The sequence below is a fragment of the Cupriavidus sp. FW305-3-2-15-C-LB2 genome (genome assembly GCF_058787575.1).
Map to the genome: position 1 here is coordinate 1 of NZ_JBYSZW010000053.1, position 54635 is coordinate 54635.

53 protein-coding genes and 1 riboswitch (1 of these 54 running past the window's edge) are annotated in these 54635 nt (G+C 67.6%); of the genes, 22 read left to right on the forward strand and 31 right to left on the reverse strand.

All coding sequences use genetic code 11. The features are described 5' to 3' along the window. The 6 genes from AC3WRR_RS28835 to thiC form a co-directional block, all read right to left on the reverse strand. A partial coding sequence (locus AC3WRR_RS28835; protein ID WP_492298762.1) for a GNAT family N-acetyltransferase occupies positions 1-322 on the reverse strand: 322 nt, incomplete at its 3' end. A gap of 14 nt (positions 323-336) precedes the next feature. Beyond that, a complete protein-coding gene (locus AC3WRR_RS28840; protein WP_011614419.1) occupies positions 337-1473 on the reverse strand; it encodes a thiamine phosphate synthase in 1137 nt (378 codons plus the stop codon). Continuing rightward, positions 1470-2306 (reverse strand): thiazole synthase, encoded by an 837-nt coding sequence (locus AC3WRR_RS28845; protein ID WP_010813326.1) that lies wholly within the window; start codon positions 2304-2306, stop codon positions 1470-1472. Before AC3WRR_RS28845 ends, AC3WRR_RS28840 begins: the two co-directional genes overlap by 4 nt. A 3-nt stretch (positions 2307-2309) precedes the next feature. After that, entirely contained in the window at positions 2310-2507 is a 198-nt protein-coding gene (gene thiS, locus AC3WRR_RS28850; protein ID WP_011614418.1) for a sulfur carrier protein ThiS, read from the reverse strand. A gap of 12 nt (positions 2508-2519) precedes the next feature. After that, a complete protein-coding gene (locus AC3WRR_RS28855) occupies positions 2520-3713 on the reverse strand; it encodes an FAD-dependent oxidoreductase (protein WP_011614417.1) in 1194 nt (397 codons plus the stop codon). A gap of 136 nt (positions 3714-3849) precedes the next feature. Continuing rightward, entirely contained in the window at positions 3850-5730 is a 1881-nt protein-coding gene (thiC, locus tag AC3WRR_RS28860) for a phosphomethylpyrimidine synthase ThiC (RefSeq protein ID WP_010813323.1), read from the reverse strand. A 100-nt stretch (positions 5731-5830) separates the two neighbouring features. Beyond that, positions 5831-5932: riboswitch (TPP riboswitch) on the reverse strand. A 198-nt stretch (positions 5933-6130) separates the two neighbouring features. Here thiC and AC3WRR_RS28865 point away from each other — a divergent pair. Continuing rightward, a complete protein-coding gene (locus tag AC3WRR_RS28865; protein WP_010813322.1) occupies positions 6131-7792 on the forward strand; it encodes an acyl-CoA dehydrogenase family protein in 1662 nt (553 codons plus the stop codon). A 4-nt stretch (positions 7793-7796) separates the two neighbouring features. On the opposite strand, the gene AC3WRR_RS28870 is transcribed toward AC3WRR_RS28865, so the two are convergent. Next, positions 7797-9476 (reverse strand): GMC family oxidoreductase, encoded by a 1680-nt coding sequence (locus tag AC3WRR_RS28870; RefSeq protein ID WP_492298764.1) that lies wholly within the window; start codon positions 9474-9476, stop codon positions 7797-7799. A gap of 315 nt (positions 9477-9791) precedes the next feature. Between AC3WRR_RS28870 and AC3WRR_RS28875 the strand changes: the two genes are divergently transcribed. Continuing rightward, a complete protein-coding gene (locus AC3WRR_RS28875) occupies positions 9792-11195 on the forward strand; it encodes a coniferyl aldehyde dehydrogenase (RefSeq protein ID WP_492298766.1) in 1404 nt (467 codons plus the stop codon). Here AC3WRR_RS28875 and kdoO read toward each other — a convergent pair whose 3' ends face one another. Continuing rightward, entirely contained in the window at positions 11196-12137 is a 942-nt protein-coding gene (gene kdoO / locus AC3WRR_RS28880) for a Kdo hydroxylase KdoO (RefSeq protein ID WP_011614413.1), read from the reverse strand. 202 nt (positions 12138-12339) lie between these two features. Continuing rightward, positions 12340-13503 (reverse strand): methionine adenosyltransferase, encoded by a 1164-nt coding sequence (gene metK, locus AC3WRR_RS28885; protein WP_010813318.1) that lies wholly within the window; start codon positions 13501-13503, stop codon positions 12340-12342. Positions 13504-13834: 331 nt separating this feature from the next. Between metK and AC3WRR_RS28890 the strand changes: the two genes are divergently transcribed. From AC3WRR_RS28890 to AC3WRR_RS28905, 4 genes are all read left to right on the forward strand, one after another. Further along, positions 13835-14731 carry a lysophospholipid acyltransferase family protein gene (locus AC3WRR_RS28890; RefSeq protein ID WP_010813317.1) on the forward strand — a complete coding sequence of 299 codons (897 nt, stop codon included), beginning with the start codon at positions 13835-13837 and terminating at the stop codon, positions 14729-14731. Beyond that, complete coding sequence (locus tag AC3WRR_RS28895; RefSeq protein ID WP_492298768.1) at positions 14728-15621, forward strand: lipid A biosynthesis lauroyl acyltransferase; 894 nt, start codon at positions 14728-14730, stop codon at positions 15619-15621. The genes AC3WRR_RS28890 and AC3WRR_RS28895 overlap by 4 nt, the downstream gene beginning before the upstream one ends. 42 nt (positions 15622-15663) lie before the next feature. Continuing rightward, entirely contained in the window at positions 15664-16530 is an 867-nt protein-coding gene (dapF, locus tag AC3WRR_RS28900; protein WP_010813315.1) for a diaminopimelate epimerase, read from the forward strand. A gap of 107 nt (positions 16531-16637) precedes the next feature. Then, entirely contained in the window at positions 16638-17447 is an 810-nt protein-coding gene (locus AC3WRR_RS28905; RefSeq protein WP_010813314.1) for a polyphosphate kinase 2 family protein, read from the forward strand. Positions 17448-17461: 14 nt separating this feature from the next. On the opposite strand, the gene AC3WRR_RS28910 is transcribed toward AC3WRR_RS28905, so the two are convergent. Both AC3WRR_RS28910 and pyrE read right to left on the reverse strand, forming a co-directional pair. After that, the gene (locus AC3WRR_RS28910) at positions 17462-18736 is read right to left on the reverse strand and encodes a patatin-like phospholipase family protein (protein WP_492298771.1); all 1275 of its coding nucleotides are present in this window, start codon (positions 18734-18736) and stop codon (positions 17462-17464) included. 161 nt (positions 18737-18897) lie between these two features. Continuing rightward, positions 18898-19584, reverse strand: a complete 687-nt coding sequence (pyrE, locus tag AC3WRR_RS28915) for an orotate phosphoribosyltransferase (RefSeq protein WP_492298773.1) — start codon at positions 19582-19584, stop codon at positions 18898-18900. A gap of 27 nt (positions 19585-19611) precedes the next feature. On the opposite strand from pyrE, the gene AC3WRR_RS28920 reads away from it, so the two are divergent. Further along, positions 19612-20388, forward strand: coding sequence for an exodeoxyribonuclease III (locus tag AC3WRR_RS28920; protein ID WP_011614408.1), 777 nt, complete (start codon positions 19612-19614; stop codon positions 20386-20388). A 9-nt stretch (positions 20389-20397) separates the two neighbouring features. Here AC3WRR_RS28920 and AC3WRR_RS28925 read toward each other — a convergent pair whose 3' ends face one another. Together AC3WRR_RS28925 and AC3WRR_RS28930 are read right to left on the reverse strand one after the other, a co-directional pair. After that, the gene (locus tag AC3WRR_RS28925; protein ID WP_010813310.1) at positions 20398-20799 is read right to left on the reverse strand and encodes a type II toxin-antitoxin system MqsA family antitoxin; all 402 of its coding nucleotides are present in this window, start codon (positions 20797-20799) and stop codon (positions 20398-20400) included. 31 nt (positions 20800-20830) lie between these two features. Continuing rightward, positions 20831-21127, reverse strand: a complete 297-nt coding sequence (locus AC3WRR_RS28930) for a type II toxin-antitoxin system MqsR family toxin (protein WP_010813309.1) — start codon at positions 21125-21127, stop codon at positions 20831-20833. Positions 21128-22392: 1265 nt separating this feature from the next. Here AC3WRR_RS28930 and ltrA point away from each other — a divergent pair. Beyond that, complete coding sequence (gene ltrA / locus AC3WRR_RS28935; RefSeq protein ID WP_227458465.1) at positions 22393-24099, forward strand: group II intron reverse transcriptase/maturase; 1707 nt, start codon at positions 22393-22395, stop codon at positions 24097-24099. Between the two features lie 161 nt (positions 24100-24260). Beyond that, positions 24261-25208 carry an N-acetyl-gamma-glutamyl-phosphate reductase gene (gene argC / locus AC3WRR_RS28940; protein ID WP_010813308.1) on the forward strand — a complete coding sequence of 316 codons (948 nt, stop codon included), beginning with the start codon at positions 24261-24263 and terminating at the stop codon, positions 25206-25208. A 70-nt stretch (positions 25209-25278) separates the two neighbouring features. Here the strand turns inward: argC and AC3WRR_RS28945 are convergent, their stop codons facing one another. Next, positions 25279-26241 (reverse strand): M48 family metallopeptidase, encoded by a 963-nt coding sequence (locus tag AC3WRR_RS28945; RefSeq protein ID WP_010813307.1) that lies wholly within the window; start codon positions 26239-26241, stop codon positions 25279-25281. Positions 26242-26391: 150 nt separating this feature from the next. Here AC3WRR_RS28945 and AC3WRR_RS28950 point away from each other — a divergent pair, with 150 nt between their 5' ends. Continuing rightward, complete coding sequence (locus AC3WRR_RS28950) at positions 26392-27651, forward strand: muropeptide transporter (RefSeq protein WP_010813306.1); 1260 nt, start codon at positions 26392-26394, stop codon at positions 27649-27651. A 13-nt stretch (positions 27652-27664) separates the two neighbouring features. On the opposite strand, the gene AC3WRR_RS28955 is transcribed toward AC3WRR_RS28950, so the two are convergent. Together AC3WRR_RS28955 and AC3WRR_RS28960 are read right to left on the reverse strand one after the other, a co-directional pair. Further along, positions 27665-28513: an acyl-CoA thioesterase gene (locus AC3WRR_RS28955; RefSeq protein WP_010813305.1), complete on the reverse strand. Its 849-nt coding sequence runs from the start codon at positions 28511-28513 to the stop codon at positions 27665-27667. A gap of 125 nt (positions 28514-28638) precedes the next feature. Then, entirely contained in the window at positions 28639-29526 is an 888-nt protein-coding gene (locus tag AC3WRR_RS28960) for a DMT family transporter (protein ID WP_492298776.1), read from the reverse strand. A gap of 110 nt (positions 29527-29636) precedes the next feature. Between AC3WRR_RS28960 and AC3WRR_RS28965 the strand changes: the two genes are divergently transcribed. Beyond that, entirely contained in the window at positions 29637-30551 is a 915-nt protein-coding gene (locus tag AC3WRR_RS28965; RefSeq protein WP_011614405.1) for a LysR family transcriptional regulator, read from the forward strand. On the opposite strand, the gene AC3WRR_RS28970 is transcribed toward AC3WRR_RS28965, so the two are convergent. Continuing rightward, the gene (locus AC3WRR_RS28970) at positions 30552-31124 is read right to left on the reverse strand and encodes a TetR/AcrR family transcriptional regulator (protein ID WP_492298778.1); all 573 of its coding nucleotides are present in this window, start codon (positions 31122-31124) and stop codon (positions 30552-30554) included. Positions 31125-31206: 82 nt separating this feature from the next. On the opposite strand from AC3WRR_RS28970, the gene AC3WRR_RS28975 reads away from it, so the two are divergent. Continuing rightward, positions 31207-31635, forward strand: coding sequence for a VOC family protein (locus tag AC3WRR_RS28975; protein WP_011614403.1), 429 nt, complete (start codon positions 31207-31209; stop codon positions 31633-31635). Positions 31636-31645: 10 nt separating this feature from the next. On the opposite strand, the gene metW is transcribed toward AC3WRR_RS28975, so the two are convergent. The 5 genes from metW to argB all read right to left on the reverse strand — a co-directional run bounded on the left by metW (position 31646) and on the right by argB (position 36486). Further along, positions 31646-32257, reverse strand: coding sequence for a methionine biosynthesis protein MetW (gene metW, locus AC3WRR_RS28980; RefSeq protein ID WP_010813300.1), 612 nt, complete (start codon positions 32255-32257; stop codon positions 31646-31648). Beyond that, entirely contained in the window at positions 32254-33435 is a 1182-nt protein-coding gene (gene metX, locus AC3WRR_RS28985) for a homoserine O-succinyltransferase MetX (protein ID WP_011614402.1), read from the reverse strand. The genes metW and metX overlap by 4 nt, the downstream gene beginning before the upstream one ends. Positions 33436-33889: 454 nt before the next feature. Continuing rightward, the gene (gene slmA / locus AC3WRR_RS28990) at positions 33890-34561 is read right to left on the reverse strand and encodes a nucleoid occlusion factor SlmA (RefSeq protein ID WP_011614401.1); all 672 of its coding nucleotides are present in this window, start codon (positions 34559-34561) and stop codon (positions 33890-33892) included. Continuing rightward, entirely contained in the window at positions 34558-35496 is a 939-nt protein-coding gene (locus tag AC3WRR_RS28995; RefSeq protein ID WP_010813297.1) for a pyrimidine 5'-nucleotidase, read from the reverse strand. Before AC3WRR_RS28995 ends, slmA begins: the two co-directional genes overlap by 4 nt. Positions 35497-35568: 72 nt before the next feature. Further along, positions 35569-36486: an acetylglutamate kinase gene (gene argB / locus AC3WRR_RS29000; protein ID WP_010813296.1), complete on the reverse strand. Its 918-nt coding sequence runs from the start codon at positions 36484-36486 to the stop codon at positions 35569-35571. 342 nt (positions 36487-36828) lie between these two features. Here argB and AC3WRR_RS29005 point away from each other — a divergent pair, with 342 nt between their 5' ends. After that, the gene (locus tag AC3WRR_RS29005) at positions 36829-37059 is read left to right on the forward strand and encodes a cysteine-rich CWC family protein (RefSeq protein WP_010813295.1); all 231 of its coding nucleotides are present in this window, start codon (positions 36829-36831) and stop codon (positions 37057-37059) included. On the opposite strand, the gene AC3WRR_RS29010 is transcribed toward AC3WRR_RS29005, so the two are convergent. Continuing rightward, positions 37032-37562, reverse strand: coding sequence for a DMT family transporter (locus AC3WRR_RS29010; protein ID WP_011614400.1), 531 nt, complete (start codon positions 37560-37562; stop codon positions 37032-37034). The genes AC3WRR_RS29005 and AC3WRR_RS29010 overlap by 28 nt on opposite strands. A 93-nt stretch (positions 37563-37655) precedes the next feature. Between AC3WRR_RS29010 and AC3WRR_RS29015 the strand changes: the two genes are divergently transcribed. Beyond that, positions 37656-38591: a LysR family transcriptional regulator gene (locus AC3WRR_RS29015; RefSeq protein ID WP_010813293.1), complete on the forward strand. Its 936-nt coding sequence runs from the start codon at positions 37656-37658 to the stop codon at positions 38589-38591. A 178-nt stretch (positions 38592-38769) separates the two neighbouring features. Here the strand turns inward: AC3WRR_RS29015 and AC3WRR_RS29020 are convergent, their stop codons facing one another. Beyond that, complete coding sequence (locus AC3WRR_RS29020; RefSeq protein WP_010813292.1) at positions 38770-39258, reverse strand: copper chaperone PCu(A)C; 489 nt, start codon at positions 39256-39258, stop codon at positions 38770-38772. 176 nt (positions 39259-39434) lie between these two features. Here AC3WRR_RS29020 and AC3WRR_RS29025 point away from each other — a divergent pair, with 176 nt between their 5' ends. Next, on the forward strand, positions 39435-40823 hold the full coding sequence (locus AC3WRR_RS29025) for an ATP-binding protein (RefSeq protein ID WP_058698553.1): 1389 nt from the start codon (positions 39435-39437) through the stop codon (positions 40821-40823). Beyond that, positions 40820-41431, forward strand: coding sequence for a response regulator transcription factor (locus tag AC3WRR_RS29030; RefSeq protein WP_011614398.1), 612 nt, complete (start codon positions 40820-40822; stop codon positions 41429-41431). Before AC3WRR_RS29025 ends, AC3WRR_RS29030 begins: the two co-directional genes overlap by 4 nt. A gap of 53 nt (positions 41432-41484) precedes the next feature. Here the strand turns inward: AC3WRR_RS29030 and AC3WRR_RS29035 are convergent, their stop codons facing one another. The 5 genes from AC3WRR_RS29035 to AC3WRR_RS29055 form a co-directional block, all read right to left on the reverse strand. Further along, a complete protein-coding gene (locus tag AC3WRR_RS29035; RefSeq protein ID WP_010813289.1) occupies positions 41485-41781 on the reverse strand; it encodes a hypothetical protein in 297 nt (98 codons plus the stop codon). Positions 41782-42038: 257 nt separating this feature from the next. Continuing rightward, a complete protein-coding gene (gene hslU / locus AC3WRR_RS29040) occupies positions 42039-43370 on the reverse strand; it encodes an ATP-dependent protease ATPase subunit HslU (RefSeq protein WP_010813288.1) in 1332 nt (443 codons plus the stop codon). Positions 43371-43420: 50 nt separating this feature from the next. Further along, positions 43421-43957, reverse strand: coding sequence for an ATP-dependent protease subunit HslV (hslV, locus tag AC3WRR_RS29045; RefSeq protein WP_011614397.1), 537 nt, complete (start codon positions 43955-43957; stop codon positions 43421-43423). 218 nt (positions 43958-44175) lie between these two features. Further along, on the reverse strand, positions 44176-45162 hold the full coding sequence (locus tag AC3WRR_RS29050) for a tripartite tricarboxylate transporter substrate-binding protein (protein WP_011614396.1): 987 nt from the start codon (positions 45160-45162) through the stop codon (positions 44176-44178). 295 nt (positions 45163-45457) lie between these two features. Beyond that, the gene (locus AC3WRR_RS29055; protein ID WP_010813285.1) at positions 45458-46357 is read right to left on the reverse strand and encodes an alpha/beta fold hydrolase; all 900 of its coding nucleotides are present in this window, start codon (positions 46355-46357) and stop codon (positions 45458-45460) included. A 141-nt stretch (positions 46358-46498) separates the two neighbouring features. On the opposite strand from AC3WRR_RS29055, the gene AC3WRR_RS29060 reads away from it, so the two are divergent. From AC3WRR_RS29060 to AC3WRR_RS29085, 6 genes are all read left to right on the forward strand, one after another. After that, the gene (locus AC3WRR_RS29060) at positions 46499-47035 is read left to right on the forward strand and encodes a Fur family transcriptional regulator (RefSeq protein ID WP_492298780.1); all 537 of its coding nucleotides are present in this window, start codon (positions 46499-46501) and stop codon (positions 47033-47035) included. A gap of 30 nt (positions 47036-47065) precedes the next feature. Continuing rightward, positions 47066-48154, forward strand: coding sequence for a CobW family GTP-binding protein (locus AC3WRR_RS29065; protein WP_492298782.1), 1089 nt, complete (start codon positions 47066-47068; stop codon positions 48152-48154). 610 nt (positions 48155-48764) lie between these two features. Further along, positions 48765-49184: an RNA polymerase-binding protein DksA gene (gene dksA / locus AC3WRR_RS29070; RefSeq protein ID WP_010813282.1), complete on the forward strand. Its 420-nt coding sequence runs from the start codon at positions 48765-48767 to the stop codon at positions 49182-49184. 231 nt (positions 49185-49415) lie between these two features. Continuing rightward, positions 49416-50684, forward strand: a complete 1269-nt coding sequence (locus AC3WRR_RS29075; RefSeq protein WP_492298784.1) for a GTP-binding protein — start codon at positions 49416-49418, stop codon at positions 50682-50684. Continuing rightward, a complete protein-coding gene (locus AC3WRR_RS29080) occupies positions 50617-51075 on the forward strand; it encodes a hypothetical protein (protein ID WP_081225787.1) in 459 nt (152 codons plus the stop codon). Before AC3WRR_RS29075 ends, AC3WRR_RS29080 begins: the two co-directional genes overlap by 68 nt. A 159-nt stretch (positions 51076-51234) precedes the next feature. Beyond that, positions 51235-53430 carry a TonB-dependent receptor gene (locus AC3WRR_RS29085; protein ID WP_041687115.1) on the forward strand — a complete coding sequence of 732 codons (2196 nt, stop codon included), beginning with the start codon at positions 51235-51237 and terminating at the stop codon, positions 53428-53430. 22 nt (positions 53431-53452) lie between these two features. Here the strand turns inward: AC3WRR_RS29085 and AC3WRR_RS29090 are convergent, their stop codons facing one another. Both AC3WRR_RS29090 and AC3WRR_RS29095 read right to left on the reverse strand, forming a co-directional pair. Beyond that, positions 53453-54409, reverse strand: coding sequence for an MBL fold metallo-hydrolase (locus tag AC3WRR_RS29090; protein WP_052181600.1), 957 nt, complete (start codon positions 54407-54409; stop codon positions 53453-53455). Further along, a protein-coding gene (locus AC3WRR_RS29095; RefSeq protein WP_010813277.1) for a DUF1289 domain-containing protein crosses the window boundary here: on the reverse strand, positions 54379-54635 show its 3' portion. It continues 4 nt past the right edge of the window; 257 of the gene's 261 nt are visible here — the last part of the coding sequence; its start codon lies off the right edge, out of view; its stop codon occupies positions 54379-54381. Before AC3WRR_RS29095 ends, AC3WRR_RS29090 begins: the two co-directional genes overlap by 31 nt.

Sequence of the window (54635 nt, forward strand, 5' to 3'; positions counted from 1 at the left end):
GCGCCCAGCCCTGCACCGCCCCTACCAGCGCCCGCCCAATGCCGCGGCGCCCGTGGTCGGGGTGCACATCCATTTCATCGAGGTAGGCGCACTCGCCGTTGCGGCTGGCCAGCGCAAAGCCGGCCAGTTCCCCATCGCGCTCGGCTACCCACAGGCGCGCTTCGCGCTGCGCGGCGGCCAGCACCGGCTCGGGCGTGCTGACCAGGCGCAGCAGTGCCGGCAGGTCCGTATCAGGGAAGAGCGCCGCGGCGGCCAGTTCGATATCGGCCAGGCGCGGCACCTCGTCCGCCGCTGCCAGGCGGATGTGCGCAGCAGCAGCCATGGCTGGCTCCGCGCTCAGGCAGCCGGGAACAGGCTGATCAGTTGGGCCACCGCGGCCGGCACGTCGTCAGCCTCGGTCACCGCGCGCACCACGGCGGCACTGCCGACGCCCACCGCCAGCACCTCGCGCATATTGGCCGCGTTGACGCCGCCGATGCCCACCAGCGACGGGATCACCGGCTGCATCAGCTTCACGTAGGCGCGGAAGCGGCCCATGCCCTGCGGCTGGGTCGGCATCACCTTGGTGGTGGTCGGGAAGATCGCGCCCAGCGCCAGGTAGCTGGGGCGGATCGCGGCCACGCGCAGCATCTCGGCATAGCCATGGGTGGAGACACCCAGGCGCAGGCCCGAAGCGCGGATCGCATCGAGGTCGGCATCGTCCAGGTCTTCCTGGCCAAGGTGGATGCCGTAGATGCCGCTCTGATCGCCGCCGTTGGCGGCGCGGTAGTCGATCGCGGCCTGCCAGTGGTCGTTGACGAACAGGCGCGAAGACGAGCCCTGCGTGGCCTTCGCCGCGCGTGCGATCTCGGCGCGCACCGCGGCCGGGTCTTCGGACTTGAAGCGCAGCTGCACCGTCGGTACGTTCAGTGGCGCCAGGCGCTCGATCCATTCGGCGCTTGGCACCACCACGTACAGGCCCAGCGCGGGGCACGGCGCGAACGGCGCCGCGGCCTGCTCGGGTGCCACCAGGGCGGCGTGCCGTACATGCGGGAAGCGGGCAAAGTCAGACGGCCAGTCGGCCGAGCCCGGCTCCCAGGCGCGCGCCAGGCACAGCGCGTCGTGCGCGGGGAAATGCAGCGCCAGGCTGGCCAGCAGCACCGCGACGAAGGCGGGCGAATGCGGCTGGTCGGTGTCGGCGGCGACGGAGAAGACCCACGTGCCCATCGGCGAGCGCACGGTGTCGATCCACTGGCCGCCCTCGCGATCGCTCTCGATCAGCGTGGCGCCCGCGGCGGCGACGCGCGCGATCGTGCCTGCGTCGGCTTCGCCGTCGAACAGCAGCACGTCGTGGGCGCCGGGTTGCGCGGGCGCGTCGGCCAGGCGCCAGGCCTGCCACGGCTTGTCATCGACGCCGAAGGTCTCGCCATAGTGTTCCAGCACCGCCTGGCGCAGCGGGCCGTCGCTGGCGGCATGCACGGCGCGGCGGGTCATGCGCGCTGCTCCGTGCTGTCGGCGTGCCAGAACGGCATGCCGACCACCGGGGTGCTGGCCTGCGCCACCTCGCGCTCGGGCATCGGCCCGGCCAGGTAGGCGGTGCGGCCGGCCTCAACGGCCTGCGCAAAGGCGCGCGCCATATTGACCGGGTAGGCGGCCTGCGCCACCGCGGTATTGAGCAGCACGCCGTCGTAGCCCCACTCCAGCACCTGCGCCGCATGCGACGGCAGGCCCAGGCCGGCATCGACGATCAGCGGCGTGTCGGGCAGGCGCTCGCGCAGCACGCGCATCGCGTGCGGGTTGACCGCGCCGCGGCCGGTGCCGATCGGCGCGGCCCATGGCATCAGCGCCTGGCAGCCCACGTCGAGCAGGCGGCGGCACAGCACCAGGTCCTCGGTGCAGTACGGCAGCACCTTGAAGCCTTCCTTGATCAGGGTCTCGGCCACGGCCGGCAGGTTCAGCGTATCGGGTTGCAGCGTGTAGTCGTCGCCGATCAGCTCCAGCTTGATCCACGGTGTTTCGAAGACCTCGCGCGCCATCATCGCAGTGGTGATCACTTCCTGCGCGGTGAAGCAGCCGGCGGTATTGGGCAGCACCGGCACGTCCAGCGCCTTGAGCATCTGCCAGAAGGCCTGGCCGCCCTCGCCGGCGCCGACCGCGCCCTGGCGGCGCAGCGCAACGGTGATCATGGCGGGCCTGGAGGCCTGCACGGCCGCCTCCAGCGTGGCCGGCGACGGGTAGCGAGCAGTGCCCAGCAGCAGGCGCGAGCCGAACGACTCGCCATACAGCACGAACGGGTCGCGCAAGGTTTCGGAAGGTTCGAATGTCATGGGTCAGCCTCCCGTCACGGGTTGCACGAGGTCGATGCGGTCGCCGGCCGCAAGAATGGTGTTGGCGTGGGCGCCGCGCGGCACGAACTGGCCGTTGACCGCCGCGGCAAAGGGGGGCGCGATCTGCGCCGCGCTCACCGCGTCCGCCAGCGTGGCGGAATCGGCAAGGGCGAGCGGTCGGCCGTTGAGCAGGATTTCCATGTCAGTCATGCGTTAGTGCAGCAGCCCGCCGGGTGCGGCCATGGTAGCGGCAGCGGGCGCTTCGGTCACGGCTTCGATCATGCCAGGCCAGCGCAGCGCGGCCGGCACGGCATGGGCCGCGGGATCGCCCTTGAGCAGCGCGCCAACCACCGCGCACGCGGCCTCGGTCACCGCCGGCGCAATCAGAAAGCCATGCCGGTACAAGCCGTTGACGCGCACCACGCGCGCGCGCTGGTCCACGCGGATCGCCGGCAGGTGGTCGGGCCGCGTCGGGCGCCGCTGCACGTTCAGTTCCAGCACGCGGGCCTCGCCGAAGGCGGGATGCAGTGAATGCGCCGCCGACAGCAGCTCCAGCGCGGAACGCACGCTCATGGGCGAATCATCCTCGCTTTCCAGCTCGGTGGCACCGATCACGTACAGGTCGTTGGGCTTGGGCGCGATATAGATCGGGTAGCGCGGATGCAGCAGCCGCACCGGCCGATGCAGCCTGACGTCGGGCGCATGCACGCGCACCACTTCGCCGCGCAGGCCGCGCAGGCCCGGCTTGTCGCCGCCCGGCTGTGCGGGCCAGGCCGAGCGCGCGCCCAGGCCGCGGCAATCCAGCACCACGTCGGCACGGATGCCGAGCTTGGGCAGCGATTCGGCATCGACCTCGCCAGCCTCCCAGACGCAATGCACGCCTTCGCTGACCGCGCACGACAACAGCGCGCGCAGCGCGCCACGGTTGTCGAGCTGGCCTTCGCCGGCCAGCAGCAGGCCCTGCGGGAAGCGGCCCGCCAGCGCGGGCTCGACTTCGCCCACGCCCTTGCCGTCCAGCGCGCGCAGCCGCTGCGACACCAGTTCGGGCGGCGCCACCGCGCGCACGCGGCTGGTGAACAGCGACATCTCGGCACGGTCGCGCGCATGCCAGACCACCAGCGTGCCGTCCTCCTGGAAGAAGACCGGCTCAGGCAATTCGGCCAGCCACGCGCGCCACAGGTCGACACTGGCGATGCCCAGGTCGACGATGCGGCGCTCGGCGATGGCCGATTCCGCCAGCGGCGCCAGCATGGCCGCGGCCACATAGGCGGCCGAGCCCGCGCCGTCCGGACCGGCCCGCTCCACCAGCGCCACGCGGGCGCCGCTGCGTACCAGTTGCCAGGCGGCCAGGCGCCCGGCAAGACCGGCCCCGAGAATGGCGACGTCAAACGACTGCACTGCTGTCATGAGGGGTGTTGTGCCGGACGGGGCGTGCGGCCGCGCCGGCCTCCTTGTTGTCGGTGCCGCCGCGCGAGGCGCTGCGCGGCGGCGAAACACGAGCGGGCATGGATGCGAAGCCATGCCCGTACTGCCAGTCACTGCATCACGAGTAGATCTTGCTGCCCTTCTTCAGGAACTCGATCGACTTCTCTTCCATGCCCTGCTGCGCTTCCTTGGGCAGCGACGCCGCGTAGTCGCGCACTTCCTGCGTGATCTTCATCGAGCAGAACTTCGGCCCGCACATCGAGCAGAAGTGGGCGATCTTGGCGCCCTCGGCCGGCAGCGTGGCGTCGTGGTACGAACGCGCGCGTTCCGGGTCGAGGCCCAGGTTGAACTGGTCTTCCCAGCGGAACTCGAAGCGTGCCTTGGACAGCGCGTTGTCGCGCAGCTGCGCGCCGGGCCAGCCCTTGGCAAGGTCGGCAGCGTGGGCCGCGATCTTGTAGGTGATGATGCCTTCGCGCACGTCTTCCTTGTCCGGCAGGCCAAGGTGCTCCTTGGGCGTGACGTAACACAGCATGGCGGTGCCCATCCAGCCGATATTGGCCGCGCCGATGCCGCTGGTGATGTGGTCGTAGCCGGGGGCGATGTCCGTCACCAGCGGTCCCAGGGTGTAGAACGGCGCCTCGTAGCAATGCTTGAGCTCTTCGTCCATGTTGGCCTGGATGCGCTGCAGCGGCACGTGGCCCGGGCCTTCGATCATCACCTGCACGTCGTGCTTCCATGCCTTGGCGGTCAGTTCGCCCAGTGTGCGCAGTTCGCCGAACTGGGCGTCGTCGTTCGAGTCGGCGATGCAGCCCGGACGCAGGCCGTCGCCGAGGCTGAACGACACGTCATAGGCCTTCATGATTTCGCAGATCTCGTCGAAGTGCGTGTACAGGAAGTTTTCCTTGTGGTGTGCCAGGCACCACTTGGCCATGATCGAACCACCGCGCGAAACGATGCCCGTGACGCGGTCGGCGGTCAGCGGCACGTAGCGCAGCAGCACGCCTGCGTGAATGGTGAAGTAGTCCACGCCCTGCTCGGCCTGCTCGATCAGCGTGTCGCGGAACATCTCCCAGGTCAGGTCCTCGGCGATGCCGCCGGTCTTGTCCAGCGCCTGGTAGATCGGCACCGTGCCGATCGGGACCGGCGAGTTGCGCAGGATCCATTCGCGGGTTTCGTGGATGTGCTTGCCGGTGGACAGGTCCATGATGGTGTCGGCGCCCCAGCGGATCGACCACACCATCTTTTCCACTTCCTCGGCCAGCGACGAGGTCACCGCCGAGTTGCCCAGGTTGCCGTTGATCTTGACGCGGAAATTGCGCCCGATCGCCATCGGCTCCAGTTCGGTGTGGTTGATGTTGGCGGGAATGATGGCGCGGCCCGAGGCGATTTCCTGGCGCACGAATTCCGGCGTGATGTCTTCCGGACGCAGCGGCAGGCCGGCGCCCAGCGCATTGCCGGGATGCTGGCGCAGCAGCGCCTTGTAGTCGGGCTTGTCGTACAGCGCCTGCAGGTTCAGCGATTCGCGCAGCGCCACATACTCCATTTCAGGCGTGATGATGCCCTTGCGCGCATAGTGCATCTGCGACACGTTGGCACCGGCCTTGGCACGGCGCGGATTGGTCAGCTGGGCAAAGCGCAGGTGTGCGGTGGCGGGGTCGTTGGCACGGTCGCGTCCGTATTCCGACGACAGGCCCGGCAGCACTTCGGTGTCGCCACGCTCTTCGATCCACTTGGCGCGCACGGCGGGCAGGCCGGCCTTCAGGTCGATATGCACGTCCGGATCGCTGTACGGGCCCGAGGTGTCGTACACCGGGATCGGCGGATTCTGCATCTCGCCCTTGTCGGTGCGCGTCGACGTTTGCAGGATGGTGCGCAGCGGTACGCGGATATCGGGGCGGCTGCCCGTCAGGTAGGTCTTGCTGGAAGCCGGGTAGGCGAATTTCTGGTCGAGGTCGCTTTCGAGCGATTCGAAGGATGCAGCGGGGGCAGTACGGGCCATGGGTGTCGTCCTCTCTCTTGCGGGGTGGACGAAACCAGGAGCCTTGTGAGCGCTGCCCGGGGCCTGAGGCCTGAGGCGGCGAGTCCCGGAGGGACTGGAGACTTGGTCTTGTGAAACTTCCCACGCCGGTACTAGCCGGATCGGGTTCGAAGGGACTCTCTCAGCCGCACGGCCCATCCGTACGGCACCCCTGTTTCATCCAACGGGGTGAATTTAAGCACAAGGTGCCGGTGGGCGCCAGTGCCAGTTCCCTGCCGTTTGTGGTGCCACACCTGTTCGAAAAGGTATCGAATCGCGCATGCTGCAGCGCAATAATCACTCACAAGGGGACAACCGCGCACTCAAACGCCGGCGACGTGCTCTACCATGCAGTAAGACGCGTCCATCTTCCGATCCCGCCATGACCGAAGCTGCCACCCACCGCGTGTTCAACCAGGTGCCCGATCTCGCGCACTACAACCTGTTCGCCACCGATCCGGCGCTGCGCGGCGCGCTGGAACGGCTGGGAGGCGGCTGGCACGCCGGCACGCTGGGCCAGTTCGGCGCGCGCCTGGGCGAGCCGGAAGTCCAGCAATGGGCAGCCGATGCCAACCGCCACACGCCCGAGCTGCACACACACAGCCGCACCGGCGAGCGCATCGACGCCGTGGATTTCCACCCGAGCTGGCACGCGCTGCTGGCCCTGTTGCGCAGCCAGCAGCTGCAGGCCCTGCCCTTCGCGCAGCCGCGCGCGGGCGCATGGGTGGCGCGCACCGCCGGCTACTTCCTGCAGGCGCAGGTGGAATCCGGCTCGCTGTGCCCGCCGACCATGACCTTCGCCAGCATCCCGGTGCTGCGCAAGGAAACCGCATTGTTTGCCGAGCTTGAGCCGCGGTTGTATGCGACCGAACACGATGCGCGCGACCTGCCGTGGCGCAGCAAGAGCGCGATCATGATCGGCATGGGCATGACCGAGAAACAGGGCGGCTCGGACGTGCGCGCCAACACCACCGTGGCGCGCGCGGTGCGCGGCGAGGGCCGCGGCGCGGAATACGCGCTGACCGGGCACAAGTGGTTCTTCTCCGCGCCGATGTGCGATGCGCACCTGGTGGTCGCGCGCATGGGCGCCGAAGACGGCCCGCTGTCGTGCTTCTTCGTGCCGCGCTTTCGCGACGACGGCAGCAAGAACGCGGTGCTGATCCAGCGGCTCAAGGACAAGCTAGGCAACCGCTCCAATTCCAGCAGCGAGGTGGAGTTCCGCGACGCCACCGGCATCCTGATCGGCGAGGAAGGCCGCGGCATCCCGACCATCATCGAGATGGCCACCAGCACGCGGCTGGACTGCGTGATCGGCAGTGCCGCGATCCTGCGCGCCGCCTTTGTGCAGGCGCTGCACCATGCGCGCCACCGCAGCGCCTTCGGGCGCCTGCTGGCCGACCAGCCGCTGATGCGCAATGTGCTGGCCGACCTGGCGCTGGAATCCGAAGCGGCCACGCTGCTGATGATGGAACTGGGCCACGCCTTCGAGCACGCTGACGATGATCCGCTCGCGGCGTCGTGGAAGCGCGTGGTCACCCCCGCGGCCAAATTCTGGGTCTGCAAGCGCACGCTGGAAGCCACCGGCGAAGCCATGGAAGTCTGGGGCGGCAACGGCTACGTGGAAGAAGGCCCGATGGCGCGGCTGTACCGCGAGGCGCCGGTCAACTCGATCTGGGAAGGCTCGGGCAACATCATGTGCCTGGACGTGCTGCGCGCGATCCAGCGCAATCCCGACGATGCCGCGCGCTTGCTGCAAGACCTGTCGCGCCGCGCCGGCGGCCATCCGGCGGTGCGCGCGGAACTGGCATCGCTGCAGGCGCTGCTGCGCCAGCCGCCGGAATTGCTGGAAGCCAGCGCCCGACGCTTTGCGCAGGGGTTGGTGCTGACCGCACAGGCCGCGCTGATGCTGGCGCATGCCGATACCGAGAATGCCGAGCTGTTCGTCGCCAGCCGGCTGGGACGGCAGCACGGGCGCGTGTTCGGCACCCTGGATGCGGATGCCGACGTGCTCAAGCGGGTGTTCTCGCGCGGCTTCGAAGGCTAGCGATTCAAGCCTCCATCGATTCCAGCACCCGCAGCATCACGCGCGGCGCATAGCGGATCAGGTCATGCGCGCGCTCGCCGATCATGATCGCGGGCGCATTGATGTTGCCGCCGACCAGGGTCGGCATCACCGATGCATCGACCACGCGCAAACCCTCGACGCCGCGCACGCGCAGTTGCGGGTCCACCACCGCCATCGCATCCATGCCCATGCGGCAGGTGCCCACCGGGTGGTAGATGGTGTCGGCATGCTCGCGGATCATCTCGCGCACGGCAGCGTCGTCGCTGCCATCGGCACGCAGGCCGGCGGAATAGAGTTCGCGCCCGCCGAAGCCGGCCAGTTGCGGCTGCGCAAAGATGCTGCGCACGATGCGAACGCCGGCGACCATGTCGTCCAGGTCGCGCGCATCGCTCAGGTATTGCGGGTCGATCAGCGGCGCGCGCCGGATATCGTGCGAGGCCAGCCGCACCTCGCCGCGGCTGCGCGGGCGCAGCACGCAGACATGGCAGGAATAGCCGTGGCCGAAGTTCAGCCGGCGCATGTGGTCATCGGCCATGCCGACCACGAAATGCAGCTGCAGGTCGGGCTCGGGCAGGTCCGGGCGGCTGCGCAGGAAGCCGCCTGCCTCGGCGAAGTTGCTTGACATCATGCCGGTGCGTTCGCGCCGGTAGCGCAGCATTTCAGGCACCAGCCGCGCCAGGCCGCCGAACGACACGCCGAACAATTCAGGCACGGCCACGCGCTTGTGCAGCACGATGTCCAGGTGGTCCTGCAGGTTGGCGCCCACGCCGGGCAGGTCATGCACGACGGCGATGCCATGTTCGCGCAAGTGCGCGGCGGGGCCGACGCCCGACACCATCAGCAGCTGCGGCGAGCCGAACGTGCCCGCGCACACGATCACGTCGCGGCGCGCGCGCAGCAGTTGCCGGCGGCCCTCGCGCACCACCTGCACCCCGGCCGCATGGCGGCCTTCGAAGACTATGCGCAGCGCCTGCGTATCGGTCAGCACCCGCAGGTGCGCGCGGCCGCCATTGCAGGCCCGGTCGCGCTTGTTGCCACCGTGCAGGTAGGCACGCGCCGCGTTCCAGCGCTCGCCCGCGTGCTGCGTGACCTGGTACCAGCCCACGCCCTCCTGTTCTTCGCCGTTGAAATCGTCGTTGCGCGGGAAGCCCGCCTGCTGCGCGGCCTCGATGAAGCGTTCGGCAAAGGGGTTGGGGGTGCGCAGGTCGCTCACGTGCAACGGCCCGTTGCCGCCGTGCAGCGGGTCGTCGTCGCTGCCGGCCAGGCGTTCATTGCACTCGGCGCGGCGGAAGTACGGCAGCACGTCGTCCCACGACCAGCCGTCGCAGCCGGCGGCGGCCCACGCGTCATAATCGGCGGCGCGGCCGCGCGTGTAGATCATGGCGTTGATCGAGGAACTGCCGCCCAGCCCGCGCCCGCACGGCTGGTAGCCGCGGCGGCCGTTCAGGCCTGGCTGCGGCACGGTTTCATAGCCATAGTTGCGTGCCCCCGCGCGCGGCAGCAGCGCGGCAAGCGCCGCGGGTGTGCGTACCAGCACATGGTGATCGTGGTGCCCGGCCTCGACCAGGGCAATGGTGTCGTCGCCGCTGTCGGCAAGCCGCCCCGCCAGCGCACAGCCCGCCGAGCCCGCGCCGACGATGACGTAGTCAAAGGTGGTTTCCATCTGTCTCCCCGCGAGTCCGCAGGCGGCGCGCGTGCGTGAGCCGGGCCGCGCCGGTGCATGCGCGCCCTGTCCGTCCAGCGGATGGCAAGCTGTGAGATTCAGTGTAGGCGCTAGCCCGGACGGTGGAGAAGCCCGGTGGCGCGGGCCGCCGGCGCTGCGCAGACGGGCGTTTGAATTGCCCTTCTGGTAGGAAACTTCCATTGCCATGGCTGGCACGCTACCTTATCGTGCGCGGGAACACGCGGACCGCTGCAGCGCCACTCGCCGCGATCCACATCCACTTTCCCCGCACGTCCCTTGCCCAGGAGCGCAGCAATGCGAGAAGTCCCCGACCTGTCGTCCGTCTTTGGCGCCATGCACGCCGCGTCGCGGCGCGACCAGCTGCCCGCCTGGGCCGTGCGCGCCGACCGCCTGCAGCGCCTGCGCCGGCTGGTGACAGAGAACGAGGCTGCCATTGCCGCCGCCATTCACGCGGACTTCACCAACCGGCCGCGGCAGGAAACTGCGCTGCTGGAGGTATTCCCGAGCCTCGGCGGCATCGACGACGCGCTGCGCCACGGCAAGCGCTGGATGCGCGTGCGCCGCGCCGCCACCGGCTTCTGGTTCCGCCCGGGCCGCTCGCGGCTGGTGCCGCAGCCGCTGGGAGTGGTGGGCATCGTGGTGCCCTGGAACTATCCGCTGTACCTGACGGTGGGGCCGCTGGCCGGCGCGCTGGCGGCGGGCAACCGCGCCATGGTGAAGCTGTCGGAATACACGCCGCGCTTTGCGGCCTTGTTCGCGCAACTGGTGCCGCAGCACTTTGCGCCGGACGAGATCATGGTGGTCAATGGCGATGCCGAGGTGGCGAGCGCCTTTACCGCGCTGCCCTTCGACCACCTGCTGTTCACCGGCTCGACCGCGGTCGGCCACCATGTGATGCGCGCGGCGGCCGCCAACCTGACCCCGGTGACGCTGGAACTCGGCGGCAAATCGCCGGCGATTATCGGCGCCGGCGCTGACCTGCCGCGTGCGGTGGAACGCATCCTGGTGGGCAAGCTGATGAACGCGGGCCAGACCTGCATCGCGCCAGACTACGTGCTGGTGCCGGAAGACCTGCGCGGGCAGCTGGTGGAGGCGGCACGCGGGTGCGTTGACCGGCTCTATCCGGACCTGGCGCGCAACCGGGACTACACCAGCATCATCAGCCCGCGCCACTTCGCGCGGCTGGCGGCGCTGGTGGACGAAGCCGCGGCGCAAGGCGCGACCGTGGTGCCGCTGTCCGATGCGCAGCCGGACGCGCACGCGCGGCGCCTGCCACCGGTGCTGCTGCTGGATGTGCCCGAAGGCGTCACGGCGATGCGCGAGGAGATCTTCGGGCCGGTACTGCCCGTGGTGACGTACCGCACCCTGGACGAGGCGGTGGACTACATCAATGCGCGCCCGCGGCCGCTGGCGCTATACCTGTTCGAGCGCGACCGCGGCGCCATCGGCCATGTGATGAAGCAGACCGTTGCCGGCGGCGTCACGGTCAACGACACCCTGTTCCATATCGCCCAGGACGGCCTGCCCTTCGGCGGGGTCGGCGCCAGCGGCATGGGCGCCTATCACGGCCAGGCGGGCTTCGACACCTTCTCCAAGGTGAAGCCGGTGTTCCACCAGGCCGGCCTGAACGGCGCAGGACTGCTCAAGCCGCCTTACGGCAAGACCTTCGAAACCATGTTGCGCCTGCTTCTGCGTTGATCAGGACACCAGCATCGGCCGCCCGAGCATGCGCGACAGCACCGCCTCGGGCGAGTGGGTGTGGTCGGAAATCGCCTGCGGCGCCAGGTAGATGGTCTGCTCCATCATCGCCCGTCCGCGCATGGCCGCGTGCAGCAGCTGGTCGCTGAAGACGATCCAGGTGGACCCCGGCGGGAAGTGGAATTCCTGCTGCGGCACCTTGGCCTGGTAATCCAGGTCGGCCTTGGCCAAGTCATGCAGCTGCAGCATGCGGTGGTCATATTCCGAGCGCTTGCGCTTGGTGATATGCAGCAGCTTCATCAGCGCCGCCTGCCCCGGCCACATGCCATGGGTCTTGGGCACGAACTTCTGCGCAAAATCGCCGAACGGCTCGCCCACGCGCCACACGCGCGCCGCGGCCGGGTCGATGTTGTGGAACACGCGCAACAGGCGCTTGCCCAGCATCGGGTTGGACGGGAACGAGTCCACGTGCAGGCGGGTGTCGTCCTTGCGCCAGCTGACCGGGCGCCCGGCGATCTCGCTGGGCCGCAGCGAGGTGCCGGCGCGCGTCATGTGCGGGATGTATTCAGGGAACAGCGTGCGCACCAGCAATTCGCTGTTGTCGGCGTAGCGGCGGATCAGCGTGTACAGGTCCGCCAGGTCCTGCGGACTGCCCTGGGCGCCGCGCACCGCGGTGTCGTCGGCGCGCAGGTTGATGTTCTTGGACTTGCCGTCGGAATAGCGGCTGTCAAGGAAGCGCTCTTCGCCCGGCTGGAAGCGGAAATTCAGGTTCGGGAAGTACAGCACGGCGCCCTGCTCCAGCTCGCGGCGCAGCGTGGCGCGTTCTTCGGCCGTGACCTGCGGCGCCCAGTCGGCATATGGCTGCGGGCGGATCAGGTTGAGCTGGCCGGCGGCGGGCGGCTGGGTTGAGGTCGAGGGGGCAAGGACAGGCGCTTCGGACATGGCATCCTCTGGAAACGGTCACCAGTGTTTGGGGTCGGCCGCCGGCGTGGCGGCTGGGGATGGCGGGATTTTACTCCCTGCCGTCAGCCGTGGCGCCGGCGTCACGCGGCGACTGGACCAGGATCAAGCCCGCGTAAAAAAACCCCGCGGGCCCTTGCGGGCCGGCGGGGCTTGCCGTCAGTGCTGCTGGCGCGGGTGGCGCTTACAGGCCGGCCGCGGCGCGCAGGGCAGCCGCCTTGTCGGTGGCTTCCCAAGAGAATTCCGGCTCTTCGCGGCCGAAGTGGCCGTAGGCGGCAGTCTTCTCGTAGATCGGGCGCAGCAGGTCCAGCATCTGCACGATGCCCTTCGGGCGCAGGTCGAAGTGCTCCTGCACCAGCTCGGCGATCTTGGCGTCGGGGATCTTGCCGGTGCCTTCGGTGTAGACCGTCACGTTGATCGGGCGGGCCACGCCGATGGCGTAGCTGACCTGCACCTGGCACTGGCGCGCCAGGCCCGAAGCCACCACGTTCTTGGCAACGTAGCGCGCGGCGTAGGCGGCCGAGCGGTCGACCTTGGACGGGTCCTTGCCCGAGAACGCGCCGCCACCGTGCGGCGAGGCGCCGCCGTAGGTATCGACGATGATCTTGCGCCCGGTCAGGCCGCAGTCGCCCTGCGGGCCGCCAATGACGAAGCGCCCGGTCGGGTTCACCAGGTACTTGGTTTCCTTCAGCATCTCGGCCGGCAGCACCGGCTTGATGATTTCCTCGATCACGGCTTCGCGGATCTGGGCCTGGGTGATGTCCGGCGAATGCTGGGTCGACAGCACCACGGTATCCACGCTGTGCGGCTTGCCGTCGACATAACGCACCGTCACCTGCGACTTGGCGTCCGGGCGCAGCCAGGGCAGGCGGCCGTCGCGGCGCAGCAGCGACTGGCGCTCGACCAGGCGGTGGGCGTAGTAGATCGGGAACGGCATCAGTTCCGGGGTCTCGTCGCAGGCGTAGCCGAACATCAGGCCCTGGTCGCCGGCACCCTGGTTCAGGTAGTCGTCGGAGGCGCGGTCCACGCCTTGGGCGATGTCGGGCGATTGCTTGTCATAGGCGACCAGCACCGCGCAGCCCTTGTAGTCGATGCCGTAATCGGTGTTGTCGTAGCCGATGCGCTTGATCGTGTCGCGCGCGATCTGGATATAGTCGACGTTGGCAGTCGTGGTGATTTCCCCAGCCAGCACCACCAGACCGGTGTTGCAAAGCGTCTCGGCCGCCACACGCGCGTACTTGTCCTGGGCCAGGATGGCGTCGAGGACGGCGTCGGAAATCTGGTCGGCGACCTTATCGGGATGGCCTTCGGAGACGGATTCCGAAGTAAAAAGGAAGTCGTTTGCCACGAACTTATTCTCCAAGTTGGCTATTGCGTGCCAGCCCGATCAGTTCATGGCGGCGACGCTTTAGCGGTATTTCAAGCAGCCCGGTTAGAGCCGCATCGCCCCGCAAGTTGTCAGTTAACTCGGCGATACACGCTATTATACGCGCCTGCCGGGCTCGTTGCAGCGCGCCAACGGTACGGTACGGCACCCTGCCAACCAGCCGGGGGCACCGTGCCCAGATGAATCCGATGACGGCACGCTGCGCGCGGAACTGAATACCGCCATAGAAAAAACGCTGCCTGCCCGTCTGTTCCCCGGCACAGACCCGTAGCAGACCCGCTTTTCGCGCCTGATGACCTTTTTATTCTGGCTGATCTCCCGTTTTCCCCTGCGGCTGCTGCAAGCCGCGGGCGGCGCGCTCGGACTGCTGAGCGCGCGCCTGCCCGGCCGCTACGGCCAGCGCCTGCGGGAGAACTTCCGCCAGGCGTTTCCCGACGCCACCGATGCGATGATCGACGAAGCGGCCCGTTCGGCCGGACGCATGATCGTCGAGATGCCCTACTTCTGGAGCCGCAGCAAGATCGGTGCGAAGCTGCATGGCTTTGACGACTACCTGTGGCCCGAGCTGGGCAAGCTGCAGGCGCGCGGCAAGGGCATCATCATCCTGACCCCGCACCTGGGCTGCTTTGAAGTGCTGCCGCAGTCCCACGCGCTGCAGCGCCCGGTCACCGCCCTGTTCAAGCCGCCGCACCAGCCCTGGCTGCGCGACTGGATCGAAAAAATGCGCACCCGGCCCGGCATGCACATGGCGCCGGCCACGCCGCGCGGTGTGCGCATGCTGGTCAAGGCACTCAAGCGCGGCCAGGCGGTGGGCATCCTGCCCGACCAGGTGCCCAGCGGCGGCGAGGGCAACTGGGCGCCGTTCTTCGGCAAGCCGGCCTATACCATGGCACTGGTGCACCGGCTGCAGCAGCTGACCGGCGCGCCGGTGGTGGCGGTCTTTGCCGAGCGCCTGCCGCGCGGCGCCGGCTATCGCGGCCACCTGCGCGTGATCAACGACGGCGGCATGCTGCCGGACGATCCTGCCGCCGCTGCCGCGGTCATCAACCGGACTATCGAGGAACTGGTGGGCCTGTGCCCCACGCAGTACCTGTGGGCTTACAACCGCTACAAGCAACCCGCCGGAGCGGGTACCCCGGACGCGCCGGGCAATGATACCGAGCCGGCCACTGATCGATCGATTTCATGAGCCGTGTGTTCACGTGGCTTGGCATCGGCTTGCTGACGGTGCTGGGCAAGCTGCCATATCCGTTCGTCGCGCGCTTCGGCGAGGCGCTGGGAAGCCTGCTCTACCTGGTGCCGAGCGAGCGGCGCCGCGTGGTGCAGGCCAACCTGCGCCTGTGTTTCCCGGACCGGACCGAGGCCGAAATCGATGAACTGTCGCGGCAGAGCTTCCGCATCCTGTTCCGCAGCTTTGCCGAACGCGGCATCTTCTGGACCGGCAGTGAGGCGCAGATGCGCCGCTGGGTGCAGATCGACGACCAGGCCGGCCTGGTGGCCCTGGATGGCACCCCGCATATCCTGGTGACGCTGCACCTGTCGGGCGTGGAAGCCGGTGCGATCCGACTCACCATCGACCTGCGCGAGCATCTCGGCCGCTCCGGCGCATCGCTCTATACCAGGCAGAAGAACGACCTGTTCGACCACTTCCTGAAGCACGCGCGCGGGCGCTTCGGCGCCAACATGATCTCGCGCAACGACAGCGCGCGCGACATCCTGCGCTGCCTGAAGAAGGGCCAGGCCCTGCAGCTGATCGCCGACATGGATTTCGGCGAGCGCGACTCGGAGTTCGTGCCGTTCTTCGGCGTGCAGGCGCTGACACTGACCTCGGTATCGCGGCTGGCGCGCCTGACCGGGGCCAAGGTCGTGCCGATCTACACCGAGATGCTGCCCGACTACCAGGGCTATGTGCTGCGCATCCTGCCGCCCTGGGAAGACTACCCCGGCGCAAGCGTCACCGACGACACGCGCCGCATGAATGCCTTCTTCGAGGACTGCATCCGCCCGCGCGTACCCGAGTACTACTGGGTGCACAAGCGCTTCAAGCACCGCCTGCCGGGCGAGCCCGAGATCTACTGAGCGCGCCGGCACGTCCGGCGCCGCGCAGCTACAATCCCCACCATGAAACTCCAGTTCACCAAGATGCACGGCGCGGGCAACGACTTTGTCGTGCTCGACGGCATCCACCAGCAGATCGACCTGACCCCGGCGCAATGGCGTGCGCTGGCCAGCCGGCATTTCGGCGTTGGCGCTGACCAGATCCTGATCGTTGAAAAGCCGTCCCGCCCCGATGTCGACTTCCGCTACCGGATCGTCAATGCCGATGGCAGCGAGGTGGAGCACTGCGGCAACGGCGCGCGCTGCTTTGTGCGTTTTGTCACCGACAAGGGCATGACCGACAAGCGCTCGGTGCGCGTCGAAGTGATGAACGGCGTCATTACCCTGACGCTGCAGGACGACGGCCAGGTCACGGTGGACATGGGTGCGCCCGAACTGGAACCGGCGCGCGTGCCGTTCCGTGCGGAAGGCCTGCCCACCCGCGCGGAAGGCGCGGACACGCTGTACGGCCTGGAGGTCAACGGCCGCACCGAATGGATCTCGGCGGTATCGATGGGCAATCCGCACGCGGTGCAGGTGGTGGACGACGTGGAGAACTTCCCGGTGCTGCAGGACGGCCCGGTGGTGGAGCACCATGCCGCCTTCCCCAACCGCGTCAATGCCGGCTTCATGCAGGTGCAGGACCGCCATGCCATCCGGCTGCGCGTCTACGAACGCGGTGCCGGCGAAACCCTGGCCTGCGGCACCGGCGCCTGCGCGGCCGTGGTGGCCGGCATCCGGCGCGGCCTGCTGGACTCGCCGGTGCGGGTGCATACCCACGGCGGCGATCTGACCATTGCCTGGGACGGCGGCGCGGAACCGGTGCGCATGACCGGCCCGGCCACCACCGTGTTTGAAGGCAGCATTGACCTGGCAGCCCTGCCGGCCTGACCATAGGGGCTGTGCGCCCCTGTCCACACGCCCCGCATTCCTTGCCGCGGAGCCCCGGCCGGGGCGCTCATTCCCTTGATCTTGCTGGTCAGACCGATGGAGCGCCCATGCCGCTGGACGATTTCCGCATTACCTCAGGCAAGCGTTTTCGCCTTGCCGACTTCGACCCGGGCAGCAAGCCGCTGTCGTGCGGCAAGAAAGAAGAAGACCTGGCCCGCATCATCGAGCTGAGCAACGCCCTCGACGCGCAGCAGGATATCTTTTACGCCGAGCACCGGCGCAGGCTGCTGGTGGTGCTGCAGGGCATGGATACCAGCGGCAAGGACGGCACCGTGCGCGGCGTGTTCCGCAGCTTCGATCCGCTGGGCATCCGCGTGGTGGGCTTCAAGTCCCCGTCGCCGGAGGAACTGGCGCGCGACTTTCTATGGCGCATCCACCTGCAGGTTCCGAAGACGGGCGAGATCGTGGTCTTCAACCGCAGCCACTATGAAGACGTACTGATCACGCGCGTGCACAACTGGATCGACGCCGCCGAGTGCGAGCGGCGCTTCCGCCAGATCCGGGACTTCGAGTCGATGCTGACCGAGACCGGCACCACCATCGTCAAGTGCTTCCTGCACATATCCCGCGACGAGCAGAAGGCACGGCTCGAAGCGCGCCTGGCGGATCCGGAGAAACACTGGAAGTTCGACACCAACGACCTCGCCGAGCGCAAGCACTGGAAGGCCTACATGGACGCCTACGAGGCTGCCATCATGGCGACCAGCACGCCCGAATGCCCGTGGTACGTGGTGCCGGCCGACTCCAAGACACACCGCAACCTGATGGTGGCGGAGATCCTGACCAGGGTCTTCGAGGACCTGAAGCCGGCCTACCCGCCCGCCCGGCCGGAACTGGCCAGTACCAAGGTCGACTGAGCCGCCCGGCCGCCTCAGCCACCGTTGCCGCGGTGCACGTCGTGCGTGACGAAGGGGTGCTCGCGGCTGGGCATCGCCAGCCATTGCGGGTGGCGCAGGGTCTGGCGGATATCGTCCAGCCCGCTGGTCCAGTGCTCATGCATGGTGAGCGCGCCGAACTGGTAGTCCTTGGCCAGGTTCTCGAACGACTTGTCGCGGTAGATCAGCTGGATTACGTTGCGGCGCGCGTCGCAGGCCTGCTCCGCCGCGCGGCGGTACCAGGCGTTGTCGTGCTTTGACGGCGGCACCAGCGCCATCACCTCGTTGAGCATGCGGCGCATGTTCTGCTGCTCGCGCATGTAGTCGGTAATGGCCCGCGTGCGGCTGGAGTACTGGATGTCCTTCTGGCGCTCGGCCACGTCGACCAGGTCGTGCGGCAGCTTGCCGCGCGCGCTCCACAGGTCGACCTGGAAAATCAGCGCGTCGCGCCGCGGCTGCGCCGTCAGCACCTCGGCCAGCGGCGTGTTCGATACCAGCCCGCCATCCCAGTAGTACTCGCCATCGATCTCCACCGCCGGAAAGCCCGGCGGCAGCGCGCCCGAGGCCATGAAATGCTCGGGGCAGAGCTTGTCGCGGGTATTGTCGAAGTAGGCGAAATTGCCGGTGCGCACATTGACCGCCCCCACCGAGACGCGCATCAGGTCGGGGCGGTGGTTGATCAGGTCGAAGTCGGCAAAACGCTCGAGCGTCGCCTTCAGCGGCGTGGTGTCGTAGAAGCTGACATGGCTCGGGTCCGAGTAGCGCGACATCAGCTCCGGCCAGCCGCGCGGCTGGAAGAAGCCACGCTGGCCTTCCAGCATGGCACGCGCTGCATGCAGGCCATCGAACCAGATCCGCATTGGCTCGGGCCAGCCTTCGGCATGGTCGGCGAACCAGGAATGCGACAGGCTGGGCAGCCACGGCTGCGCGCAGATGTACTCCCAGAAGGCGCGCAGTTGTTCCACGCGGCGCCGGGGCGGATTGCCGGCGATGATGGCGGCGTTGAGCGCACCGATCGAGATGCCGGCAACCCAGTTCGGGTAGATGCCGCCCTCGGCAAGGCCCTGGTACACGCCGGCCTGGTAGGCCCCGAGCGCGCCGCCGCCCTGCAGCACCAGCGCGCGCACGGCATAGGCCTCGTGCGCCGGCCGGTCCGGGGCCTTGGCGGCCCGGCGCACCGGCTTGCGCGGCTGCACCTGCGCGCCGCGTTCGGCCAGGGAATCGGCATTGGCGCCGCTTTCAGCTTTGGCCTGCGTTGGCTGCCGTGCCATCTGCCGTGCCGTCTTTTCCTGCCACTCTTGCGGCACTTGCCGTACTTGCCGCTCCTGCCGTTCTTTTTCCGCCACGCCGCGCTCCTGCCGATTGGAAAGTCCGCCTGCCCGCCAGATGCTTAACGGGCGCCGCTTGGCGGCGCCCCTTGCCATCAACGGTTTCAGACGCCGTAGCGCTGACGATAGGCCGCCACCGCCTCGCGCGAGGCCGACAGCGCGGGGTCCTGCGACGCATCGAGGTAAGCCAGCAGGTCCTTCAGGCTGGCGATGGTGATCACCGGGATGCCATACTCACGCTGCACGTCCTGCACGGCGGAATGGGTGCCGACCTGCTCGGCGGTACCGCTCTTCTCCATGCGATCCAGTGCGATCAGCACCGCGGCCGGCTCGGCGCCGGCGGCGCGGATCATGTTTACCGATTCGCGCACCGAGGTACCGGCGGAGATCACGTCGTCGACGATGACCACCTTGCCCTGCAGCTTGGCCCCGACCAGCGTGCCGCCTTCGCCGTGGTCCTTGGCTTCCTTGCGGTTGTAGGCGAAGCCGACGTCACGTCCCATGCCAGCCAGCGCCACCGCGGTGGCCGACGCCAGCGTGATGCCCTTGTAGGCCGGCCCGAACAGCACGTCGAACTGCACGCCCGAGGCCAGCAGCGTTTTGGCATAGAATTGCGCCACCTCGCCCAGCATCGCACCCTGGTTGAACAGGCCGGCATTGAAGAAGTAAGGCGACTTGCGGCCGGCCTTGGTGACGAACTCGCCAAACGACAGCACACCCGCATCGAGCGCAAAGCGGATAAAGGTCTGGCTGAGATCGGCACCCGCGGGCGGTTTCTGCTGCGTCATCATTTCTCTCTGAATTCAAAATTTCCCCGAATGTTACGGATTATCAGCGCCAACCTCAACGGCATCCGCTCCGCGTCGAAGAAGGGCTTTTTCGACTGGATGGGCAAGCAGGACGCGGACATGGTCTGCGTGCAGGAACTGAAGGCCCAGGAGGCCGACATGACCGAAGCGTTCCTGGCGCCACATGGCTACCATGGTTTTTTCCATTACGCCGAGAAGAAGGGCTACAGCGGCGTGGGCCTGTACACGCGGCACAAGCCGGAGCGGGTGGTCACCGGCTTCGGTAATTCCGAGTTCGACAGCGAGGGCCGCTACGTCGAAGTGCAGTATCCGCACCTGGCAGTGATCTCGGTCTACGTGCCGTCGGGTTCCAGCGGCGAGGAACGCCAGCTTGCCAAGTTCCGCTTCATGGAAGCGTTCCTGCCGCACCTGTTGCAACTCAAGGCGAGCGGGCGCGAGATCGTGCTGTGCGGCGACGTCAACATCGCGCACAAGGAAATCGACATCAAGAATTGGAAGGGCAACCTGAAGAACTCAGGCTTCCTGCCGGAGGAGCGCGCCTGGATCGGCGAACTGTTCGACGTCCATGGCTATGTGGACGTGTTCCGCAAGCTGGATCCGCGCCCCGAGCAGTACACGTGGTGGAGCAACCGCGGCCAGGCCTATGCCAAGAACGTGGGATGGCGGATCGATTACCACCTGGCCACGCCGAAGATCGCCGATACCGCGCGGCTTTGCTCGATCTACAAGGACGAGAAGTTCAGCGACCACGCGCCGCTGTCGATCGATTACGACTATCCGCTCTGAGCGCAGCCATCAGGCCGCCCGGACCTCCTCAAGCAGTTCCGGGTGGCGGTCCAGCAGCCTGAGCAGTTTTACCAGCGCAAGCGGCGGCTTGGTCCGGCCAGTCTCGTAGCGCGAGAATGCATTGACCCCGCCGCCGAAGATCTCTGCGGCTTCGCGCTGGTCGAGGTGGAGTTTCTTGCGGACTTGCATGATGTAAGTCGGATCGACAAGCGAGGCGTTGACTTGCTTGTTGAAGGCGAGCGCCAGCGGTCCGATCCGCTCTTCCTCTTCCTGGCCCAGCACACCTTCTCCACACTGAGCACACCAGTCGGCAAGGACCGCTTCGATTACCGTGGACTCGCCACGGTAGGTATAGACAAAGTCTTTCCGCCCCCTTTCGAGTTCGGCGCCTCCACATACTGGGCATCGCATAGACAGCTCCTCTGGCAAGGCGGCGCACGCGCTAGCGCGCCTTGAACGACACAATCAGGACTTCCTCGGTCACTGTCAGCTTCAGGTATATCGCTCCATACGATGTGCATGGGCGATACACATCCTGCCAGACGGTATGGTCGACGTAGGTCGTCATGCTTTTGTAGAAGTCGGCGGGCTGGATCCTGGCGACTACATCAAGGACGTCGCCGCGGGCGAGACACATGTTCCTGGCGCCCTGGAACGCTGCCATCGTCAAGCTGACCCGCCCTGCCGCAATCAACTCCCGGACCCGCCACAGCGGGTAATGCGCCGTTCCCTTCCCCATGCAAATTAACCTACTTGGTTAGAAGCTGCAAGCCGCGAACTGTGCCAAATCGCAATAATCCAATCCGTACAAACCCCTGCGACCGGCCCCCATCCCCGCTACAATGCAGGTTCCCGTGCGACACGCACTTCGTGTCCGGCAGCTCTACGTTAAGAGCATCGACCTCTGTTGAGACAAGGAGAAGGCTTTGGCCTGAACCGTCCAATCTCAACCATTTCTTGCTTTGACAAGCCCGGCCGCAAGGCTGGAGCGAGTCCATGTGTTGTGGGAAGGCCAGCGTATCGGTCAACTCGCAGCTTGCTATTTGCTGGATGGATTTCCAGCCATTGCCCAAAGGTGGGGACGCTCGCCTTTGGGCAGATTCCCTATAAACGCCCCTCCAAGGAGGGTGCGGGCGGACGTGCGACGGCTGTTTTTGTTGCGCAAAAGCCACATAGCATTTAAACCGATCCAGCAGGATCGGCGCTACGCCTTTGGGACGGAGACATGAGCCCGCAAGGGCCCCTCTTCCGTCAAGCGCCTGCCGACATGGCGGCACTCAAGTAATGAAGTGAGGTTTCCCCGGAGCGTATAGCTCTGCGCGTTATGGTTCGGTCGAGTACGCCCGCGAGGGTGCCTCGATAGAGAACCTGTCATGCGACTGACAGTAGCCTAGGGAGACATGCGTCGCTGGTAACGGCGGGGTATGAAGCTCTCCTGACAACGTAGCCCCCGCAAGGGTGCGTCCCTATCGTGAGATAGGGGCGTAGAGACTCCGAGCAGCAATGGGGTCGAGGAGCCAGGCTGACTGGTATGGGTAATGTAAGTGAACTGCTGTTAAACACCGTGAGCATTGCTGTGCCAAAGCTGCTGATAGGCACTAACCAAAAGGTACGTGGTCGGATATTCCGCTGAGAACTCGGGATACGTCGTCAACAGACCACCGGTGGAGAGGCAGGCCCTAACCCGGTCTTGTAACGCGCAGGGAACGTGGTAAGCCCGTATGGCTGCCGGAGCGCAGTATGGCTCTGGCAGGCGAACCGCAAGGAACGCTGTCGGCTGTGCGGGTATGGGAGGTTGGAAAAAGCGAACGCCGGGTTGTAATGATCCGGATAGGGGTTGAAACATCATCCCACGCGAAAGCGGGCAGACTTCCAACTGGTCTTTCGTCGCAAGACGGCTGACTGAACTCGCTTGTTTAATTTTCTTCCCTTGGGGGGTGACATGCCCCTCAAGGGGCATGTTGTCTCTGCTGTTTGGGGAAGTCCTCAAGATAGGAGAGCAGCATGGAAGCATTGATCCGCGAGGATGAATCTGCGCCCTCCGGCATTCCGCAACGATGGGGCGACATCAATTGGCGCTGCGTCGACCGGAATGTCCGGGCAATGCAGATTCGAATTGCGAAGGCGACACAGGAAAGGGATTGGCGCAGGGTGAAAGCCCTGCAACGGTCTCTGACCCGCTCGTTCTCCGCCAAGGCATCGGCGGTACGACGAGTGACGGAGAACCAAGGTAAGCGGACGGCAGGTGTCGACCGCGAGCTCTGGGACTCGCCTGAAGTTCGGTGGCAAGCCATCGGACGGTTGAAGCGCCGGGGGTATCGACCTCTGCCACTGCGGCGGGTCTTCATTCCCAAAGCTAATGGAAAGGAACGCCCTCTGGGTATTCCGACCATGTTGGACCGGGCCATGCAGGCGCTGTATCTGCTGGCGCTGGAGCCGGTGTCCGAGGGGACAAGCGATCCGAACTCTTATGGGTTCCGGATCAATCGATCCACGGCGGATGCCATGTCCCAGCTTTTCGTCTCTTTATCCCAAAAGGCTTCGGCCCAATGGGTACTAGAGGCGGATATCCGCGGGTGCTTCGACCACATCAGCCATGACTGGCTGGAGCGCAATGTCCCAATGGACAAAGCAATCCTTCGGAAGTGGTTGAAAGCTGGCGTGGTATTTCAGGGCCAGTTTCAGGCGACCGAAGCCGGTACGCCACAGGGGGGCATTATTTCCCCAACCTTGGCAAACGTGGCGCTAAACGGGTTGGAACGGCAACTGGTGGAGTTCTTACGGACGACACTGGGCGTCAACAACGCGAAGCGGCTCAAGGTCAATGTTGTACGTTACGCGGACGACTTCGTAATCACCGGCAACACGCCGGAGGTATTAGCTAACGAAGTGAAACCGTGGGTAGAAAGGTTCCTAGCAACACGGGGGCTTTCACTGTCCACGGAGAAAACGCGGATCGTCAGCATAGCCGAGGGTTTCGACTTCCTCGGGTGGAATTTCCGGAAGTACTCGGGAACGCTGCTCATCAAACCGAGCAAGAAAAACGCGCAAGCGTTCTACCGCAAGGTGAAGGAGGTCATCAGCGCCAATAAGACGGCAAAGCAGGAGAATCTTATCCGCCTGCTGAACCCGATGCTGAGAGGCTGGGCACAGTATCACAGTCCAGTTGTGGCGAAAGAGTCGTTCAACAAAATGGAGCGCAGTATCTTCCGCGCTCTGCTCTGGTGGGCGAAACGGCGGCACCGAGGAAAGAATGCCGAATGGGTGCGGAAGAAGTACTTCGCGTCGTTTGGCGATCGGAACTGGGTGTTCGGGACCGAGTTTGTGGAAGATGATGGGGAACGGCGTTGGCAGGAGTTGTACTCGCTTGCCAGCACGCCCATTAGAAGGCACAAGAAGATTCGAGGGGAGTTCAACCCCTTCGATCCAGCGCAGGAAATGTATGGCGAAAATCTACGCCGGGACCGCATGTTGGAAAACATGTCTCACCGGAAACAGTGGATCAAGCTGTATGTCGACCAGCGGGGCTTGTGCGCGGTGTGTCAGTGCAAGATAACCAAAGAGACCGGGTGGGATGACCACCACATCGTCTACCGGGCCCACGGTGGGTCGGACGCTCTAGGAAATCGAGTATTGCTGCATCCGAACTGTCATATCCAGGTACACCAGCACGGTAGAACCGTTGTGAAGCCGGTGTTTGATGTCTCTTGAGCACTTTGTGAAGGCTTGAGCCGTATGCGAGGAAACTCGCACGTACGGTTCTTAGGGGGGAGCAGGCCAGCAATGGTATGCTCCTACCCTCCCACAGCGCCCGGCAGGGGAGATTTCTCATATCCAAAGCATTCCCCCGCACTTCATTGAGTGAGTCAGCCATGGTTTTCAAAGTGTTCGTCGATGGTCAGGAAGGCACCACCGGTCTCCGGCTGCTTGACTATCTTTCCGGCCGTTCCGACGTGGAACTGCTGCGCATTGCCGATGACAAGCGCAAGGACCCGGCCGAACGAGCACGATTCCTGAATGCCGCCGACGTCGCCTTCCTGTGCCTGCCCGATGTGGCCTCGCGCGAGGCGGTATCGCTGGTGACCAACCCGAACACCTGCGTGATCGACGCCAGCACGGCGTTCCGCACCGCCGACAGCTGGGCCTACGGCCTGCCCGAGCTGGCGCGCGGCCAGCGCGAGAAGATCCGCGACAGCAAGCGCATTGCGGTGCCGGGCTGCCACGCCAGCGCCTTCGTGCTGGCAGTGCGTCCGCTGGTGGACGCCGGCGTGCTGCCAGCCGACTACCCGGTTTCGGCGTTCTCGCTGACCGGCTACAGCGGCGGCGGCAAGTCGATGATTGCCGAGTTCGAAGCCGGCGGTAACCCGAAGCTGGACAGCCCGCGTCCGTACGCGCTGGGCCTGGAACACAAGCACCTGCCCGAGATGCGCGTGCAGGCCGGCCTGGCGCAGGCGCCGGTCTTCAACCCGATCGTCGGCAACTTCCTGAAGGGCCTGGCGGTGACGGTGCCGGTGTTCACGGACCGGCTGGCGCGCAAGGTCAGCGCCGAGCAGATCGTCGAGATCTACCGCAAGCACTATGAAGGCGAGCAGTTCGTGCGCGTGATGCCGTACAACAGCGCCGACAACCTCGACGGCGGCTTCTTCGACGTGCAGGCCAACAACGACACCAACCGTGTCGACCTGTTCGTGTTCGGCAATGCCGAGCGCCTGAACCTGGTGGCTCGCCTGGACAACCTGGGCAAGGGCGCGGCCGGCGCCGCGGTGCAATGCATGAACGTGCATGTGGGCGCCGACGAGGCCACGGGGCTGCGCGCCTGACGCTGCAGCCAGCCCTGAATGAGGAAAAAGCCGGCATTGCCGGCTTTTTTCATTGGCGTCAGCGGACCGCTCAGCGTTGCAGCGGCTTTTGCCGGTCGTCGTCGCCGCTGTCCACCGGCGCGCCGCCCAGGCCCGCCATATTGGCGCGGTATGGCGGCAGCTTCTCCACCGTGGTATTGCTCGCGCGCGCATAGAGCGGCAGCACCTCCGGCAGGTGCTTCTCCAGGTCGGCGATGCGGCTCCGCCCGGACGGATGCGTGGACAGGAACTCGGTGCCGGACTGGCTCACCTTGCCCATTTTCTGCCACAGCGACACCGCGGCGCGCGGATCATAGCCGGCGCGCGCGGCGATATCCATGCCGATCAGGTCCGCCTCGGATTCATCCGCACGCGAGAAGCGCAGCGTCAGCAGGTGGGCGCCGGTGCCGAGCGCCATATTGCCAAGGTTGCCGAAGCCGAACAGCTGCGAGATCACGTTGGCGCCGAGGTTGGTGATCTCGGACTTGGCGGCGCGCTCGCGCGCATGCTCCTGCAGCGCGTGGGCGATCTCGTGGCCCATCGCCATGGCGATCTCGTCGTCGGTCAGCTTGAGCTGGTCGAGCAACCCGGTATAGAAAGCGATCTTGCCGCCCGGCATGCAGAACGCATTGACCTGCCTGGAGCCGATCAGGTTGATCTCCCACTGCCACTGCCGCGCGCGCTCGTTCCAGCGTGCGGTCTGCGGCAGCAGCCGCTTGCCGATCGTGCGCAGGCGCACCAGCTGCGGGTTGTCGGCGGCGGCCAGTGCATGCTTGGCGATGGCTTCCTGCTTGAGCTGCTCGTATTCCTGCGCGGCCTGCTGCTCGATGGCCTCGACCGGCACGATCTTGCGCACGGCCGAGCCGCTGCGGTCCAGCCGGATGCCGCCAGCCTCGCTGTCCTGCGCCTGGGCGGGCAGGCACCAGGCCATGGGCGCCGCCACCGCGGCCAGCGCCAGCGCGCGGACCAGCCGGTCACGGGTAGGACGCTGAACACCTTGCAGGCGGCGGAGCATTTGCGGTTCCTCGGACGCAGTGGAAGACCAGGCAGGCGGATCGGTGATCCGCGGCAACGATGCCGTGCCGCATGTGGCGGGCAGGCAAACAGGTGATGCAATAATACACGGCGCCCGCGCAGCCGCGCGGCGCTTCACGCCGGCCCGTTCATGACCTTCCAGACCTATCTCGATATCTTCCGCAACCGCCGCATCGGCGCCATGCTGGCGCTGGGCTTCGCCTCCGGGCTGCCGCTGGCGCTGACCTCCGGCACCCTGCAGGCATGGATGACGGTCGAGGGGCTGGATATCAAGACCATCGGCTTCTTCTCGCTGGTGGGCCAGGCCTATATCTTCAAGTTCCTGTGGGCGCCGCTGATGGACCGCTACACGCCGCCGCTGCTGGGGCGCCGGCGCGGCTGGCTGCTGGTGACGCAGCTGGGGCTGGTGCTGGGCATCGCCGGCATGGCCTTCTGCCCGCCGCGCGAGGCGCTGTGGACGCTGGCGGCGCTGGCCACGCTGGTGGCCTTCCTGTCGGCCTCGCAGGACATCGTCTTCGACGCCTACAGCACCGACGTGCTGCGCCCGCCCGAGCGCGGCGCCGGCGCGGCGGTCAAGGTGCTGGGCTACCGGCTGGCGATGCTGGTCTCGGGCGGCCTGGCGTTATGGCTGGCCGACCGCGTGCTGGGCTGGCAGCAGACCTACCTGCTGATGGCGGCGCTGATGGGCGTGGGTATCGTCACGCTGCTGTGGGCACCGGAACCCGACGTGCCCGCACGCGCGCCGCGCTCGCTGGAAGAGGCGGTGGTCGGGCCGCTGCGCGACTTCTTTGGCCGCCAGGGCGCGTGGTGGCTGCTGCTGCTGATCGTGCTGTACAAGCTCGGCGACGCCTTTGCCGGCAGCCTGTCGACCACCTTCCTGATCCGCGGCGTGGGCTTCTCGGCGGGCGAGGTGGGCATCGTCAACAAGACCCTGGGGCTGGCCGCCACCATCATCGGCGCGCTGTTCGGCGGCACGCTGATGGTGCGCCTGGGCCTGTACCGCTCGCTGATGCTGTTCGGCGTGCTGCAGGCGGTGTCTAACCTGGGCTACTGGATCCTCGCGGTGACGCCGCCGCACCTGTGGACCATGGGAGCGACCATTGCGGTCGAAAACCTGTGCGGGGGCATGGGCACGGCGGCCTTCGTGGCGCTGCTGATGACGCTGTGCAACCGCTCGTTCTCGGCCACGCAGTACGCGCTGCTGTCGGCGCTGGCGTCGGTGGGCCGGGTCTATGTGGGGCCCACTTCCGGCTATATGGTCGAGGCCTGGGGCTGGGCGCCGTTCTACCTGGGCACCGTGGTGGTGGCGCTGCCCGGCGTGATGCTGCTCTGGGCCATGCGCCACACCGTGCATCGCTACGAGGCCCAGGCGCGCGAAGCGATCGCCTGAGCCCGCGCCTGCCTCACTCCTTGTAGTAGACGATCTGGTGCGAGCTGGCGATCAGCTCGCCGCCGGCGCTCCATAGCTGCGCGCGCTGGTCGAAGAAGCCCTGCCTGAACACCTGCGCCTGCGCGCTGGCCAGCACGTGGCTGTCGCCCAGCGCCGCCAGCGTGGCCGCGTCGGCATGGAAATAGGTGGTCATCGACACCGTGCCGGCCGGCACGAAGCCCGCGCGCTTGAGGAAGATGCGCGGGTAGAAGCTGTCGGCCCAGGCCGCCACCGCGGCAAAGTCCGGCGTGCGCGCCGGCGCGTCGCGCAGCCAGAACTGCGTCAGGCTGTCCGGGTGCTCGGTGCCGGCCTCGGCGGTCGGCTTGGCGCCGCGCACCGGGCGCATGTCGTAGGACTTGAGCCAGCGCACCGGCGCAAACCCGCTCATCGCCACGAGGGCTTCGGCCGCCGGCACCTCCGGCATCAGCGCCTCGCCGCAGGCCCAGGTCTCGCGGCGCACCGCAAACATGGCGGTGGCGGTGGTGGCCACGGCATCGCCCTGGCGCAGCTCCAGCGTCCAGTGCTGGGTCGAGCGGTTGGTGCGCACCGGGCGCGCCTCGATCTCGAACGGACCCTCGGCGATCGGCCCGGCAAAGTTGACCGTCAGCGAGACCGGGTCGCCCAGGCGCTGCGGATGGTCCAGCGCCGCCTGCAGCAGCGTGGCGGCGGTGATGCCGCCGAACGGACCGATCATGTTCCAGTACTCGGGCGTGGTGCGGCCCAGGAAGCGGTGCTCGCCGGCCGGCTCCAGCGCCAGCGCGTCGTCAAAGGGATGGAGCGGCCTGGCGGCGGTGGCCGCCCGGGTCTGGGGCGCAGTGGACATGGCTGGTATGGGTTGGTGACTCGCAGAGAATAGCACGATCGTTCGATCGTGCTGCCTACACTAACCGTAGTCAGCGTTCGGGTCAAGACGCCAATATTCCAGCCGCTGGCACCGTGGCGCCCGCATCAGCCTTGCACCCGCCGCCGCAGCGGCAGGCTCCAGCCCAGCTGGTTGGCGACCACGCCCAGCAGCACCAGCGCCATGCCGGCGATCTGCAGCGGGCCCAGCACCACGCCGAACACCATCACGTCGATCACGATCGCAACCAGCGGATAGATAAAGGACAGTGTGGCGATCGACACCACGTTGAGCCGCTGGAACGCGCCATACAGCAGCGTGTACATCACGCCCGTATGCACCAGCCCCAGCGCCAGCAGCGCGGCCCAGGTGCGGGTGCCATAGCTGCCGGCCGCGGGATGTGCCAGCGGCGCCAGCATCAGCACGCCCAGCACCATCTGCAGCCCGGCGATCTGGCCTGGCGGGATGGCCTGCAGCCGCCGCGTGGCCAGGGTCGTCACCGCATACAGCAGTGCCGCCAGCAGGCCCAGGCCGATGCCGGCCAGCATCGCAGTGCCAGTGGCGCCATGCTCCAGCCCGGTGATCAGCATCACCCCGGCAAAGGCCAGCACCAGCCATGGCAGCCGCGCGAACGGGAACGGCTCGCGCTGGATCACCGAGGTCAGCAGCAGCAGGAAGAACGGCTGGGTGTGGTAGACCACCGTGGCAATGGCGATGCCGCTGTACGCATACGCCGAGAACAAGGCCAGCCAGTTGAGCACCAGCGTGACGCCGCCCAGCGCCAGCCAGCCAAGCTGCGCGCGGCTCATCCGCACCCAGCCGCGCTGCAGCGTCAGCACGCCCAGCAGCGCCGCGCCGCCGAACAGGCAGCGGAAGAAGACCACATCGAGCGGCGGCTGGCCGCTGGTGACCACGAACCAGCCGATGGTGCCGGACAGCAGCATGGCCGCGACCATGCGCCAGGCGCCGCCTGGCAAGGGTTGTTGCGAGGGCATGACGGACTCCGGTCAGACAATGGCCGCATTGTTCCATCATGCGATCTGCTCAACAATCCCGTCAGAGCTCAATTAGTATTTGATCTGAAGTCAAAGAAAGAGGACGTGCCATGCCGGATATGCCACTTAATGCGATGGCCGTGTTTGCGCGCGTGGTGGAGTGCGGCAGCTTTTCGGCTGCCGCACTCGACCTGGGCATGACGCCGTCGGCGGTCAGCCGGCACGTCTCCCGGCTGGAAGCCACGCTCGGCGCCAGCCTGCTGCAGCGGACCACGCGCGCCTTTGCATTGACTGAGCTGGGCCAGTCGGTCTACGCCGCCTGCGCCCGCATGACCGCGGCAGCGCGCGACGTCACCGCGCTGGCCGGCGAGCACGGCGGCACGCCGCATGGCGTGCTGCGCGTGAGCGCGCCGGTCTCGTTCGGGCAGGCCTGGCTGGCGCCGCGGCTGCCGGCGCTGCTGGCCAGATACCCGGGGCTGGACCTGCAGCTGACGCTGGCCGACCGCATGGTCGACCTGGTCGAAGAAGGGATGGACGTGGCCGTACGCATCGCGCGCGAACTGGCGCCCGGGCTGGCTGCGCGCCCGCTGCGCGAGGTGCGCTACCGGCTGGTGGCCTCGCCCGGCTACCTGGCCCGCCACGGCACGCCGGCCACGCCCGCCGACCTGCCCGCCGCACGCTGCCTGTACCTGGGCTACGGCAACTTCGGCGAGCGCTGGGCCATGCGCCACCAGGCCGGCGGCGAGAAAGTGGAGGTGCGCATCCCGCCGCGCCTGACGCTGAACAACAGCCTGGCGATCATGAGCATGGTGGAGCGCGATGCCGGCATCGGGCTGGTGCCGGACTTCTCATTGGGCGATGCGCTGGACCAGGGCCGGGTCGTCACCGTGCTGGCCGACTGGGACATCCTCGAGCCCTACATCGGCACGGCCTACGCGGTCTACACACCCACCCGGCATGTACCGCCCAAGGTGCGCGCCTTTGTCGATCACCTGGCCGGCACCGCCGACGACGCGCCGCGCTGATCACCGCGCCGACTGGCCCAGGACCCGGCGCAGCAACCACAGCATCGCGCCGCGCACGCGCACGGCATCGGCCCCGGCCTCGATCTCCAGCGCGGCCCGGTCGAATGCCGCCGACAGCAGCGGCGCCACATCGCCCTGCGGGTCCACGCCCGCGGCCTCCAGCCCCTCGCGCAGCGTGCGGGCGGCGTTGGCGTCGTCCAGCTCGAGCATTTCGCGCAGTCCCAGCACCGCCGGCCCTTCCACCAGCAGCAGGCGCGTGCGGCCCGGCACCGTCATTGCGTCCAGGTAGGCCTGCGCCCCGGCGATCAGGGCGTCCGCGGCATCCAGCCCCGCGGGCGCCGCGGCTTCAATATCGTCCGCCACCGCGGCAGCCTCCTCCGCCAGCACGTGCCGGAACAGGTCGCGCTTGTCGGCGAAATGGTGGTACAGCGCGCCGCGCGTGATGCGGGCGGCGGCGCAGATGTCAGGGGTAGAGGTCTCCCCGTAGCCGCGGCTGACAAACAGCGTGCGCGCGGCATCGAGCAGCGCCTGCCGGGTTGCCCCGGTACGTTCGCGGTTGGATCTGGCCACCATTGCCTCCTTGCATACATGCAGCCTGTATCTTAATATGGATTTACATACAGGCTGCATGTATCTGAATAACAGAGGAGCATCCATGAAAATCACCAGCTACTACCCCGTCATCATGACCGGCGAGGTTGCCGGCACGGCCGCGTTCTACCAGCGCCATTTCGGCTTTGTGGCGCTGTTCACCAGCGACTGGTACGTGCACCTGCAACTGGCCGGCGATCCGTCGGTCAACCTCGCGGTGCTGGACGGCACCCACGAGACCATCCCCGCCCCGGCCCGGGGCCAGCGCGCCAGGGGATTGCTGCTGAACTTCGAAGTGGAAGACCCGGATGCGGTCCATGACCGCCTGCGGGCGGCCGGGCTGCCGATCCTGCTGCCGCTGCGCGACGAGGCCTTCGGGCAGCGGCATTTCATTACCGCCGACCCGAACGGCGTGCTGATCGACATCATCAAGCCGATCCCGCCGTCGGGGGAGTTTGCCGCGCAGTACGAGGCGGGCGCGCTGCCCGGCTGACGCGCCTGGCTCAGGCCGCGCAGACCCGGTACACCGCCAGGCTGCCGCGCCAGTTGCCGCCCCAGTTGACGGTCACGCCTTCGTGCATCACCACGCGGTCGATCACGCGCAGGCCGACCTTGGGCGCCAGCGCCTCGAAGTCGCTGATGGTCAGCACGCGCACATTGGGCGTGTTGTACCACTGGTAGGGCAGAGATTCCGATACCGGCATGCGGCCGCGGAACACCGACAGCCGGTGCGGCCAGTAGCCGAAGTTCGGGAACGAGACGATGCACTCGCGCCCCACCCGCAGCGTGTCGCGCAGCACCTGCGCGGTGTTGTGGATGGTCTGCAGCGTCTGCGACAGGATCACCGTGTCGAAGCTCTTGTCCTCGAACAGCGCCAGCCCGCCCTCCAGGTTCTGCTGGATGACATGGACGCCCTTCTGCGCGCACGCCAGCACGCCTTCGTCGCGGATCTCGATGCCGTAGGCCTGCACGTCGAGTTCGTCCTGCAGCACGCGCAACAGGCTGCCGTCGCCGCAGCCCAGGTCGAGCACGGTGGAATGGGGTTCGATCCAGCGCGCGATCGCGCGGAAATCGGGGCGCAGCGCCAGGATATTGGGATTGGCCAGGGCGTTCATGCGCCGATCTCCTCTGCGATGCGGTCGTAGTAGGCGCGCATCAGGTTGTGATAGCGCGGGTCGTCGAGCAGGAAAGCGTCGTGGCCGTGCGGCGCATCGATCTCGGCGTACGAGACCGGGCGCTTGTTGTCCAGCAGCGCCTTGACCAGCTCGCGGCTGCGGCTGGGCGCGAAGCGCCAGTCGGTGCCGAAGCTCGCCACCAGGAAGCTGGCCTGGGTCTGCGCCATCGCACGCGTCAGGTCGCCGCCGAAGGCCAGAGCCGGGTCGAAGTAGTCGAGCGCGCGCGTGATCAGCAGGTAGGTGTTGGCGTCGAAGTATTCGGCAAACTTGTCGCCCTGGTAGCGCAGGTAGCTCTCCACCTGGAACTCGACATCGAAGGAGAAGCGGATGTCGTCGGTCTTCAGCTCGCGGCCGAATTTCTCGGCCATGTCCTCGTCCGACAGGTAGGTGATATGGCCGATCATGCGAGCCACGCGCAGGCCGCGCTTGGGCTTGACGCCATGCGCGTAGTAGTTGCCGCCGTGGAAATCAGGGTCCGACAGGATGGCGCTGCGCGCGACCTCGTTGAAGGCGATATTCTGCGCCGACAGCTTGGGCGTGGACGCGACCACGATGCAGTGGCGCAGGCGTTCCGGGTACAGCAGGCTCCAGGCCACCGCCTGCATGCCGCCCAGGCTGCCGCCCATCACCGCGGCGAACTGCGTGATGCCGAACGCGTCGGCCACGAGCGCCTGCGCATTGACCCAGTCTTCCACCGTCACCACCGGGAACGCTGCGCCGTAGGGCGCGCCGGTGGCCGGATTGAGGCTCATCGGGCCGGTCGAGCCGAAGCACGAGCCCAGGTTGTTGACGCCGATGACGAAAAAGCGATTGGTATCGAGCGGCTTGCCGGGCCCGACCATGTTGTCCCACCAGCCCACGTCGCGCGGGTCTTCCGCATAGACGCCGGCCACATGGTGCGAGGCATTGAGCGCGTGGCACACCAGCACCGCGTTGGAGCGGGCCGCATTGAGCGTGCCATAGGTCTCGACCATCAGGTCGTAGCCGGCAATGGACGAGCCGTTGCGCAGCTTCAGCGGCTCGGCAAAGTGCATGCGCTGCGGCGCAACCACGCCGACCGAATCGGGCGGCAGGTCGAACGCGGCAGGCGCGGCGGTCGGCAGGGCGACATCAGTCATGGAATCCGGCCCGTGGCGAACGGGCATAAAAAAACCCGACCGGCATTTGCGTATAAAGCGTCGCAGCCAAGTCGGGATTCACTGGATTCCTTGCGGGATTCCGCGTGCCGGCGCCATCCACTACCGTGGAGGCATGGGGCGCCGACCCAACCTCTTTAGCCGCATTTGTAGTGGCAACCCGGAACTTGGTCCCTTGGCTGCCGCGCGCCCGCAAGCCAGTCATCAAATCGGCGCGACCGGGCAATTATAGAGCAATCGGCCCGGCATGTTGATTTAGAACCCATTTCACAATGAAGATGGGGACGCGTTCAAGCCAGGCGCGGCGCAGGCTAGGCGCGGGCCGCCGGCCTTGGTCATTCCAAGGTCAAGGCCCGTAACGACGCATGCGCCGCGCCTGGCTTGAACCCGAAGGGAAGGCTGCTGCCGGGCCCCTTCTTCATTGTGAAATGGGTTCTTAACCCAGCAAGACCCTCAGGTGCGCCTCGGCATGGTCCGACGGCGACTTGCGGAAGCCGCTCTTGGCATAGCGGTGCCACTGGCCCTGCACCGCCGCCATGATCAGCGCCGCGCGTGCGGGAATATCGGCATCCGCCGGGAACGCGGCCTGCGTCACCGCCATCTTCAGGCACTGGCGCAGCGAGGCCTCGATGCGGTCCACCACCTGGTTGATGCGCTCCTGCAGGCGTTCGTGCTCGCCCACCAGCGCCTCGCCGGTCAGCACGCGCGTCATGCCAGGGTTCTTCTCGGCAAACGACAGCAGCATGCGCACAATGGCGTGGGCCTGGCGCAGGCCGTGCTCTTCCTTGTCGGTGATCTGGTTGATCAGGCCGAACACGGTCTGCTCGATAAAGCCGATCAGGCCCTCGTACATCTGCGCCTTGCTGGCGAAATGGCGGTACAGCGCCGCCTCCGACACGCTCAGGCGCGCGGCCAGCGCCGCCGTTGTGATCTTCTCCCCGCGCGGGTGCTCCAGCATGGTGGCCAGCGTCTGCAGGATCTGCACGCGGCGCTCGCCCGGGCGCGGGCGCTTGCGCGCCGGCGTGGCCGGCGGCTGGCCTCCGTCCTGCGCATCCTGCGCACTGCCTGAAATGACCGCCTCTGGCTCGCGCCCGTTGCTTTGCGTCATGACCCGATTCTCCGCATTCGTCGTTGGAGTTGATGCATCGATTGTACTTTTATGTCCACATAGGCCGGCCGGTTCGGCACGCGGGCGCGCACGCGCCGCACGTTGTCGGGCTGCGCCTGCGGTGCCTGGGTCTCCGCGGCCACCAGCGTCACCGACTGCTCCTGCGCGGCGTGGCCGACATGGCGCCGGTCCTCCGCCTCCAGCGTCGAGCGTACCGCGGCATCGCGCCGGCTGCCGTCGTCGCGCACCGCGGGCACCTCATGCGGGCGCGATGGCGCGATCGTGCGCAGGTAGCCCGTCACCCACGCGGTGCGGATGCCGGTGCCGGCATAGCGCTTGAGGTGCGACACGGTGTCTTCCACCAGCACCGCGCGATGTGGCGCGATGCGGGTCTGCACCAGCAACCGGCGCAGCATGCGGCGGTCCGGCTTGGGCCGCAGGTGGCCATGCACCCACATCTGCTCGATTGCCACCACGCGCTCGAAGCAATGCCGTATGCCCGCTATCTCCAGCACCGCCCGCGCGTAGTCCTGCGGCGCATTGGTGACCAGGATCTTGCGCCCCGGCAGGCGCCGCAGGTGCGCGGCCAGCCCGCGCCGCACCCGCACCATGTCGGCCAGCGCCGGGAATTCATGCGCGGCGCGCAGGAAGTCAGCCGGATCCACGCCGTGGTGCCGGATCATGCCGAGCAGCGTGGCGCCGTAGCGCTGCCAGTAGTCCACGCGCACGCGGCTGGCGGTGGCCTCGTCGCAGCCGAGCACGCGCGCCACGTAGTCGGTCATCAGCCGGTTGATGGCCGGGAAGATCGCGTGCGAGGCGTCGTGCAGGGTGTTGTCGAGATCGAACAGCCAGACCGTATCGCCCGAGGTATTGCCCGCGGGGCGGCGGCAGAGGCGAGCGCGGACACGGCGCGGAGAAGGAAGACTGGAAGGCACGCCGGGCAAACTCGGAGGGTGATGGGATAACCGGGGCGGCCGGCCGCTGCCGGCACCGCCCCGAGGCTCCGCTCAGTGCGAGCGGATCATGGTGCCGAAGGCCTGCTCGGTCAGGATTTCCAGCAGCAGCGAATGCTCGATGCGGCCGTCGATGATGTGCACCGAATGCACGCCGCTCTTGGCCGCATCCAGCGCCGACGAGATCTTCGGCAGCATGCCGCCCGAGATGGTGCCGTCGGCGAACAGCTCTTCGATCTCGCGCGCGGACAGGTCGGTCAGCAGGTTGCCCTTCTTGTCCATCACGCCCGGGATGTTGGTCATCATCACCAGCTTCTCGGCCTTCAGGATCTCGGCCATCTTGCCGGCAACCACGTCGGCGTTGATGTTGTAGGCCTGGCCGTCGTCGGAGAAGCCGATCGGCGAGATCACCGGGATAAAGGCGTCGTCCTGCAGCGCCTTGACCACCGCGGGGTTGATCGCCTCGATGTCGCCGACGTAGCCGATATCGATGAACGCCCCCGGGTTCTCGCGGTCCGGCATCTGCAAGCGCTTGGCGCGGATCAGGCCGCCGTCCTTGCCGGTCAGGCCCACGGCCTGGCCGCCGTACTGGTTGATCAGCATCACGATGTCCTGCTGGACCTCACCGCCCAGCACCCACTCGACCACTTCCATGGTCTCTTCGTCGGTGACGCGCATGCCCTGCACGAAGGTGCCGACCTTGCCGACCTTCTTCAGTGCCTCATCGATCTGCGGGCCGCCGCCGTGCACCACCACCGGGTTCATGCCGACCAGCTTGAGCAGGATCACGTCGCGCGCGAAGCCATGCTTGAGCTTCTCTTCGGTCATGGCATTGCCGCCGTACTTGACCACGATGGTCTTGCCGTGGAACTTGCGGATATACGGCAGGGCCTCGGCGAGGATCTCGGCTTTCAGCGCGGGAGCAATGGCGGCCACCGTGGTTGCGGCAGGCCCGGGGTTGTCGGCGTTCATGGGGGACATCCGTGAGAATCAACAGGTATGATGGCTAATCGGCCACGTAGCCAGGGATAACCAACGGGGATCGCCCGAAAGTGCGCCATCCGGCCATGGCAGGCGCCGATTTTACAAGAAACCGCGCGGGGCGCGAGTCAACCGGCCGAACGTGGTCCCGCGAACCGCCTGCAAGCGCCCCACGGGGCACCAACGCGTTCCGTCCACGCAACAACGTGCCACCACTCAGCCGTTTGGCCTGCGCCGCGGCACAGCGTTCCCCACCTTGGCCATCATGCCCGCCGCCAGCCGCCTCTTGCCAGCCAGCATCCCCGATTTCCCGCCAGCGCCGGGAAGCCAGCCATGAGCGACGCCTCGACCGTGCTGACCGGCCAGCTGCGCCCGGTCGAACATTGCAGCCACTGCGGCGCGGGCTTTGTCTGCGGCTACGTGGCGGGGCTGCCCGAGTGCTGGTGCGCCAGCCAGCCGCTGCTGCCGGCGCGGCGCATCGTGCCGGGCCAGCATTGCCTGTGTCCGGCCTGCCTGGCAGCGCGCCGGCAAGCGGCTCAGGAACCTGATTCCGCCGCTGGCTGAGGCGCCGGCCCGGGCCCTGCGGCACTGCCCCACTGCATCACCAGCATCCCCGCCACGATCAGCGCCGCGCCCGCCAGCCGCGCCGGCGTGAGCGCGCGCACCGCAAAGCCGGCCAGCCCGAACTGGTCCACCAGCAGCGCCGCCAGCACCTGGCCCGCCACCACCGCGGCGATAAAGCCCGCGGCGCCCAGCTTCGGCGCCATCATCAGCGCGGCCGAAATATAGAACACCCCAAGCACCCCGCCGATCCAGAGCCAGCCCGGCGCGCGCGCCAGTGCCGCTGGCGCCGGCAGCGGCACGCGCATCAGCCACAGCACGGGCAGCAGCGCCGCCAGGCTGACCAGCAGCGACACCAGCGTGGCCGACAGCGGATGCCCGAGTGTGCGCCCGAGGGTGGCGTTGGCGCCGGCCTGGAAGGGGATCGCCGCGCCGGCCAGCACGGCCGTGCCAAGCGGCAGCCAGAGTGAAACCGGGAAGGAAAACGGCAACTGGGTGCCTGACATGAAGCGCTCCATAGGGCAAGATGCGATGCCAGCAGTTTGAAATATCGCAATGCGAATTTCCAATTCTGCTTTCGTACGTTTATTATTCGCCGAATGAATAGCCTACGCGGAATCGACCTCAACCTGCTGGTGGTGCTCGAAGCACTGCTGGCCGAGCGCCATATCTCCCGCGCCGCGCTGCGGCTGCACCTGAGCCAGCCGGCGGTCAGCCACGCGCTCGGGCGCCTGCGGCAGCTGCTCGACGACCCCATCCTGGTGCGCGGCAAGGGCGGCCTGGTGCTGAGCGCGCGCGCCCATGAGCTGTCCGGCCCGCTGGCCGAGGCGCTGGCGCAGGTGCGCATCCTGCTGGGGCCGAGCGGCTTCCAGCCGGCCACCGCGCGGCGCAGCTTCCGCCTGGCCATGTCCGACTACGGTGCGCTGGTGGTGCTGCCGCGGCTGCTGCGCGCGGTGCGCAAGGCCGCGCCCAATATCGACCTGGTGGTGTCGCAGGCCAGCCGCGAAGGCATGACCGCCCAGGTGGCCGATGGCGAGATCGACATGGCGCTGGGCGTGTTCACCCACCAGCCGGAAGGCGTGAAATCCGCCGAGCTGTTCTGCGAGAGCTATGCCTGCGCGGTGGATGCCGCCACCGTGCGCGACAGCGGCCGGCTTGACCAGGTGGCCTACCTGGCGCGCTCGCACGTGCTGGTGGCCACGCACAGCGAACGCATGGACGCGATCGACACGGCGGTGGCCAAGCTGGGGGGACGGCGCAAGATCGCCTGCGTGGTGCCGCACTGGAGCGTGGCGCCGGCGCTGATCGCCGGGACCAACCTGGTGCTGACCACGGCACGGCGCAGCCTGGCCGCGCTGGAAGAGGACCCGCGCTACGCCGTGTTCGCGCCGCCGTTTGCGCTGGACGACTTCACCTTCAGCATGATCTGGCACGAGCGCACCGAAGCCGATCCCGCCCACGCCTGGCTGCGCGAGCGCGTGCTGGCCGCGGCGGCCAGTCAGGAATCGGAAGAGCCGATCAGCTTGCGCGGCTGACGGCGCACCCCCGGCTTGGCTGGCGCCGGGGGCTGGGCATCACGGCGCTGCGCGGGAACAGCAGGTGGCCTGGCGGGGCGCGTGTCGCCGCGAAAGACCAGCTTCTGCCGGGTGCCGTGCTGCTTGTTGGCCATGATGGCTGGATGGGTGGATGGACGAGGCCGGCCCCGTCAGGCGCTCAGTGCTTGTGTTCGCCGTGGCCGCCGCTCGCGCCGGCGGCGGCGGGCACCATGTCACGCACTTCAGCCGTGACCTTCTGCTCGATCATCTTGCCGCCCTGCTCGATCTTCAGCGTGATGGGCACGGTGTCGCCCTTCTTGAGCTGCGCCTTCAGGTCCATCAGCATCACGTGGTAGCCGCCCGGCTTCAGCTCGACGTCCTTCATCTTTGGCAGGTCCAGCGACTTGACCTGGCGCATGCGCATCACGTTGCCTTCCATCTTCATCTCGTGCAGCTCGGCCGCGGCCACCGGCGACGACACGCCGACCAGCTTCGCGTTGTCGTGCGCGTGCAGCACCATGAAGGCGCCGGAGGCAGTCTGGGTCGGCACCGTGCCGCGCACCCAGGCGTTGCTGACATCGACCTGGGCCAGCGCGGCGCCGGACGCCAGCGCGGCGGCGAGGGCGACCGATGCGGCCAGCGTGGCCGAGCGGAATTTGGCTTGCATGAAAGGCTCTCCTGAAAGCAGACATTAGACCATGGCGATGCCCGCCCGTGCATGCCCCAGGCAACCCCGCCATGCGGCGCACAGCCGGCTAGTCTGGCAGCCCGACCGGCGCAGCGCCAATGCGGCAAGGTGTCGCACGCACCAGTGCCCCGTGGCCGCATTGATACACTCGCGCCATGACCACCGCCGCAGCCGTGACCCGCTTGCCCGACCTCCCCTTCCTGTCGCCACTGCCGGCGGGCACCTCCGCCCGCCATGGCCAGGTGACGCTGCGCCGGCTGTTCTGGCTGCGCTGGGCACTGCTGGCGGGACAGGCGCTGACCGTGCTGAGCTGCGAGCCCATCGCCGGCATCCGCCTGCCCTACGGGCCGCTGCTGGTGGTGTTCGGCCTGCAGGCGCTGTTCAACCTGCTGACCGGCCTGCGCCTGCGCCAGCACACGCGGCGCAACAGCGCCCCCGGCGAGGCCGAGCTGATGGGCCAGCTGCTGGTGGACCTGACCGCGCTGTCGGCCATCCTGTTCTACACCGGCGGCGCGACCAACCCCTTTGTCTCGTTCTACCTGCCGGGGCTGGCCATTGCCGCCGCCATCCTGCCGTGGCGCCAGGTGATCGCGCTGGCGCTGTACGCGCTCGCCTGCTACACGCTGCTGCTGTTCGAATATGTGCCGCTGGACCTGCACAACCCGGACAACGCGGTGAACTACCACCTGGCCGGCATGTGGCTGAACTTCGTTGCCAGCGCGGTGATGATCGCGCTGTTCGTGGCGCGCCTGTCCGGCGTGCTGCGCCAGCGCGAGGCGCAGCTGAACCTGGCACGCGAGCAGCTGCTGCGCGAGGCGCGCGTAGAAGACCTGAACGGCCAGGCCGCCGCGGTCGCGCATGAGATCGGCACGCCGCTGGCCACGCTGGCGGTCATCGCTGGCGAGCTGCGTGCCGATGCCTCCGACGCGGGCCGCGGCACCTCCGCAATCAACAGCTACCTGCCCGACCTGCAGACCATGGAGCAGCAGCTGGCGCTGTGCCGCACCACGCTCGCGCGCCTGCGCGAAGACCCGGCCACGCTGGCGCCGCAGCGCATCGACGGCTGGCTGCCGGCCTTTGCCGAGCGCTGGCAGCTGCGCCACCCCAACGCCAGCCTGCAGGCCAGCGCCACGCCGGGCGCCGGCGCGCAGGCGGTGGAAACCGCGCGCGTGGGCCAGATCCTGACCATCCTGCTGGACAACGCCGCGCGCAGCCAGCAAGCCGCCGGCCGCGGCCAGGAGCCGCTGCAGCTGCAGATCGCCATGGCGCCCGGCAATACCGCGCCGTGGCTGTCGTTCCGCATCGCCGACCACGGCGACGGCATTCCCGAGATGCTGCGCGGCCAGCTGGGCGAAACCCCGGTGGCCAGCCAGCACGGCGGCCAGGGCATCGGCCTGTACCTGGCGCAAAGCGCCGCCCGGCAGATGGACGGCGAACTGGCCTGGCATGACCGCGCCGGCGGCGGCACCGTTGCCGAGCTGCGCCTGCCCGCGCTGTCCACCCTTTCCGCATCCGCCGCCGCCACGGCACCACGAACCCCATGACCGACACCCTCACCCCGGTACCCGAAGCCACCGCACCGGCTGGCACGCCCTTCCTGGTCATCGACGACGACGAAGTCTTTGCCGGCACCCTGGCCCGCGCGCTCACGCGACGCGGCTATGCCGTGCAGGTGGCGCATGACGGCCGCACCGCACTGGCGCTGGCATCACGCATCGAGTTTGCCTATGTCACGCTGGACCTGCACCTGGAGCCGCCGCCGGATGCCGGCAGCACCGTGCCCGCCGAATCGGGGCTGCAGCTGGTGTCGCCGCTGCGCCAGGCGTTGCCGGACGCACGCATCCTGATCCTGACCGGCTACGCCAGCATCGCCACCGCGGTGGCCGCGGTCAAGCAAGGCGCGGACGAATACCTGGCCAAGCCGGCCAATGTCGATTCGATCCTGACCGCGCTGATGGCGGGCGTGTCCGAAGATGCGGCGCAGGCCGCGCTGGAAGAGCCGGTGCCGCTGTCGGTGGCACGGCTTGAGTGGGAGCATATCCAGCGCGTGCTGGCCGAGCATGACGGCAATATCTCCGCCACGGCACGGGCGCTGAACATGCACCGGCGCACCTTGCAGCGCAAGCTGGGCAAGCGGCCGGTGTCGCGGTAAAGAAAAAGGCCGCGCGGATTGCGCGGCCCTTCCGGTGGCAACTGCTGCCGGCGTTACAGGCGCAACTGGACGTAGTCCCAGTCCAGCCCGTCGGCGCTGCCCTGCGGCGTGCTGCCCTGCGCGACGATGCGCATGGCATCGCCGGCATGCCGGTCGGCCAGCGTGAACAGGCCGCCAGAATCCAGCGCCAGCTTCGCGGCCGCGGCAGTGGCCGCGCCGCGCGAGCCCGATTGCGCAGCCTCGGCGGCGGGCACGGCGGGACGGATGCAAAGGAAGGCCGTCGCGGCGGCCAGCGCGGCCAGCAGGCCGCCTGTGGCCAGCACGACACGGCGGGTCTTGTAATGGACCATTCGATTTCTCCTGCCAGTGAGTTGAGTAGGATGCGGTGGCTCCCGCACCGGTCAATCGACCGTCAAGGTGACGAAGGGTCGCATTGTCGGGCCGTTGCGCGCCAGCGTGCTTACCAATACTTACGCTCCTTACCCGCATGTGGCAGCCGGATACGTACGGATATGTGAAATCCGTTCCCGCCAGGGGCGGAAACTGGCCCACAGACGCAAAAAGGGCGCACCGTGGTGCGCCCCTCCCGCATTCCGCCCGTATTGCCTTACAGCACGTAGCGCGACAAATCCTCATTGACCGCCAGGTCACCCAGGCGCTCATCGACATATGCCGCGTTGATCGTCACGGTCTCGCCCGACGACTTGGTCGCATGGAACGACAGGTCTTCCAGCAGCCGCTCCATCACCGTGTACAGCCGGCGCGCGCCGATGTTCTCCACCTTCTCATTGACCGAGAAGGCGATCTCCGCCAGCCGGCGGATGCCGTCATCGGCAAACACCAGGTCGACCGATTCCGTGCTCAGCAGCGCCTGGTACTGCTTGGTCAGGCTCGCATCGGTCTGCGTCAGGATGGCCTCGAAGTCCTGCACGGACAGCGAATCCAGCTCGACCCGGATCGGGAAGCGGCCCTGCAGTTCGGGAATCAGGTCGCTCGGCTTGGACAGGTGGAACGCACCCGAGGCAATGAACAGGATGTGGTCCGTCTTGATCATGCCGTACTTGGTGCTCACCGTGGTGCCTTCCACCAGCGGCAGCAGGTCGCGCTGCACGCCCTGGCGCGACACCTCGCCGCCGCCGATCTCGCTGCGGCTGGCGATCTTGTCGATCTCGTCCAGGAACACGATGCCGTTCTGCTCGACATTGGCGATGGCCTTGTGCTTGAGCTCCTCGTCATTGACCAGCTTGGCGGCCTCTTCGTCGATCAGCAGCTTGAAGGCTTCCTTGACCTTCATCTTGCGGCGCGCCTTCTTGCCCTGGCCCAGCCCGGCAAACATGGTGCGGATCTGCTCGGTCATGTCTTCCATGCCCGGCGGGCCCATGATGTCCATGCTCGGCATGCCGGCGGAGAGTTCCAGCTCGATTTCCTTGTCGTCGAGCGAGCCTTCGCGCAGCTTCTTGCGGAACACCTGGCGCGTATTGGAATCCTTCTCTTCCGGCTGCGAGAAACCGATATCGCGCGCCGGCGGCAGCAATACATCGAGCAGGCGGTCCTCGGCCGCGTCCTCGGCCTTGGTGCGCACCTTCTTCATCTCGGACTCGCGCGTCTGCTTGATCGCCATCTCGGCCAGGTCGCGCACGATGGTGTCGACATCGCGGCCGACATAGCCCACCTCGGTGAACTTGGTGGCCTCGATCTTGATGAAGGGGGCGTCGGCCAGCTTGGCCAGGCGGCGCGCGATCTCGGTCTTGCCGACCCCGGTCGGGCCGATCATCAGGATGTTCTTGGGAGTGATTTCCTGGCGCAGGGGCTCGGCCACCTGCTGGCGGCGCCAGCGGTTGCGCAGCGCCACCGCCACGGCCTTCTTGGCCTTGTTCTGGCCGATGATGTGCTTGTCGAGTTCGGAAACGATTTCCGACGGGGTCATGGTGTGCGACATGGTATCCGTTCAGTGGGGGCGCGCCGGCCTGCGCGGTGGCCGGCCTGCGCTTATTCCAGCGTCTCGATGACGAAGTTGGTGTTGGTATAGATGCAGAGCTCGCCGGCAATGGTCAGCGCCTTCTCGACCACGTCCTTGGGCGCCATTTCGGTGTTCTCGGCCAGCGCCTTGGCGGCCGACTGCGCATACGCGCCGCCCGAGCCGATCGCGGCGATGCCGCCCTCGGGGTCGAGCACGTCGCCGTTGCCGGTGATGACCAGCGTGGTGTCGCGGTCGGCGGTGATCAGCATGGCTTCCAGCCGGCGCAGGGCGCGGTCCGAACGCCAGTCCTTGGCCAGGTCGACCGCGGCGCGGGTCAGGTTGCCCTGGTACTTTTCCAGCTTGGCCTCGAAGCGGTCCAGCAGCGAGAAGGCATCGGCGGTGCTGCCGGCAAACCCGACCAGGACCTTGCCGTTGTAGATGCGGCGCACCTTGCGCGCGGTGCCCTTCATCACGATATTGCCGAGAGTGACCTGACCATCACCGCCGAGTGCGACCTGATTGCCGCGGCGGACGCTGACGATGGTAGTGCCGTGATACTGTTCCATGGTGGCTTCCGTGAATATGTCAGGACCCTAGTTGGCGACGCCCCCGGCGGGTTTCAAGGCCCTCGCCTGCGCCGGGCGCGGTCTGACCAATATAGGATGCCTGCCGCCACGTTGCCCGGCGCCGCGCCCAAACAAAAAGGGCCATGCGTTGCCGCATGGCCTTTGTCCGCGACGCGCGGGGCCACTGGCCCGCGCGCCTCGCGCATCACTCCACCAGATCAGTCCGCATACACGCCGGCCTTCTTGATCACCGGGGTCCACTTGTTGATCTCGGCGGTCAGGAGGGTGCGCAGCGAATCCGGCGTGGCGCGCTGTGCCGGCGCGGCTTCGGCGCCCAGCTCGGCCATCTTGGAGCGGAAGGTCGGGTCGGCCACGGCCTTCTGCAGCGCAGCCGACAGCTTGTCGATCACCGGCTTGGGCGTGCCCTTGGGCGCGTACATGGCGTGCCAGACCTTCACTTCCACGCCCGGCAGGCCTTGCTCGGCCGCCGTCGGGATATCCTTGAACGCTTCCACGCGGCGTGCCTGCATGGCCGCGTACGGCTTGACCGAGTTGGCCTTGAGGTGGCCTGCGAGATTGGTGGTCTGGTCGCACAGCAGGTTGACCTGGCCGCCCAGGATATCGGTTAGTGCCGGCGCGGCGCCCTTGTACGGCACGGTGGTCAGTTCGGTCTGGATCGCGCTCTGGAACAGCAGGCCGCACAGGTGCGAAGCCGAGCCGATGCCGGCATTGGCCAGCGACAGCTTGCTGGCGTTGGCCTTGAGGTACGGCAGCAGGTCCTTGAAGGTGTTTGGCGGCAGCTGCTTGTTGCCGACCAGGATCATCGGCACGTCGGCGATTTCGCCGACCATCTCGAAGTCCTTGAGCGGATCGAAGCCCAGGTTGCGGTACAGCGCCGGGGCCGTGGCCATGCCGATATGGTGGATCAGCAGGGTGTGGCCGTCGTTCTTGGCCTGGGCCACCTTCTTGGCGCCGATGGTGCCGCCGGCGCCGCCGAGGTTCTCGATGATCATGGTCGCGCCCAGATGCTTGGACATGATCGCGGTCAGCTCGCGCGAGAGCTTGTCGGTCGGACCACCCGCGGCAAACGGCACCACCGCCGACACCGGCTTGCCGCCAGGATATTCCTGGGCGTACGCGCCCGACGCCACACCCATTGCGCTGACTGCCAGCGCGGCCGCGACCATCTTTATTACTCGTTTCATGCTCTCTTCTCCTGATTCCCTTTGATACCCGTCTTGCAATGCGTTGCCGCCGGCCCGGCCCCTGCTTGTGCGGGGCGCATCTGGCGCGGTCTCTGTGGCGGCGCTCTTGGACCATGCCGGCTGGCTCGGCTGCCCCTGCCGTAAAACGGCAAGGGCGGGCCTTGATGTTAGCAACTCCAGACAATACGCAGGTATAGGGGCTAACCCGCTTGCAATCAGCCGCATATGGCGGGAAACGGGGAGGATATGGCAGAGATCGGATGCAAAGGCATGCGTTTGTGACACCCGGTGCGGCCTAACGGAAGAAACCGAGCATTTCCTCAAGCAGAGGTTCGGCGGCCTCTTCCGGGATGTAGTGCCCGCACGGCAGCGCCTGGCCGCTGATGTCGGTCGCCACCTCCTGCCAAAGCGCCAGCGGCTCGAAGCAGCGCGCCACCACGCCGTGCTCGCCCCACAGCACGCGCAGCGGCAGCGCCAGCCGGCGCCCGGCCTCGCGGTCGGCGCGGTCGTGCTCCAGGTCGATGGTGGCGGCGGCGCGGTAGTCCTCGCACATGGCATGCACGCGCGCCGGGTCGCGCATCGCCGCGGTGTAGGCAGCCATGGCGTCGGGGGCGAAGGGCGTCAGGCCCGCGTGGCGCAGGCCCATCAGCTTCTCGATGTAGAAATCGGGCTCGGCGTTGATCAGCGTCTCGGGGAACGGCGCCGGCTGGATCAGGAAGAACCAGTGCCAGTAGGCGGCGGCAAAGGCCATGCTGGTGCGCTCGTACATCGCCAGCGTGGGCGCGATGTCCAGCAGCATGGCGCGGCTGACCGCGTCCGGATGGTCCATGCACAGCCGGTGCGCGACGCGGGCACCGCGGTCGTGGCCGCACAGCGCAAAGCGCTCGAAACCGAACGCCGTCATCAGCGACACCTGGTCCTGCGCCATGGTGCGCTTGCTGTAGTGCTCGTGGCCGGCATTGCCGGGCGGGGCCGAGCTGCTGCCGTAGCCGCGCAGGTCGGTGGCGATCACCGTGAAGTGATCGGCCAGCGCCGGCGCCACCCGGTGCCAGATCAGGTGGCTCTGCGGGTGCCCGTGCAACAGCAGCAGCGGCGGTCCCGAACCGCCGCGCACGCCGGCGATCTCGACCTCGCCGACACGCTGCCGGAAGGGTTCGAAGTTCGGGAACAGCAGCGCGCTGGCGTCATTCAGCATGGGTCGTCTCCGCTTCTAAGGGTCGTCCTGTGCCGATCATAGGCGCAAACCGCCTCATCGGCGTGGCTGCGCCGGCTTCGCCATTCGGCCCGCTGACGCAACTGAATTGCATCAACCGGGGGCCTATGGTTAAATCCGCCCATGACCCGTCCCAGTCCGGACCGGCCGGCCGCTGTGCCGGAACCGGCGATCCCCACCCCTGAGTCCCTGGAAGCCGCCCACGAGCGCCTGCGCCACCTGGGCGCGCGCGTGACCCAGCCGCGGCTGTGCATCCTGGCCTGCCTGATCGGCAGCGAAGAGGCGCTGACGCACCAGGCCGTGATCGACCGCCTGCCCGAACCGGGCGAGACCATAGACCGCGTCACCGTCTACCGCGTGCTGGACTGGCTGGTGGAACAGGGCGTGGCGCAGAAGCGTGCCGGCAACGACCGCGTGTTCCGCTTCAGCCTGGTTGAACACGAGGCCGCGCGCGCGCAGGAGCACCGCCAGCACAGCCATTTCCACTGCACCCGCTGCGACCGCACCTTCTGCCTGGACGATGCCAGCGCGCCGGCTCCGCCGGCCGCGCCGCGCGTGCCCAGCGGCTTTGCCATCGAACATGTCGAACTGACCGTAAACGGCGTCTGCGCCGAGTGCGGCAAGCGTGCGCCCGCCTCGCCTGGCGGCGCTTCGCACTGAACGGCAATCTCTCATACCCGGAGAACAACAATGTCCAAACTGACCCCGGTCACGATCCTGACCGGCTTTCTCGGCAGCGGCAAGACCACCCTGCTCAAGCGCATCCTGAACGAGCAGCACGGCATGAAGATCGCCGTGATCGAGAACGAGTTCGGCGAAGAGAACATCGACAACGAGATCCTGGTGCAGGACGGCCGCGAGCAGATCGTGCAGATGAGCAACGGCTGCATCTGCTGCACCATCCGCGGCGATCTGGTGCAGGCGCTGTCGACGCTGCTGACGCGCCGCGACGCCGGCGAGATCGACTTCGACCGCGTGGTGATCGAGACCACGGGCGTGGCCAACCCGGGCCCGGTGGCGCAGACCTTCTTCATGGACGAGGAAATTGCCTCGCGCTACCTGCTCGACGCGGTGATCACGCTGGTCGACGCCAAGCATGCCCACCTGCAGCTGGACAAGCAGGAAGAGGCGCAGCGCCAGGTTGGCTTTGCCGACGCCATCTTCATCACCAAGTCCGACCTGGTGACCGAAGCCGACGTGGCCGAGCTGCGCCACCGCCTGCTGCACATGAACCCGCGCGCGCCGATCCGTCTGGTCAACTTCGGCGAGGCGCCGATCGACACCATCTTCGACCTGCGCGGCTTCAACCTGAACGCCAAGCTGGAGATCGACCCGGAATTCCTGCGCGCCGACGACCATGACCACGATCATGACCATGAGCATGGCGAGCATTGCGGCGACGACTGCGGCCATGACCACGGGCACGACCATGCGCACGGCCATGGCCACGCGCACGACCACCACCACCACCACCACCACCATACCGACCGCATTGCGTCGTTCGTCTTCCGCAGCGACAAGCCCTTCCACTACGGCAAGCTGGAGGAATTCCTGTCCGGCATCCTGGCCGTATACGGGGAAAAACTGCTGCGCTACAAGGGCGTACTATATATGGACGGTGTGGACCGCAAAGTGGTGTTCCAGGGGGTCCACCAGCTGATGGGCAGCGACATCGGCGCCAAGTGGGAGGAAGAGACCCCGGGCACGCGCATGGTGTTCATCGGCGTGGACCTGCCCCGCGACGCCATCCTCAAGGGCCTGGAGAACTGCCTGGCCTGAGTGCACCAGTCGCCCCATCGGCGACGCCCCCTCGAACCCCGCTCCGCGGCCGCCCCCCGTTCGGGGTACCGGGGAAATACCGAAGCGCCAGCCGGTTTTCCCCGTATCTCGGAAAAATTTGTTCAAGTACAATAGGCCGGATTTGATACCGGTGGCGCACCTTTTTCCCGCTGCCGGCATTTGGTCCATCGGATCTGGTGGACTTGCAGGGCGGCGGTTGTCGTCAGCATGAGGCAGGCCGCCGGCAGGTGCGGTCGCAGTGCTTCGTGCGGAGACCGCCTTTTTCCGCCTGGGGTGCCCCGACGCGCGCCGTCACTGACTGACGCGAGAGAGAGGTGTCCCCATGACAGCCGCAACGAAGACGAAAGAAAGCCGCAGCAAGACTGGTACTGCAGCGGCAGAGACGCTCAAGGCGCAGCCTGTGAAGGCAGCGCCCGCTCCCCGCGGCAGTACGGCGAACGCCGAAGCGGGCGCAACGAAGGGAGGCCCGCGAAGCAGCAAGACTGCAGCCAGCCAGAGTGAAACAACCGAGGCGCGCAAGCGCGCGGACAGCGCACCCGAGCGGACCCGGACGCCGCCGGCCGCATCAACAAGAGAATCAGCAGCAACCATGAGCAGCAACAAACTTCTGACTGAAGCTGAAATCCTGAAGATGAGCGACAAGGATTACATGAACGAAGCGCAGCTCGCCTTCTTCAAGCACCGTCTTGAGCAGCTGCGCGACGAAATCCTGAAGAACGCTGACCAGACCACGGAACACCTGCGCGAAACGGTCATCGTGCCGGATCCGGCCGACCGTGCCACCATCGAGGAAGAGCATGCGCTGGAACTGCGCACGCGCGACCGCGAACGCAAGCTGCTGAAGAAGGTGGAGCAGTCGCTGCAGCGCATCGAGTCCGGCGACTACGGCTGGTGCGAGGAAACCGGCGAGCCGATCGGCGTGCCGCGCCTGCTGGCCCGTCCCACCGCCACGCTGTCGCTGGAAGCGCAGCAACGCCGCGAACTGCGCCAGAAGCTGTTCGGCGACTGATACGCCGCGCGCCGGCACGGACGGTGCGGCAGGCGTAACGTGACGGCCCGGTTACCCGGGCCGTTTGCTTTGGCGGGCCGCGTCCGCCTTGTCGTGCCGTCGCCACGGCCTACCATTGAGAATCGTCCGGCTGTTGCCGCCCCGGCCTTTCTGGTAAATTCGCAACCTTGTTGCAACAACGCGCCCCTCGCCTGGGCTGCGTAGTCCCTCGTCACTTCCATCTCTCCTGCCATGGCTGATCGCCTGCCCGTCACCGTGCTGTCCGGCTTCCCCGGCGCCGGCAAAACCACGCTGCTGAACCACCTGCTTGCGCACAGCGCGGGCCGGCGCCTGGCCGTGCTGGTCTGCGGGCCGCAGCATGGGCAGGCGCTGGCGCCGCTGCCGCCCGGTTGCGAGGCCACGCTGCTGCCCGTGGGCGACGCCCTGCTCGGCGAAGCCGCCCGGCTTGCCGCCGAGCGCCGCTTTGACTCGCTGCTGATCGAAGCCAACGGCCTGGACGAGCCGCTCGCGATTGCCGAGGGCTTCCTGTTCGAGGCCAAGCATGGCGCCGGGCCCGACGCGGCGGTGCAACCCGACACGCTGGTGACGGTGATCGATGCCGCCACCTTCCTGCGCGACCTCAACGAGGCCGAGTTCCTGGCCGACCGCGGGCTGGCGCCGGCCACGGACGATGACCGGACCGTGGCTGAAGTGCTGGTGGCGCAGGTCGAATGCAGCGACGTGATCGTGCTGAACAAGGCCGACCTCGCCAGCGCGGCCGAACTGGCGCGGCTGCACGCCGTGCTGCAGGCGCTGAACCCGCGTGCCGATATCGTCGAAGCCAGCTTCGGCAAGGTCGCGCCCGAGCGCGTGCAAGGCACCGGCCGCTTCGACTTCGAAGCCGCCGCGGACGCACCGGGCTGGCTCGCCGCGCTGCGCGGCGAGTTGCCGGCTGCCGACGCCAGCGGCGTCTCCACGCTGGTCTACCGCCGCCGCCGCCCGTTCCACCCGCAGCGCTTCGCCGACCTGATCCATACCGAATGGCTGCGCGAGCACGGCAGCGTGCTGCGTTCCAGGGGCCTGTTCTGGCTGGCCAGCCGCATGGACACCGCGGGCGACTGGAACCAGTCCGGCGGCGTCTGCCGCCATGGCGGCGCCGGCGCCTGGTGGGCCGCGCTGGATCCGGCCGAATGGCCGGCCGACAGCGCCGAACGCGCCGAAGTCGAAGCCGACATGCAGGTCGACGGTGCCCCGGCAGCCTTCGGCGACCGCCGCCAGGAACTGGTGCTGACCGGCCTGGACCTGGACCATGCGGCGCTGCAGGCCCGGCTCGACGCCTGCCTGCTGACCGATGCCGAGATGGCCGCGGGCGCGGAAGCCTGGGCGGGCTATGCGGATCCCTTCCCCGCCTGGGTCGACGACTTTGACGACGACCACGATCATGACCATGGCGATGATTGCGGCTGCGGCGATCCCGACCACCACCACGGCAACCACGCCGGCCATCCGCATGCGCACTGACTGGTTCGCCCGCCTGCGCGCGCATGGCCCGGGCCTCTGGTCCGCGCTGTGGCTGACGCTATGCCTGCTGCTGGCGCAGCACGCCGGGCTGACCCACCGCATCGTGCATGGCAGCCTGCTTGCGCCGTCGGCCTCCGTGACAACGGCCGACGCCGCCTCGGCCAACGACCCCGAGCCGCACCCGCTGGCGCAGAAATTCAGCGGCCACTCGTGCGTGCTGTTCGATGGCGCCACGGTTGCCGACACCCTGTGCGGCAAGCTGCCGCTGCCGCAGCTTGCCTTTGGCAAACCGGTCAAGCCGGCCAACCTGGCCTGGCGCTGGCCCGACCTGCCCGCCACCCACCCCTTCCAATCGCGCGCGCCGCCGGCGCCTGCCATCGCCCTCGCCTGATCCGGGAAGCGGCCCTCGCCGCGCACCCGGCCTGACCAATTCCGAGCTGAACGCCTGCCTATTCCGGCTGCGCGGCCACGCCCATCGCGGGCGGCCGGCGCAGTGCCGGGCAGCTGCCGTGCCAGCCGGGCCGATTGCCATTGCCTCACTCCGCGCGCCATGTCGAAGAATCGTTACACCGCACCAACCAGCGCACCGCGCCTGACCCCGCTGGCGGCCCTTGCCGCGTCCCTCACCGCCACCATGGCCACCGCCTTCGTCGCGCCCGCCGCGCTGGCACAGGCCACGGCACCTGCCGCCGACAGCGCACCCGCCACGGCCACGGCCACCGCCACCGCCACCGCGCCAGCCGGCGCCATGCTGCGCGAAGTCGTGGTCACCGCCAATCCGCTCGGCAGCGACCTCAACGACATGGTGGCACCGGTATCGACGCTCGGCGGCGACGCCCTGGCCGTACGCCAGGGCAGCACGCTGGGCGACACGCTCGACAAGCTGCCCGGGGTCTCGTCCAGCTACTTCGGCCCCAATGCCAGCCGGCCGGTGATCCGCGGCCTGGACGGCGACCGCATCAAGGTGCTGCAGAACGGCGGCACCACCGTCGACGCCTCCACGCTGTCCTACGACCACGCAGTGCCGGTGGACCCGCTCGTGGCCGAGCGCATCGAGGTCGTGCGCGGCCCGGCAGCGCTGATGTACGGCGGCAACGCCATCGGCGGCGTGGTCAACGTGATCGACAACCGGATTCCGAAGGAGCCGATCGAAGGCATCGGCGGCGCGGTCGATGCCAGCGCCACCGCGGGCGGCGACCAGGCGCGCAACGCCAGCGCGCTGATCGAGGCCGGCAACGGCAAGTTCGCCGTCCACGCCGACGCCTTTGCGCGCAAGACCAGCGACCTGCGCATCCCCGGCTACGCCCGCAGCGACCGCCTGCGCAGCGCCGATCCTCTGCCGGAAGGCGAGACCGAAGCCTATGGCCGCCTGCCCAACACCAGCGCGCAGCAGGAAGGCGGCGCGATGGGCGGCTCCTACACCTGGGCCGATGGCTTCGTCGGCGCCAACTACAGCGCCTACCGCAATGAGTACGGCACGCCCGCCGAGGACGACGTGCGGCTGAAAATGCGGCAGGACCGCTTTGCGCTGGAAGGCGAGGCACGCAACCTGGCCGGCAACACCGCCGGCTGGCTCGAATCGGTCAAGGGCAAGTTCGGCTACACCGACTACGAACACAAGGAGATCGAGGGCGGCGAGACCGGCACGATCTTCAAGAACCGCGGCTGGGATGCGCGCCTGGAGGCCAGGCACGCGAAGATCGGCAACATGACGGGCGTGATCGGCACACAGTTCGGCCATACCGACTTCTCCGCGTTGGGCGAAGAGGCATTCGTGCCGAGCACCAATACGGATAACGCGGCGCTGTTCGTGTTCGAGGAACTGCCGCTGACCGCTTCCGGCGACCTCAAGCTGAACCTGGGCGGGCGCCTGGACCACAGCAGCATCAAGGCCAGCGCCAACGGCAACGACCGCTTTACCGATGCCAGCCGCAGCTTCAACGCCACCAGCGCGTCGGCCGGCCTGCTCTACAAGGTCAACCCGCTGTGGTCGCTGACCAGCAACCTGTCGTACACCGAGCGCGCGCCGACCTTCTACGAGCTGTATGCCAACGGCCCCCACGTGGCCACCGGCGCGTGGGAGCTGGGCGATCCCAATGCCAACAAGGAACGGGCCACCTCTATCGACCTGGGCGTGCGCTTCAAGTCCGGCGCGCACAGCGCCGCCGTGTCGGGCTACTACAGCCGCTTCGCCAACTACCTCGCGCTGAACGCCACCGGCCGCACGCGTGACGAGGCGGGCGATGTGGTCGCCGCCGGCAGCCCGGACGCGCTGCCGGAGTTCCAGTACCTGGGTGTGCCGGCCACGCTGTACGGCTTCGAGGTGGAAGGCAAGACGCGCTTGCTGCAGAAAATGCTGACCACCAGCGACACGCTGGACTTCGAGGCCCGCGCCGACTACGTGCGCGGCGAGAACCGCGATACCGGCGAACCGCTGCCGCGCCTGGCACCGCTGCGCCTGGGCGGTGCACTGGTGTATGGCGCGGGCCCGTGGGGCGCGCGCGTCGACGTGACCTACGCCGCAAAGCAGACCCGCGTGCCGACCAACGACACGCCGACCGATGCCTATACGCTGCTGAGCCTGGCGCTGACCTACAAGTTCAAGGTGTCGGGCACGCAGACGCTGGTGTACCTGCGCGGCGACAACCTGACCAACCAGGATGCGCGCAACTCGGCTTCGATCCTGCGTGATATCGCACCGCTGGCCGGGCGCAGTGTGAAGGTGGGGTTCAGGACGTCGTTCTGAGGATGCAGGCAGGCGTGGTGAATCAATCCCGATTCACCACCCACTCCCCCTCCACCGCCAGCGCCTTCACTCCCGCCAGCGCGCGCACCGTCTGCGCGCAGACCTCGGCCATCTCCAGCCCCGGCATGAAGCGCTGGCGGATGCGCACCATCAGCGGCGCGGCCTCCATCCATGCCACCAGCGCGTCCTGGGCCATGCGCTGCTGCTCCAGCAGCTTGAACTTCACCAGCACCTTGACCGCATGGCTGGCATTGCGCGCCGGGTCGGCGCTCAGGTAGGCCAGGCGCCCCTGGGCGCGTTCGACCGCCGCCGCCACATCGGTAAACATCCGGCCATGGCCCGGGATCACCAGCCGCGCGTCGAGCTGGGCGATGCGCTCCAGCACCGCCGCCTGCTCGGCGAAGCCGCTCTCGCCATCCAGCTCGGGGAAGATCACGCCGAAACCGTTCTCCCACAGCGCATCGCCGGAAACCAGGATGCGCCCGGCCGGTGCGAACAGCATCACCGCGTGCGGGTCATGGCCGGGAGCGGCCACGACTTGCCAGTCGATGCCGGCCAGGCGCAGCGTGTCGCCGTCGCTCAGCACGCTGTCGAAGGTGAAGCGGTCGCACTGCTGGCCGGTGGCGTTGTAGCTGAGCGCTTCTGTATCCCACGCGGCAACGGCAGCGGCCTCGGCCGCGGGGATAGCGGTGCGCGGCTGCCAGCGCGCCTGCAGCGCGGCATTGCCGCCGCAGTGGTCGGAGTGCAGATGGGTATTGATCACGCGTGCGAGCGGCCGGCCCTGCAAGGCGGCCGCCACCAGCGCCACCGTCTGCGGCGCGTGGGTGACGTAGCCGGTATCGACCAGCACCGTATCGTCGCCGTCCACGAACAGGATATTGTTAGCCGACAGCCAGCCGCGCTCGAACACGCGCATGGATGGCGGCAACTGCGGAACCGGGCTTGCGCTCAAGGGGATGCCTCCTCGCCTGCCAGCCATGCTGCGCGCTGCGGCAGTTGCGCCCACACGTGGCGCTTGTCTTCGTCGCTGGCCGAGGACCAGCCGGCGATTTCGTCGATCGTGCGCAGGCAACCTGCGCAGTAGCCGCTGAACGGGTCCATGTGGCAAATGTTGCGGCATGGCGAAGGCACAGGCGACGCGCGCAGCGCGAGGTCGGCTTGCGCCGCCAGTTCAGCCGCGGAGGGGACGGGCGTGGGCATGGTGG

Bases quoted from the DNA above. Each gene is read 5' to 3' on its own strand.
- AC3WRR_RS28840 (WP_011614419.1), bottom strand. From the start codon at position 1,473: ATGACCCGCCGCGCCGTGCATGCCGCCAGCGACGGCCCGCTGCGCCAG.
- AC3WRR_RS28845 (WP_010813326.1), bottom strand. From the start codon at position 2,306: ATGACATTCGAACCTTCCGAAACCTTGCGCGACCCGTTCGTGCTGTAT.
- thiS (WP_011614418.1), bottom strand. From the start codon at position 2,507: ATGGAAATCCTGCTCAACGGCCGACCGCTCGCCCTTGCCGATTCCGCC.
- AC3WRR_RS28855 (WP_011614417.1), bottom strand. From the start codon at position 3,713: ATGACAGCAGTGCAGTCGTTTGACGTCGCCATTCTCGGGGCCGGTCTT.
- thiC (WP_010813323.1), bottom strand. From the start codon at position 5,730: ATGGCCCGTACTGCCCCCGCTGCATCCTTCGAATCGCTCGAAAGCGAC.
- AC3WRR_RS28865 (WP_010813322.1), top strand. From the start codon at position 6,131: ATGACCGAAGCTGCCACCCACCGCGTGTTCAACCAGGTGCCCGATCTC.
- AC3WRR_RS28870 (WP_492298764.1), bottom strand. From the start codon at position 9,476: ATGGAAACCACCTTTGACTACGTCATCGTCGGCGCGGGCTCGGCGGGC.
- AC3WRR_RS28875 (WP_492298766.1), top strand. From the start codon at position 9,792: ATGCGAGAAGTCCCCGACCTGTCGTCCGTCTTTGGCGCCATGCACGCC.
- kdoO (WP_011614413.1), bottom strand. From the start codon at position 12,137: ATGTCCGAAGCGCCTGTCCTTGCCCCCTCGACCTCAACCCAGCCGCCC.
- AC3WRR_RS28890 (WP_010813317.1), top strand. From the start codon at position 13,835: ATGACCTTTTTATTCTGGCTGATCTCCCGTTTTCCCCTGCGGCTGCTG.
- AC3WRR_RS28895 (WP_492298768.1), top strand. From the start codon at position 14,728: ATGAGCCGTGTGTTCACGTGGCTTGGCATCGGCTTGCTGACGGTGCTG.
- dapF (WP_010813315.1), top strand. From the start codon at position 15,664: ATGAAACTCCAGTTCACCAAGATGCACGGCGCGGGCAACGACTTTGTC.
- AC3WRR_RS28905 (WP_010813314.1), top strand. From the start codon at position 16,638: ATGCCGCTGGACGATTTCCGCATTACCTCAGGCAAGCGTTTTCGCCTT.
- AC3WRR_RS28910 (WP_492298771.1), bottom strand. From the start codon at position 18,736: ATGGCACGGCAGCCAACGCAGGCCAAAGCTGAAAGCGGCGCCAATGCC.
- pyrE (WP_492298773.1), bottom strand. From the start codon at position 19,584: ATGATGACGCAGCAGAAACCGCCCGCGGGTGCCGATCTCAGCCAGACC.
- AC3WRR_RS28920 (WP_011614408.1), top strand. From the start codon at position 19,612: ATGTTACGGATTATCAGCGCCAACCTCAACGGCATCCGCTCCGCGTCG.
- AC3WRR_RS28925 (WP_010813310.1), bottom strand. From the start codon at position 20,799: ATGCGATGCCCAGTATGTGGAGGCGCCGAACTCGAAAGGGGGCGGAAA.
- AC3WRR_RS28930 (WP_010813309.1), bottom strand. From the start codon at position 21,127: ATGGGGAAGGGAACGGCGCATTACCCGCTGTGGCGGGTCCGGGAGTTG.
- ltrA (WP_227458465.1), top strand. From the start codon at position 22,393: ATGGAAGCATTGATCCGCGAGGATGAATCTGCGCCCTCCGGCATTCCG.
- argC (WP_010813308.1), top strand. From the start codon at position 24,261: ATGGTTTTCAAAGTGTTCGTCGATGGTCAGGAAGGCACCACCGGTCTC.
- AC3WRR_RS28945 (WP_010813307.1), bottom strand. From the start codon at position 26,241: ATGCTCCGCCGCCTGCAAGGTGTTCAGCGTCCTACCCGTGACCGGCTG.
- AC3WRR_RS28950 (WP_010813306.1), top strand. From the start codon at position 26,392: ATGACCTTCCAGACCTATCTCGATATCTTCCGCAACCGCCGCATCGGC.
- AC3WRR_RS28955 (WP_010813305.1), bottom strand. From the start codon at position 28,513: ATGTCCACTGCGCCCCAGACCCGGGCGGCCACCGCCGCCAGGCCGCTC.
- AC3WRR_RS28960 (WP_492298776.1), bottom strand. From the start codon at position 29,526: ATGCCCTCGCAACAACCCTTGCCAGGCGGCGCCTGGCGCATGGTCGCG.
- AC3WRR_RS28965 (WP_011614405.1), top strand. From the start codon at position 29,637: ATGCCGGATATGCCACTTAATGCGATGGCCGTGTTTGCGCGCGTGGTG.
- AC3WRR_RS28970 (WP_492298778.1), bottom strand. From the start codon at position 31,124: ATGGTGGCCAGATCCAACCGCGAACGTACCGGGGCAACCCGGCAGGCG.
- AC3WRR_RS28975 (WP_011614403.1), top strand. From the start codon at position 31,207: ATGAAAATCACCAGCTACTACCCCGTCATCATGACCGGCGAGGTTGCC.
- metW (WP_010813300.1), bottom strand. From the start codon at position 32,257: ATGAACGCCCTGGCCAATCCCAATATCCTGGCGCTGCGCCCCGATTTC.
- metX (WP_011614402.1), bottom strand. From the start codon at position 33,435: ATGACTGATGTCGCCCTGCCGACCGCCGCGCCTGCCGCGTTCGACCTG.
- slmA (WP_011614401.1), bottom strand. From the start codon at position 34,561: ATGACGCAAAGCAACGGGCGCGAGCCAGAGGCGGTCATTTCAGGCAGT.
- argB (WP_010813296.1), bottom strand. From the start codon at position 36,486: ATGAACGCCGACAACCCCGGGCCTGCCGCAACCACGGTGGCCGCCATT.
- AC3WRR_RS29005 (WP_010813295.1), top strand. From the start codon at position 36,829: ATGAGCGACGCCTCGACCGTGCTGACCGGCCAGCTGCGCCCGGTCGAA.
- AC3WRR_RS29010 (WP_011614400.1), bottom strand. From the start codon at position 37,562: ATGTCAGGCACCCAGTTGCCGTTTTCCTTCCCGGTTTCACTCTGGCTG.
- AC3WRR_RS29015 (WP_010813293.1), top strand. From the start codon at position 37,656: ATGAATAGCCTACGCGGAATCGACCTCAACCTGCTGGTGGTGCTCGAA.
- AC3WRR_RS29020 (WP_010813292.1), bottom strand. From the start codon at position 39,258: ATGCAAGCCAAATTCCGCTCGGCCACGCTGGCCGCATCGGTCGCCCTC.
- AC3WRR_RS29025 (WP_058698553.1), top strand. From the start codon at position 39,435: ATGACCACCGCCGCAGCCGTGACCCGCTTGCCCGACCTCCCCTTCCTG.
- AC3WRR_RS29030 (WP_011614398.1), top strand. From the start codon at position 40,820: ATGACCGACACCCTCACCCCGGTACCCGAAGCCACCGCACCGGCTGGC.
- AC3WRR_RS29035 (WP_010813289.1), bottom strand. From the start codon at position 41,781: ATGGTCCATTACAAGACCCGCCGTGTCGTGCTGGCCACAGGCGGCCTG.
- hslU (WP_010813288.1), bottom strand. From the start codon at position 43,370: ATGTCGCACACCATGACCCCGTCGGAAATCGTTTCCGAACTCGACAAG.
- hslV (WP_011614397.1), bottom strand. From the start codon at position 43,957: ATGGAACAGTATCACGGCACTACCATCGTCAGCGTCCGCCGCGGCAAT.
- AC3WRR_RS29050 (WP_011614396.1), bottom strand. From the start codon at position 45,162: ATGAAACGAGTAATAAAGATGGTCGCGGCCGCGCTGGCAGTCAGCGCA.
- AC3WRR_RS29055 (WP_010813285.1), bottom strand. From the start codon at position 46,357: ATGCTGAATGACGCCAGCGCGCTGCTGTTCCCGAACTTCGAACCCTTC.
- AC3WRR_RS29060 (WP_492298780.1), top strand. From the start codon at position 46,499: ATGACCCGTCCCAGTCCGGACCGGCCGGCCGCTGTGCCGGAACCGGCG.
- AC3WRR_RS29065 (WP_492298782.1), top strand. From the start codon at position 47,066: ATGTCCAAACTGACCCCGGTCACGATCCTGACCGGCTTTCTCGGCAGC.
- dksA (WP_010813282.1), top strand. From the start codon at position 48,765: ATGAGCAGCAACAAACTTCTGACTGAAGCTGAAATCCTGAAGATGAGC.
- AC3WRR_RS29075 (WP_492298784.1), top strand. From the start codon at position 49,416: ATGGCTGATCGCCTGCCCGTCACCGTGCTGTCCGGCTTCCCCGGCGCC.
- AC3WRR_RS29080 (WP_081225787.1), top strand. From the start codon at position 50,617: ATGATTGCGGCTGCGGCGATCCCGACCACCACCACGGCAACCACGCCG.
- AC3WRR_RS29085 (WP_041687115.1), top strand. From the start codon at position 51,235: ATGTCGAAGAATCGTTACACCGCACCAACCAGCGCACCGCGCCTGACC.
- AC3WRR_RS29090 (WP_052181600.1), bottom strand. From the start codon at position 54,409: ATGGCTGGCAGGCGAGGAGGCATCCCCTTGAGCGCAAGCCCGGTTCCG.